Genomic DNA, 57671 nt, shown 5'->3' with positions numbered 1-57671 from the left:
TATGCCATTGAGTATGATTCAATTGTCCCTACACAATTATGGCCGACACTAGAAACGAAAAACGTGAAAAACCTGTATACGGCAGGTCAAATTAATGGAACATCTGGCTATGAAGAAGCAGCCGGTCAAGGGCTAATGGCAGGAATTAATGCCGGACGCCGGGCATTAGAACGAGAAGAAGTCATTTTAAGCCGCTCGGATGCCTATATTGGTGTTTTAATTGATGACCTAGTTACAAAAGGAACGAACGAGCCCTATCGGTTATTAACGTCACGTGCGGAATATCGCCTGCTGCTTCGCCATGATAATGCGGATTTACGCTTAACAGATATTGGTCACAAGCTAGGATTAATTTCAGAAGAACGCTATGAGAATTTTATTGAAAAAAGAGAAGCAATTGAAGCTGAAAAGCAACGATTGGCTTCAATTATCATTAAACCGAAAAAAGAAGTTCAAGAGCTTATTCAAAGCGTTGGTGGTACAGAGCTTAAGGATGGAATACGTGCTTCTGATTTACTGAAGCGTCCTGAAATGACATATGCCCATGTTGAACAATTAGCTCCTCGTGAAACGCCACTAGATGGGGAGATCACAGAGCAAGTAGAAATTCAAACCAAGTATGAAGGCTATATTGAAAAATCGCTTCAACAAGTAGATCGTTTGAAGAAGATGGAAAACAAGAAAATTCCAGAAAACATAGACTACAATGCGATTTCAGGGCTTGCTTCAGAAGCGAGACAGAAATTGAAGGAAGTTAGACCATTGTCGATCGCACAAGCTTCGCGTATCTCGGGGGTTAATCCTGCCGATATCTCTATTCTGCTTGTATATATCGAGCAAGGTAAAATTGCCCGTGTATCCAATGACTAGAAAGGATTGACCAATGAATACAGAACAATTTACGAAGATGTTAGCGGAGAAGGGGATTTCCCTTTCTCCTGAACAATTAGACCAATACGAGCTTTATTTTCAAACACTCGTTGAGTGGAATGAAAAAATGAATTTAACAGCGATTACAGATCGGGAAGGCGTTTATTTAAAGCACTTTTACGATTCAATTTCAGCTGCTTTTTACTATGATTTTTCAAAGCCATATCGTATTTGTGATGTGGGAGCTGGTGCAGGCTTTCCAAGTATACCGCTAAAAATTGCCTTTCCTAATCTACATATCACTATTGTGGATTCACTTAATAAACGAATTCATTTCTTAGAGCATTTAGCAAAAGAACTGAAGCTTGATCATGTAAGGTTTATCCATGATCGAGCAGAAACCTTTGGTCAAAATAAGGATCATCGTGAAGCATATGAAGTGGTTATGGCTCGAGCGGTTGCGAGACTATCTGTATTAAGCGAGCTTTGCCTTCCGTTAGTAGAGGTAGGAGGTACCTTTATTGCAATGAAGGGAGCAAGTGCCAATGACGAGCTAGAAGCTGGAAAGAAGGCTGTATCAGTTCTAGGTGGTAAAGTAGAGCAGTCTCATTCCTTCTTACTTCCTTTTGAAGAAAGTGAAAGAAATCTATTAATTATTAAAAAAGAAAAGAATACGCCGAAAAAGTACCCACGGAAACCAGGAACACCTAATAAGACACCAATAGAATAAGGTTACTATATCCCCAAAAATCGAGTATAATGGATGATAAGTGTTAGCTTTCGGCAGGACATGTCATTTTTATAGAGAATATGTAATAGGGAGTTTCGTAAAGGTGGTGTAGGGTGATGAAGCAGTCTTTCTCACGCTTTTTTGGCCTAGGCGAAAAGGGAGAACCTGTTGAAGTAGTTGAGTCTACTGAAGAAGAAATCGTAGTAGAGAATGAAGAAATAAGAAAAATTCCAATCGAGCAAATCGTACCTAACCGTTTTCAGCCAAGAACGGTATTTGATGATGAGAAAATTGAGGAGCTTTCTCGCACCATTCACACACATGGCATCATTCAACCAATAGTTGTCAGAGAATTTGGGAATGGACAATTTGAAATCATTGCTGGTGAACGCAGATGGCGAGCAATGAAGAAGCTAAATTGGACAGAGGCTCCTGCGATTGTGAAAAATCTAAGCGATACGGAAACGGCATCTGTTGCGTTAATTGAAAATCTTCAAAGGGAAGAGTTAACGCCGATTGAAGAGGCATTAGCATATGGGAAGCTTCTAGAGCTCCATAATTTAACTCAAGAGGCATTAGCACAAAGGCTCGGAAAGGGACAATCAACGGTTGCAAATAAATTACGTCTGTTGAAGCTTCCAGAAGAGGTACAGGAAGCATTGCTGAATAAAGCAATTACCGAACGGCATGCACGTGCACTCATTCCATTAAAGCTACCTGAAAAGCAAGTGGCATTACTACAGGAAATTATCGAACGTAATTTAAATGTCAAGCAAACAGAAGAACGTGTTGTGAAACTGCTTGATACAACCGAAAAGAAACCGAAGCCCAAGCGAAAAGCATTTAGTAAGGATATGAGGATTGCTGTTAACACAATTCGCCAATCCTTATCGATGGTATCGAATAGTGGAATCAACCTCGATGCAGAGGAAGAAGAGCACGAGGAATACTATCAATTTACAATTAAAATTCCAAAGAAGAAATAAAAACCCCAATGGAGAAATTAAACAGCTACTGTTTGATTTCTCTTTTTTTCTGCGAAAACTGCTCTTTTTTAAGACATAGTTAAACAGAAGTCTAAGTTAAACACCTTTTTTACAAATGGAGAATTTTTAGAAAAAAACTATGATAAGATTTGATTCATGATAAAATAGATTACATGATTGCTAGTTTAACCCAAATGAGTAGAGTAGAAAATTAAAGAGTCATATAGAAGAGTTTATAGGGAATGAAGGTAGGTGACATCGTGGGCAAAATTATTGCAATTGCGAATCAAAAAGGTGGCGTTGGCAAGACAACGACCTCTGTTAATCTAGGCGCCTGCTTAGCATATATAGGGAAAAAAGTGTTATTAGTTGATATCGATCCTCAGGGAAATGCGACAAGTGGGATTGGGATTGAAAAAGCAGATGTTGATCAATGTATATATGATGTGTTAGTAGATGATGTAGAGGCAGTGGCAGTCATTAAACCAACATCTGTGGAAAACTTATTTGCCATTCCGGCGACTATCCAGCTTGCTGGAGCGGAAATTGAGCTTGTCCCTACGATTTCAAGAGAGGTTCGATTGAAACGAGCGCTAGAAGAAGTAAAGAAAAACTACGATTATATTATCATTGACTGTCCGCCGTCACTTGGTCTATTAACGATTAATGCATTAACGGCTTCAGACGCAGTGTTGATCCCTGTTCAATGTGAATACTATGCGCTAGAAGGACTAAGTCAGCTGCTGAATACGGTTCGTCTTGTACAAAAACACTTAAACCACGACTTAACAATTGAAGGCGTTTTGTTAACGATGCTAGATGCAAGAACAAATCTAGGGTTGCAAGTAATTGAAGAAGTAAAGAAGTATTTTCAAGACAAAGTATACCAAACGGTTATCCCTCGAAATATACGTCTAAGTGAGGCGCCGAGCCATGGACAGCCTATCATTATTTACGATCCGAAATCTAGAGGAGCTGAAGTTTATTTAGATTTAGCAAAGGAAGTGGTTGTGAATGGCTAAAGGCTTAGGAAAAGGTTTAGATGCTTTCTTCTCGAACATAGAAGTGAATGAAAGAGAAGAAACAGTACAGCAAATTAAGATTAATGAGCTCAGACCTAACCCTTATCAACCTCGTAAAATATTCGATGAACATGCGATTGATGAACTTAAGCAATCCATTGAAGAGCATGGAATCCTACAGCCATTAATCGTTCGTAAGAGCATCAAGGGCTATGAAATTGTAGTCGGTGAAAGACGTTTTCGTGCTGCGAAGGCGGCGAACCTAAAGCAGATTCCGGTTGTCGTTAGAGAACTCAATGAACAGCAAATGATGGAGCTAGCCGTTTTGGAAAACCTTCAGCGGGAAGATCTCTCTCCAATTGAGGAGGGGGCAGCCTACCAGCTCTTAATGGATAAATTAAAGATTACTCAAGAAGTGCTAGCCAAGCGTTTAGGAAAAAGTAGACCACATATTGCTAATCATATCCGCTTACTTTCCTTGCCTGCTAAAGTACAAGAACTCATTACGGACGGGACAATTTCAATGGGTCACGGACGTGCATTACTTGGATTAAAGAATAAGGATCGAATCCCTGCGGTGGTCGAAAAAGTACGAAAGGAAAACCTGAACGTTCGTCAACTAGAGCAGCTAGTTCAACACCTAAACGAGTTTGTTTCACGTGAAACAAAGAAACCGAAGGAAAAGAAGGATGTCTTTATACAGGAGCAAGAGTCTGTTCTTCGGGAACGTTTTGGAACAACAGTTCATATCAAACAGTCAAAAAATAAAGGGAAGATTGAGATTGAATTTTTCTCAAAAGAAGATCTCAATCGTATTCTTGAGATATTAGAATCTGAGAGACAACAACAATAAGAGACTGAGACATAAGTATTTCAGTCAATGATTTATCCGAACTTTCAGGAGTTATCTCCTTTAACTAGTTCGGGTATTTTTTTGTTCGGAAAACAAATTTTTTTAAAATAGTGGAATGGAGCAGAAGACACTTGACTACTAAGGGAATTAGAGGAAAGGCTGTGACACCAAAGCGTAGCGAGAAGGCTCAGCTTCCTCCCCGCGGAAAGCGAGTGTCTGCAGCGCAGGTGGAACGAACTTGTTTTTACAACCAACTATTTGAATCAAGTCATTGTTCGTCTTTGAGAAAGAGTCATTTAGTTATGTCCCATCCTCTGTTTTTTGAAGAAAAAAGAAAAAGCTGTCAAAAATTATTAGCACATGATAGTATAATGACTAAAAATTTGGTTTGACGAAAGAGATATAAGGAGAAAATTATGTTTTTACTTGGGACCATTGTAAATGGATTGTTAATAATCATTGGAACTTTATTAGGTAAGCTCCTTCACCGTATTCCAGAGAATATGAAGGGAACCGTTATGCACGCAATTGGCTTAGCGGTCATGGTTTTAGGGCTACAAATGGGATTTAAAAGCGAAAATTATCTAATCGTCATATTGAGTCTTGTATTTGGTGCCATACTTGGTGAAATGGTCGACTTAGAAGGAAAGTTAAATGCACTTGGCAATTGGATTGAAAGAAAAATAGGAGCATCTAGCGGAACAGGGAGTATTTCTCAAGGATTTGTTACCGCTACTCTGATTTTCGTAATTGGAGCAATGGCTGTGATAGGCGCACTGGATAGTGGCATACGAGGAGATCACGATGTTCTGTATACAAAGGCCATTATAGATGGGTTTACTTCTCTTATTCTTACGACAACTCTTGGAATAGGTGTCATTTTTTCAGCTATCCCTGTTATGTTATATGAAGGATCAATCGCTTTATTTGCTACGCAAATTAATCAGTTTGTGCCCCAAGAACTTATGGATAGCTTTATAAAGGAAATGACTGCAACCGGAGGAATTATGATTTTTGCTATCGGCTTAAACCTTCTAGGAGTCATTCAAATTCGTGTTGCTAACCTATTACCTGGCATCCTTGTAACGGGTGCTATTGTCACTGGGATTCACTACTTTACCTAATTATAGAAAAAACGGTCCAATAAAGAAGAGCCGAAACTCAACTGGCTCTTCTTTCCGTTTATCCACCTTTATACAGGTCACTTCGACTATCTAGGTAGTTTGTTCTTGGTCATAATCCCATCGTAAATCTGTCCAAGTATGTTTGGGTTGTGTTGATAAGCTTGCTTGGTGGATACTGTTTGCAATTGTTTTGGCCATTTTCAATACTAAATTAAGTCGTGTATTTTGTAATACGAAGTATTCCATGAACCCGCTGACATTGACAATTCCTGTAATATGCATATCTCCGACTTCAGGAAGTTCTTTATTGACTCCCGCACCTGGTTTAACTGGCCCTTGGCCGACTTGAATAGCGCCTACACTTTTTAGCCGTCCTAGGCAGGCATCTATTCCAATAATAAATGGGCGAAAGTGCTTTTCTTTGATTTCAGCTAACTTTTCTTCTAAATTAACTGCATGAATGGGATCCTCTAACGTTCCATATACATAGAAGGGGGCAACCGATTTTTCTTGAAGCAGCGTTCCGACTAGTGGACCCAACGAATCACCAGTTGAACGATCCGTTCCGATACAAACAAAAACAATAGGTCGTTTTTTTACGCTTGAAGGGATTGAGGAGAATAGCTCATGTGCTATCTTATGAACGGCCGTCTGGTCATCATAGGCAATTCGCAACCCACCGTCCTTCTTTTCAAATAAATGGTTAAACTTCATGGGTTCCACTCCTTCGCAATAGTATTAACAGTATACGGAAAAACATAGAGATGTATACGTCAAAGACCTACTAAATACATAATTAATGTGAGAATAATAATATTAGCCAGTCCAAAGAACGATGAAGCTTGGAGGATTTTTGTATTCTCCATCTTTATAACTTCAAAGAAACAAAAAAACTTGTTAAAATAGATTTGCTTTTAATAGCCGTTAAAAGAAGGAAGCAGGTGGCAAATGAATCAAATACAAAAGCTCTTAGAGGAATTGATAAATAAAATTATCGATGAAGATATTTGGATGGATATAGGGGAAGGAACCTTGAAGATTATTGCGATCTTGTTCGTAGCAGGGATTCTAATACGCATTGGCAAGATCGCTATTCAGAATATTTTTAAGGTACGAACCAAATCTCCGCTTAGAATTTCGGAGAGACGAGAAACGACCCTTATGAAGCTCTTAGAAAATGTTCTTTCATATGTAGTCTATTTTATTGCGTTAATGATGGTTCTCTCCGTGCTAACGATTGATGTAAAAGCATTGTTAGCTGGAGCGGGAATTGTCGGACTTGCTGTTGGCTTTGGAGCCCAGAACCTTGTGCGCGATATTATCACTGGATTTTTTATTATTTTCGAGGATCAGTTCTCTGTCGGTGATTATATCCGTATTGGCCAATTTGAAGGAAATGTAGAAGAGATTGGCTTAAGAACTACGAAGATTAAGAGTTGGACTGGCGAGCTACATATTCTTCCCAATGGAAGCATCAATGAGGTCACCAATTTTTCCATTCATAATAGCATCGCCGTCATCGATGTCAGCATCTCTTATGAAGGGGATATTACGAAAGCTGAAAAGGTGATACATGAGTTTTTACAAACCCTTCCGGAGAAATATCCTGAGCTGGTTAAAACACCTGAGCTATTAGGGGTTCAGAATTTAGCTGCTTCAGATGTGGTACTGCGAATTATTGCGGAAACAGTTCCTATGCGTCATTGGTTTATGGCTCGTATCCTAAGGAAAGAACTAAAATTATGTCTAGATCAAAATGGCATTGAAATTCCGTTTCCTCGATTGGTTATGTATTCAAGGCAGGAAGAAGATCAGGAGAAGGAATTGGGAACTGAATAGGAGGGAAATCGATTGGAAGAAAAAGAATTTGGTCTAAACGATATAGTGGAAATGAAGAAGCAGCACCCATGCGGGACAAACCGCTGGAAGATCATTCGCCTTGGAATGGATATACGTATTAAGTGTGAAGGCTGTTCGCATAGTGTAATGATTCCACGAAAGGAATTTTCACGAAAATTAAAGAAGATCCTAGTGAAGCATGAAGGGTAAAACTTTCTGCTTCTTTTTTTTATCATCCTATATTATTCTTATAGATATTGTTTTTTTATAGGGGAGTTGAGGGGGAATTGGCAACTGTACATCATTCTGCTTGTCCTTTGAATTGTTGGGATAGCTGCGGGTTTAAAGTGACGATTGAGGACGGAAAAGTGACCAAAGTGGATGGTGATGAGAATCATCCGATTACACAGGGGAAAATATGTGGTCGTGGCCGAATGTTAGAAACAAGAACAAACGCACCGAATCGGCTCTTAACTCCATTAAAGAAAGTAAATGGGGAATTTATCTCCATCACATGGGAGCAAGCGTTAAGTGAAATCGCTAACAAATTATCAGAAATAAAAGAAAAATATAACACAACCGCTGTTCTTCACAGTCATGATTATGCGAACGGTGGCTTATTAAAAAATCTAGATCAGCGCTTTTTTAACCTCTATGGAGGAGTGACCGAGTTAACAGGCTCTATATGCTGGGGAGCTGGTATTGAGGCACAGTCTTGGGACTTCGGTGATGCATACAGCCACGCTCCTGGAGATGTAGCAAATAGCAAGAATATTATTATTTGGGGAAGAAATGTAGCGCGGACGAACATGCACTTCTTTCAAGCTTTACAGGATGCAAAGCGACAAGGAAGCCGAATCTATGTAATAGATCCTATTTACAATGCCACCGCTAAAATGGCCCACCAATACGTTAGTGTAAAGCCGGGAATGGATGGGTTATTAGCAGCAGGTATTATGAAGGAACTGCTTCGTTTGGAATTGCACGATCATTCGTTTATTGATCAGTATACGATTGGATTTCAAGATGTATGGGAGCTATTACAGTCCATATCACTTGAAGAAATTAGTGAAATGACTGAGGTTCCAGTAGATATCATGACAGAGCTAGCTAGAGTCTATGCAGACAAGCCTACCTCCACCTATTTGGGGCTAGGGATGCAGCGATATGAAAATGGTGGGAATACCATTCGGCTCATTGATGCACTAGTGGCAGCAAGTGGAAATATTGGGATTGCAGGGGGCGGAGCAAATTATGCAAATCGACAGGTGGGTCAAAGCTTTCATTACGATGCCTTAACCCTCCCCCACAAGAAGAATTCTTCTAGGCAGTTTACGATGATGAGGCAAGCAGAAGAGATTCTAAAGGCAAACGAACCACCTGTGAAAATGATTATAGTCACTTGTGGGAATCCACTTACACAGGTTCCTGATACGAAAAAAGTAGAAGAAGCTTTTTCTTCTGTGGACACATTAGTGGTAATTGATCAATTTATGACAGACACTGCGAAATTAGCAGACTATGTCTTACCAACGACGACTGTTTTTGAGGAAGAGGATATCTACTTTTCTTCAATGTACCATCATTATGTCAATTACGGTCCTAAGCTGGTTGATCCTCCAGGTGAAGCCAAGTCAGACCTTTGGATCTGGAGTGAGCTTGCGGCGAAGCTAGGCTTTGGAGATAAATTCCATTACTCCATTGATCAATGGCTTGAAATGGGGATGAGCACCCTTCAAGAGCATGGAATCACATGGGAGAAACTCAAGAAATCAAACCATTTGGAGCTACCAGTTGATCCAATCCCGTGGAAAGACTTCCAATTTCAAACGGAAAGCGGAAAATATGAATTCACTTCTACTGCTGCGATGAAGAAAGGCTTTGAAGGAAAGCTTACACTGGCCTTACCAAAGGAGTCAAAATGGTCTAATCCTGCATTGGCAAAGCAATATCCATATACGCTGTTAACGATTCATCCTTTACGGTCAAATCATTCTCAGCATGTTCATCTATTGCCAAATCAAAAGGTTAAGGTTGAAGTAGCAAAGAACATTGCCGAGCAATTAGGTCTTGAAAATAATGACCTTGTCCGTGTATGGAATGACCGAGGAGAAATAAGTGGAGCCGTCCAAATCTTAAAGCAAGCTCATCCAAACACGGTTAACATTGACGAAGGAATCTGGGGCGAGTTTGGTGGACCGGTAAACCTACTCACCTCCAGCAGAGAATCTGATAATGGATTAGGAAGCACTTTATACGATTGCTTAGTAAACTTGGAAAAAATCGGTTAGTCCTTGAACGTTATCTAGAAGTCCACAGGCTATAAGAAAGCTCATATCATTTTGAGTTTGCTTATAGCCTATATTAATTATATTAGACGTGGGAATTAGAATGGGGACGGAAACTACCCATCCTTCAAATAAACGAATACAGCCTTTAATAAAGACTCACATGAGGGACTACTTGTCTTTTTACAAGCAAATCTCTATAATTGTGAGAGGCTTATAATTATGACGAAATAATAAGATTCATAATAGATAATTGAAATAGAGGAGTGACAGTGGATGGCCTTAACAGCTGGTATTGTAGGTTTACCGAACGTCGGAAAATCTACTCTTTTTAACGCAATTACGCAAGCGGGAGCAGAATCTGCCAACTATCCGTTCTGTACAATCGATCCGAACGTGGGAATCGTAGAAGTTCCAGATGAGCGCCTAAACAAGCTAACAGAGCTTGTTCAACCGAAGAAAACAGTCCCAACTACATTTGAATTCACCGATATTGCAGGGATCGTAAAAGGGGCAAGCAAAGGGGAAGGACTAGGAAACAAGTTCTTATCTCATATTCGTGAAGTAGACGCGATTTGCCAAGTGGTACGTTGCTTTGCTGACGATAATATTACTCATGTATCTGGAAAGGTAGATCCAATTTCAGATATCGAGACAATCAACCTTGAATTAATCTTAGCTGACTTAGAATCTGTCGAAAAGCGCATCGCGCGTGTAGGCAAGCTTGCTAAGCAGAAGGATAAAGAAGCAGTATTTGAACTCGAAATCCTTGAAATGGTTAAGGACGCCCTTGAATCAGATAAGCCGGCTCGTACGGTAGAGTTTACAGATGAGCAAATGAAGCTTGTTAAAGGAATGCACCTATTAACGATTAAGCCCGTACTATATGTAGCAAATGTTGGAGAAGACGATGTAGCAGATCCATCAACAAACGAGTATGTTCAGCAGGTAAGAGAATTTGCTGCAAAGGATAATGCAGAAGTTATTGTCATTTGTGCGAAAATCGAATCAGAGATCTCTGAGCTTGAAGGGGAAGAAAAGGAAATGTTCCTACAAGAGCTAGGAATTGCTGAATCTGGATTAGATCAATTGATTCGTGCAGCATACAGCCTTCTTGGACTGGCTACTTATTTCACAGCTGGTGTGCAAGAAGTTCGTGCATGGACTTTCCGTAAAGGCATGAAAGCTCCTCAATGCGCGGGTGTCATTCACTCTGACTTTGAAAAAGGATTTATCCGTGCAGAAACGGTTGCTTACGAAGACCTTTTAACAGCTGGCACAATGGTAGCTGCTAAAGAAGCAGGGAAAGTCCGATTAGAAGGAAAAGAATATGAAGTGAAAGACGGAGATGTTATGCACTTCCGTTTTAACGTATAATCTCTATTTTTGACAGGCTCTACAGATCATTCTGTAGGGCTTTTTTATTTGTTTCAAGATATTGTCAAAAATTAATAATTCTTTTACATCTAATTAAACCTGTCATCATCTTTCCTTTTTACAATAAAAGAAATGGAGCTTCTTTAGAAAGGGGTGCGCAGCTTGGAAAGAGCCAAAACTTGGATTATCAAGCAAGATGAATCTTGGTTTTACCTATGCAATCAATGGCCAGCACTAATAGTTGTTTTTTTCAAAAACATGACACATCTAGGTGGTGCCCGCTTTACGATCGGGCTTCAACTGTTGTTGTATTTATTTGGACCAGCTGAAATGAAGCCATTTGTCATTCTTGCGAGTCTTTCTTTAGTTGTGAGTCATATCATTGTAATGTGTATTAAAAAAATCGTGAAACGAATTCGACCGTACATGGCACTTCCACAGGCGAAGGTACATGGCTATTTATTTAACGATCATTCTTTTCCGTCCGGACATTCTACTGCTATCTTTTCTATTATGATTCCTTATTCCATGTACGATCCTTATGTAGCATCCATCTTGCTCCCTGTGGCATGCTTAGTTGCATTTTCTAGAGTGGTGCTTGGAGTTCATTATCCTACTGATATTCTTGTAGGCTCCTTAATTGGCTCACTTACTGCGGTTGTCTTTTCCTTTTGGTTATAAACACAAAACTTTTTTCATGTAAACCATTTATTCTCCAATTCATTTTACTATAATAGGAGGTTTCATAATGAGAGTTGCCTTATTTACTGACACCTTTTATCCCCAGGTAAACGGTGTGGCCCGCACGTTAAAAAGGCTGACAGACCACATGCAAAAAAGAGACATCGATTGTGAAATATTTGTACCTGAAATGGAAGATGGTCCGTCCTATCCGAATGTAAACCAATTTTCAAGCTTACCTTTCATCTTTTATCCAGAATGCAGAGCAGCCATTGCTAACCCCAGTAAAATCACGGACAGATTACGAACTTTTTCTCCAGACTTAGTGCACGTAACAACCCCATTAACGATGGGGCTTTACGGAGCTCATGCAGCAAAAAAACTAAACATTCCTTTAGTTGCCTCCTATCACACTCATTTTGACCAATATTTAGACTACTACAAGCTGACATGGTTAAACCCTCTTCTTTGGCGGTATATGAAGTGGTTTCACCAGCCATGCGAACGGATATTTGTTCCTTCTGAGGAAACGAAATCTCACCTAGAAGCTCAAGGCTTTCACTCCTTAGCAGTATGGGCCAGAGGAGTGGATTGTGATCTGTATACTCCAAAGAAAAAGACCACTTGGCTAAGAGAGCAGTATCAAATAAAAGAAAAATATATATTCCTTTATGTGGGCCGATTAGCACCTGAAAAAGACTTAAAAACATTAACGGCCATAATGGAAAACATATCTCCAGAATTACAAAAGCAGGTACACTGGGTGATTGTAGGAAACGGTCCAAGTTATTCTGACTTACTACAGCATACCGCTGAACGAGATAATATAACCTTAACAGGGTACCTAAAAGGGGAAAAGCTGGCGATGACCTACGCTGAAGCGGACTTATTTATTTTTCCTTCTCCAACAGAAACCTTTGGGAATGTGGTATTAGAGGCACTAGCCTCTGGAACACCGGGAATTGTAGCGAATGAAGGTGGGGTAAAAGAGATTATAGAGCATGATCAGACAGGATATATTTGCCAAGCTAGAGATGCGGATTCATTTATCCAGTCGATTGAAGATATCATGCTTCAATCGACTAAGCGCGTCATCATGAGTCAAAATGCCAGAAAGTATGCACTAGCACAATCATGGGATCAAATTTTAGACGACCTTTTATCAGAGTATGAAGAAGTGATTCAATTCAAAAAGAATCCAATGGCGAAGCTTGCTTAATAATTTGAGTTCTTCCAAAACAATAGGGGGAATGTTTTCACCCTGTGTTTGAGGGAGAACTCTTTGTGTTATTGCAATTCTTATGACAATATGATATACTTTCAACTTGTGAGTAATGAATAATTGCTCCTTGCCCACTCGGGCCGTTTAGACCAAAAGGAGGTGAAAGTGATGAAAAAGTACGAAGTTATGTACATCATCCGTCCAAATATTGAAGATGAGGCTAAAAAGGCTCTAATTGAGCGTTTTAATGGCGTCTTAACTGATAATGGTGCGGAGATCGTAGAAGCAAAGGATTGGGGTAAGCGTCGTTTAGCTTACGAAATCAATGACTTCCGTGACGGTTACTACCAAATCATGAACATTAACGCTGGTTCTCCAGCAGTTGACGAGTTCAACCGTCTTGCTAAAATCAGCGAAGACATTATCCGTTATATCGTAGTTAAAAACGAAAAGTAATGATTGATAGATATAACTTCACCTATTGAATTGTTTCATGTGAAACATGGGGAGAAGAAAGGGGTTGATTCTGATGATGAATCGCGTAGTTCTAGTTGGCCGTTTAACCAAAGATCCTGAATTGAGATATACACCAAGTGGAGTTGCTGTTGCAACGTTTACATTGGCTGTAAACCGTACATTTACGAATCAACAGGGAGAACGTGAAGCGGACTTTATCAACTGTGTGGTATGGAGAAAACCAGCTGAAAATGTGGCAAACTTTTTGAAAAAAGGAAGCCTTGCTGGTGTCGATGGACGCATTCAAACGCGCAGTTTTGAAGGACAAGACGGTAAAAGAGTGTATGTGACAGAAGTTGTTGCTGAAAGTGTACAATTTCTTGAGCCGAGAAATGCTTCAGGTGGAAACAACAGCTACAGCGGTGGTTCAAGAGAACAAGATTTCCCGTTTGGTGGAAGCAACAATCAGAATCAACGTCAACAACCAAACAACAACAACAACGGTTTTACATCAATAGATAAAGATCCATTTGCAAATGACGGTCAAATCGACATTTCAGATGATGATCTACCATTCTAATGTCACGTAATGAACGCAGAATATATAAAACTTAAGTAAGAGGAGGGAAAATACAATGGCAGGTGGACGCAGAGGCGGACGTGCAAAACGTCGTAAGGTTTGCTACTTCACAGCAAACGGAATCACTCATATCGATTACAAAGAAGTAGATCTTCTTAAAAAATTCATCTCTGAGCGTGGTAAAATTTTACCTCGTCGTGTAACAGGTACAAGCGCGAAATACCAACGTAAATTAACAGTTGCTATCAAACGTGCTCGTCAAATGGCTCTTTTACCATACGTTTCTGGTGAATAATAGCTACTGAAAGACACCCTAATTTTAGGGTGTCTTTTTTTATGACATATAGAAAGTACAGATCCTACCTAGTTAATATTTAGTAAAGAGTCAGGCTTCTTTTACACAATGGACCGGAAACTCCTTTGTAAAGGTTGCGTAGTAAGAAAAAAGAAATGTATATGCTTGATTGGATGGAAAAACATCAAAAACTAAGCCTATATTAGAAGAACGGGGGCAGAGATGAAAAGCTATGTATACGGAATGATAGGACTCTTAATTGCTTTTGGAGGGATCTATACGAATGAAACTGGTCAGCCGAAACCGGTAACAGTGGTCACTTACTTACTAGCTGCAACACTTTTTATCATTCAAGCATTTGTCTTGATAAATCGGCAGCGAAATAAAGGAATAGAAATATGAAATACGGATAAATTGATAAAAGTTACAGAAATCTTGCTATTTTTTACAAATTCACCGAGTAAAGCTACTGATATAGTGAATGATTGAAACAGGTCACGGATCTAATCTGAAATGTAGCAGGTAATCGATGAATAAACCTCAAACTCCATCCCTTATTTAGAATTTTTTAAAAAATTATAATTTGTAAAATTTGTGTTACAATTTTTACAACTTCTTAACGATAGGGGAATTTGGTATGGTGAATTCAGTTAAAAAGAAACTAATTATCTTATTTATCTCCTTATTAGTCGTGACATTATCTGTCGTGGGCTTATTAATTAATTATCAAATGAAGAAGCAAATAGAGAAGGATGTTGTTGCCCAATCAAAGGTCATTGTCGGAGAAATGACGCTTAGTTTAGAGCTCTTCTTAGAGCAATACTCAAACAGCATTCATCAAATTGCTTTATCAGATAGCGCTGCTCAGTATGTTCTCCGAGCGGTCGAGGATCCTGAATATGCAAACAATTACGTATGGGCTCGATTGAAGAGTGATTTCGAGAGTTATTCAGAGCTATATAATGAAATTAGCTCTATCTATGTAGCTGCTCCGAATAAAGAACTACAAATCTATCCAAAAGCAGACCTTCCAGACGGCTTTGATCCTACTTCAAGGGGTTGGTACAAGGGCGCTGAGGAAAATCCAGATAAGGTAGTTTGGAGTGAACCTTATATGGATCAGGCATCAGAAGAGTTAATTCTGACAGCTTCTCGCGCTATTACTGCTGGTTCTAAAGTAATTGGTGTGGTCGGAATTGATATCAAGCTAACAGATTTTGCGACGATGCTCAGCAAAATGGAGCTAGGATATCAGGGAAAGCCAATCGTCATCTCGAAGGATGGAACAGCAATCGTTCATCCGACAAAACAAAATAAGAAGATTGCAGATTTAGATTATGTAAAGAGTATGGCGAAACAAACTAAGGGGATTGAGAACTACAGAGAAGGCTCAGCTGATAAGCTCCTAATCTATCAGACGTTACCTGGTGCAGAGTGGAAGGTGGGGGCTACCTATTCCGATAAACACTTAATGGCTAGCGCGCAAAAAATAAAGCTAGCTCTTCTTCTTATATCTGTTGTAGCCCTTATAGTGGCTAGTGGGATTACTTATTACGTTTCCGTAAGAATTACGAAACCAATAGCTGATTTAAAGAAAGCTGTAAACCAAGTCGCTGAAGGCGATTTACAAGTCAATATTACAGCAAGATCAAAGGATGAAATCGGTGAACTGGCCAATCATTTCAACCATATGGTCCAAAATATTCGATCATTGCTCCAAGTGGTTAATCAGTCCGTTGCAAATGTAAAGGAATCAGCTGAGAGCCTAAGTGCTGTTTCAGAAGAAACCAATGCAGCTAGTGAGGAAATGGCAAGCGCTATCAATGAAATTGCTCTTGGAGCAGCACAATCAGCATCAGAAGCAGAAACAGCTCACCATCAGTCTAATCAATTAAGTGACAATATCAATATAGTCAGCAAGCAAACGGAAAAAATGACTACTTTAGCTGACCAAGCGGATGAAGTGAATCAGCTTGGACTATCAAATATCACAGAATTATTGGGCTCATTTGGTCAGTCCAAGCAGTATCTTTCTTCAATGGAAGCAGTCATTGTTGATCTAGAAGAAAAAATTAAGCAGATTGAGCATGTTATGACAACGATTACGGAAATCTCGTCACAAACCAACTTACTAGCACTAAATGCAAGTATTGAAGCTGCAAGAGCAGGGGAGCATGGAAAGGGCTTTGCAGTAGTAGCGGAAGAAGTTCGTAAACTGGCTGAGCAATCTGTCCGCGCAACCGATGAAGTGAAGTCAACGATTACAGTGATTCAAGGTGGAGCAGCAAAGGCTGTTGAATCGATGAATCATACAAAGAAGAACTTTGATGAGCAATCAGGTGTTGTTAAGGGCACTGAAGAAAGCTTCCAAACCATATCGCATGTAGTTGAAAGTATGAAGCAGTCCATTCTGGATATCCATCAAGAAATGGCTTCCATATCAATCCAAAAGGACGATGTGGTAACTGGAGTTCAAAGTATTGCAGCAATGGCCGAGCAGGCAGCTGCTTCTTGTGAAGAAGTAAGTGCATCTACAGATGAGCAAATGAAAGCATTTGAATCGGTTGCGCTCGCATCAGAAAGACTAGCAGAGCTAAGCTATGAGCTAGAAGCTGTCGTGAATAAATTTAAGATTTGATTGTAAGAAAAAAGGAGTTTCCCATGGTAGGGATAACTCCTTTTTTCTTGCTTGATAGAGAAGAAAACTTATCCATTTTTAATAAGCGTTTTGACATCCTAGCCCAATGTAGAATGGAAGGCATATAACGCGTTCTATTCTATACCGTCTCATGCTTACCCTAGCCTAACGAAGGGCCCATGCGCATTTGTTCCGTGTTCCAAAGATTTTCATTTGACGTCCATAAGGGCTACTAGAGCTTACCATCGTTTTTCTGGCTTACAAATCGATGCAAGCTGGTGCTGGACAGTTGCTTCAATCCTTTTTGCCGGCATTTGACCTGGTTGCAGGATCCCATGAAGTGCAAGCCCATCTATTAGTGCATAGAGTACATCAATTTCTTTTTCACGATCGAGGTTCTCTTTTGCATAACCTAAATGGATAAACGTATCAATAATATGGGTTATCCCCATTTTGAGCTCAGCATATACTCTTGCACTATGGGAAAGTAAAGCGGGATCAGAAAGTGCTTTCGTATTAAATTTGAGCCAAACCTCCATTTCTGCACGCTTTTCTTCATCCAAAGGAAGCAATTCAAACAATATGAGCTGGGCATCTTTGAATGGTTGTCCCGTAAATGTAATTTGATGGATTCTCTTTGAAATCCGCTCTGAAACAAGGCTCATTGAATAGGAGAATAGTTCTGATTGACTAGAGAAGTAATGGCGCATAGATCCCACGGATAACCCTGCCTCATCTGCTATTTTCCTTACTGTTGCTCCTTCCATTCCATACATCCGAATGGCTCTCCAAGCGGCCTCGGCAACTTTTTCTTTTTGTTTTTCATGATCAACTATTTTTGGCATGCTTATATTATACCAAATATTGTCTTTTTAATACAGTTGTGTTATATTGTTTTTAATACAATTGTATTAAATAAGGGGGTATGAGTATGGGCTGGCTTATTATTGCCTGTGAAATTGGTTTTTGGATATTTGTGATAGCGGGATTATTCACTCGTTATGTGTTAAAAAGAAAAAAAGCTGGTGCAATTCTTCTGTTGTGTACCCCGATTATTGATTTGATCTTAATTATTGCAACTGTTTATGATTTGAAAAGTGGCCAATCAGCTACCTTTATACATGGCTTAGCTGCCTATTATATTGGAATGACTATTGCATTTGGCCAGCAGATGGTACAGTGGGCAGATGTACGATTTGCATACTTCTTTTCAAACGGTCCAAAGCCGCAGAAAAAAGCTAAATTTGGAAGAGAACACGCTCGCTTAGAACGAAGAGGTTGGTATCAGCATCTACTCGGCTGGGTTGTCGGTAATCTGCTTTTATTTTCCATGATGCTTTTCGTTGGTGACCCAGAGCGTACTGAAGAGCTTTTTAAAGTATTCACTATTTGGGGTCTAGTACTAGCTGTTGATTTCGTAATCAGTTTCAGCTACACGATTTTTCCTCGTAAAAGAACATCCATAACAAATGAATGGTAATGCTTAAAGCTAGTGAAACTTCGCTAGTTTTTTTATTGTTTATAAAATTTATCGATGGTGGATAAGCGCTCTGGCATCCAGTTCCAGTGCTTAATGCGCCTTTCGCTTTTGTTCTGAAGTTCAACAAAAAATCCATTAGGTTGAATGAACGGGTATAACTAGCTAAAATAGAAAGCGTAAATATGTAAATGGCGAAGGAGTGTACGAGTGAAGAATGTACATCGGTTAACTGAGGGCGCGGTTTTTTTAGCGATTTTTTCAGTAATATTATTAATGTCAATCTATATCCCTATATTAGGAGTAGTCTCAAGTTTATTTTTATCTATTCCATTTATCTTATATTCTGTAAAAAATGATCGGAAAAGTTCGATTGTCTTTTTAGTTGCCTCTCTTTTCATTACGTTCATAGTTGGGACGGTTCTATCCTTACCTCTCACATTATTGTTTGGAATGATTGGGATTGTAATGGGTGACCAACTTCGAATGAAACAGAGCCGCACAAGGGTGTATATAGCAGCCTCAATTACTTTTCTAATTAATTTTGTATTCATATATATCGTTTCCGTAGTTTTGTTCAAAGTTAATTTTGTGGAAGAGATGTTTGAAATTCTTAGAGAATCCCAGGAAGCTGCAATTCAAATGTTAACCACTTTTGGACAAGTACCTTCAGCAAAGGATATCGAGAAGTACGAAACAGGCTTAATAATGGCCGAGAGCTTAACACCAACTCTATTTGTGATGGCTTCCTTTACTACGGTTCTAATCATTCAATCGGTGTCCTTCCCTATAATTAGGAGGCTTAAGGTCGAAGTTGAAAAATGGTCTGGCTTTAAGGATCTTGTCTTTCCAAGAAGCCTCTTATGGTATTATTTATTCGTGACGATCGCCTCCCTATTTTTAGATCTTCCAATCGGAAGCTACTGGTATTTGGCATTCGTAAATTTAGCTTTTATTCTCCAGCTATTATTAGTAATCCAAGGGTTATCATTTACTTATTTCTATAGTTCCGTTAAAGGATTTCCTAGAGTGATTCCCATAATCGCAACAATTTTACTTTTCATTCATCCGTTAGCCCTTCATATTATGAGGATATTAGGTATAATTGACTTAGGGTTTGAATTTAGAGGACGATTAAAGAACGATACTAGGTAATACACTACTGTTTAGGAGCTGAAATCATGCCTTATTTGCAAAAGCGGTCTATTCGCTCACCACTCTATGGGCTAATAGGCATAACAGTGGTGCTTCTCGGTGCTTTAGCGTATTATAACTGGATATTAAGTCTAGGAGGTTTTCTCCTCTCAGGGGCCTTATTCTATCTCATCATTAAATTCGATCAGGAGCAAAAGAAGGAATATGAAGAATATATTTCAACTTTATCCTATCGAGTGAAAAAAGTAGGAGAAGAAGCTTTACTGGAGATGCCAATTGGAATCATGCTCATCAATGATGACTATTATATTGAATGGACGAATCCATTTCTAGCTTCTTGTTTCGATGAAGATACGCTTGTGGGAAGATCGCTTTATGATGTTGCAGATTCATTAATTCCACTGATTAAACAGGAAGTGGAATCAGAAATTATTACGCTTCATGAAAGAAAATTTCGTGTCATTCACCGTTTAGAAGAACGGCTCATTTATTTCTTTGATGTTACCGAGCAGTCTGAGATTGAAAAAATGTATGAAGAAGAACGAACGGTTATCTCAATTATCTTCCTAGACAACTATGATGAGCTTACGCAAGGGATGGATGATCAAACTAGAAGTAGCTTAAATAGCCTGGTCACCTCTATCTTAAATAAGTGGGCGAAAGATAATGGAGTGTTCCTAAAGCGAATCTCTTCTGAACGGTTTATTGCGGTATTTAACGAGCATATTCTGCAAATGTTAGAAAAAGGGAAATTTTCGATTTTGGATGAAGTTCGGGAAATCTCATCCAAACAAAATGTTCCTCTTACCTTAAGTATTGGTGTTGGAACGGGCGTTTCCTCTTTGCCTGAGCTAGGCACGCTAGCTCAATCTAGCTTAGATCTTGCCCTTGGAAGAGGAGGAGATCAAGCAGCAATTAAACAAACGAATGGGAAAGTTAAATTCTATGGCGGGAAAACGAACCCAGTAGAAAAACGCACAAGAGTAAGAGCCCGCGTCATATCTCATGCACTGAAAGAGCTTGTGGTTGCAAGTGATAAAGTGATTGTCATGGGACATAAGAATCCGGACATGGATGCAATCGGTGCATCGATTGGGATTTTAAAGGTTGCGCAAATGAACCAGCAGGAAGGCTACATAGTTCTTAATTTTAACGAGATTGATAACGGAGTTAGAAGGCTTCTCGAAGAAATTCGAAAAAATGATAGCTTGTTTTCAAGGTTTATTACGCCAGAGCAAGCTCTCGATATTGCTACAGACGACACATTGCTTGTAGTAGTGGATACGCATAAGCCTTCGCTTGTAATCGAAGAGAAGCTTGTTAACCGAATTGATAATGTTGTCGTTATTGATCATCATCGACGAGGAGAAGAGTTTGTAAAAAATCCTGTTCTTGTCTATATGGAGCCTTATGCATCCTCCACTGCGGAACTAGTAACTGAATTGCTAGAATATCAGCCAAAACGTGATAAAATTGATATGTTAGAGGCGACAGCTCTGTTAGCAGGTATTATTGTAGATACGAAAAGCTTTACGCTAAGAACGGGTGCGAGAACGTTTGATGCGGCCTCTTATTTACGCGGACAGGGTGCTGACACTGTCATGGTACAGAAATTCTTAAAAGAAGATGTAGATACGTATATCAAACGAGCAAAGCTAATTGAATCCGTCGTCTTTCATCATGACGGGGTTGCGATTGCCAAGGCAAAAGATGATCAAGTCCTAGACCAGGTCATAATTGCACAAGCCGCTGATACTTTATTGACGATGGATGGTGTCATTGCTTCATTTGTTTTATCAAATCGAGAAGATGATGTCATTGGAATTAGTGCTCGTTCTTTAGGTGACATCAATGTACAAGTCATTATGGAAAGCTTAGGTGGCGGCGGACATCTAACAAATGCTGCTACCCAAATTACGGATAGTACATTAGATGAAGCAGAAAGTCGATTAAAAGCGGCTATAGATGAATATGTAGGAAGGGGAAATAAAGAATGAAGGTTATTTTTCTAAAGGATGTTAAAGGTAAAGGGAAAAAAGGAGAAATGAAAAACGTGGCTGATGGCTATGCTCAAAATTTCCTAATTAAGCAAGGTCTTGCTGTTGAGGCAAACCAAGGAAACATGAGTGCCCTAAACGCACAGAAGAAAAAAGAAGAAAAAGTAGCGGCGGAAGAGCTAGAAGAAGCAAAGCAGTTAAAAGAAACAATTGAAAAAATCACTATCGAGCTTGAAGCAAAAGCAGGCGAGGGTGGCCGCTTATTCGGTTCGATTACAAGCAAACAAATCGCTGAGGAACTGAAAAAGAAGCATGGTATTAAGTTAGATAAGCGAAAAATTGAACTAGCAGATGCGATTCGTTCCCTCGGATATACAAAGGTTCCAGTCAAGCTTCATACAGAAGTAATGGCTACGTTAAATGTACACGTAAAAGAAGTAAACTAATATTGGAAGTTCCATTCTAAACGAAACATGTTAAAATAGAGAAGTTGATAGAAATGTGATCGGTGAAAGCTGGTCACATTTTTTAATCCGCCATGACTAATCAGAAGAGCAGTGCCAAGCTTCCCTGCTACAGTTGAAGCTGAGCAGGTGCATGTGCTTTCATTAAAAGTTCCTCTTAAAGAAATGGGAGGTTTTGTATAGATGAGTGATTTATTTGCAGATCGACTGCCTCCACAAAATATTGAGGCAGAGCAAGCCGTACTTGGGGCTATCTTTTTAGAGCCTTCATCGTTAACACTTGCTTCTGAGACGCTTATCCCTGAGGATTTCTACCGAGCAGCCCATCAAAAAATATTCAATGTGATGCTCAAGCTCAATGATTCAGGAAAAGCGGTTGACTTAATTACCGTTACAGAAGAACTAGCCGCCGCCAAACTATTAGAGGATGTTGGCGGGGTTAGCTATTTAAGTGAACTTGCCAGCTCTGTTCCCACAGCAGCTAATATAGAATATTATGCAAGAATAGTAGAAGAGAAAGCATTACTACGCAGGTTAATTCGAACAGCAACAGGAATCGCTCAGGATGGATATTCCCGCGAGGATGAGGTTGAAATCCTTCTAGGAGAAGCGGAGAAGAATATCCTTGAGGTTGCCCAGCGGAAAAATGCCGGAGCCTTCCATGATATTAAAGATGTACTCGTACGCACATATGACAATATAGAAGAAATGCATAATCGTAAAGGCGATATCACCGGGATTGCGACAGGCTTCGCGGAGCTCGATAAAATGACAGCCGGATTCCAGCGAAACGATTTGATTATCGTAGGTGCTCGTCCATCAGTAGGGAAAACCGCTTTTGCCTTAAATATTGCCCAAAATGTGGCTACTAAGACAGGAGAGAATGTTGCCATCTTCAGTCTTGAGATGGGGGCAGAGCAGCTAGTCATGCGTATGCTCTGTGCAGAGGGGAATATTGATGCACAAAGGCTTCGTACAGGTTCATTAAATGATGAGGATTGGGGAAAGCTTACAATGGCGATGGGAAGCTTGTCCAATGCAGGAATATTCATCGATGACACGCCTGGGGTACGTATTACCGATATTCGTTCTAAATGCCGTCGACTGAAGCAAGAGCATGGCTTAGGGATGATATTAATTGATTACCTTCAGCTTATTCTAGGTAGTGGTCGCTCTGGCGAAAATCGTCAGCAAGAGGTTTCGGAAATTTCCCGTTCCTTAAAGGCATTAGCACGTGAATTGAAAATTCCAGTAATTGCCCTTTCACAGCTTTCCCGTGGAGTAGAGCAACGTCAAGATAAGCGTCCAATGATGTCGGATATTCGTGAATCAGGAAGTATTGAGCAGGATGCTGATATCGTAGCCTTCCTCTATCGTGATGATTACTATGATAAGGAATCTGAGGATAAAAATATAATTGAAATCATTATTGCCAAGCAGCGTAATGGTCCAGTAGGTACGGTTAAGCTTGCCTTTGTCAAAGAGTATAATAAATTCGTAAACTTAGAGAATCGCTATGATGAATCATCCGTTCCACCAGGAGCGTAAAAAGGGTCAGCCCCTCTAAAGGAAGAGGGAGCTGGCCCTTTTTTGCATTTGGATATTTTTTGAAAGCTTGTTGCTTTATACTAGGTAAGCTTCCCTTCTTTATCCGAAGCCCAGCAGGTTGGAGCGGAAGGATGCGAGACACCTGCGGGAGCAGTGAGGGCAGGTGGAGACTTTACAGTCGAAGCCGAGGAGACTCACCGCTCGCCTAGTGAAAGCGGCGGATATCTACCCATGTTTCTAAAGCAACAAGGGATACGAAGACAGCCTTGTATTTAAACGCGCTTTCATATATTCGAGGGAATAGGCACACTAATTAGCAATATAAGGAGATTATTCATACGTTAACATTACGATAACGAACGAAAAATAAAAGATTTCTTAAAATGTTCGTGTTTCATTGACTTTTATACATCACAATTGATAAACTTAGAAAGGTTAATGGAGATCAAATTTGATTGGAACCTTTGGAGGTGCTTTTATGTCATCAGTAGTAGTGGTAGGAACACAATGGGGAGACGAAGGAAAAGGGAAAATTACCGACTTCTTATCCGAAAATGCAGAGGTTATTGCTCGCTATCAAGGTGGAAATAATGCGGGACACACAATAAAATTTAATGGTGAAACATATAAATTACATCTAATTCCCTCAGGGATTTTTTATAAAGATAAAATTTGTGTTATTGGGAACGGAATGGTTGTTGATCCAAAAGCGCTAATTAAAGAGCTTGCATACTTACATGAAAAAGGGGTTACAACTGATAACCTTCGCATTAGCAATCGTGCTCACGTTATTCTTCCATATCATTTAAAGCTAGATGCGGTTGAAGAAGAGAGCAAAGGTGCGAACAAAATTGGAACCACGAAAAAGGGAATCGGACCAGCTTACATGGATAAAGCAGCACGTGTAGGGATCCGTATTGCAGACCTACTAGACCGTGAAGTATTCGAGGAAAAATTAGCACGCAACCTAGAAGAGAAAAACCGTATCTTAGAACGTATTTATGAAACTGACGGGTTTACAATCGAAGAAATCTTAGATGAATACTTCGAGTACGGCCAACAAATTAAACATTATGTATGCGACACATCTGTTGTGCTGAATGATGCACTAGATGATAGCCGTCGTGTTCTATTTGAAGGCGCACAAGGGGTTATGCTAGACATCGATCAAGGAACATATCCATTTGTTACTTCTTCGAATCCAGTTGCAGGTGGAGTAACCATTGGTTCTGGAGTAGGACCGACGAAAATTAAGCATGTAGTAGGTGTATCAAAAGCTTATACAACTCGTGTAGGTGACGGTCCCTTCCCAACAGAGCTTGATAATGAAATTGGACATAACATTCGTGAAGTAGGCCGTGAGTACGGTACAACAACAGGCAGACCTCGCCGCGTTGGTTGGTTCGACAGTGTGGTTGTTCGCCATGCAAGACGTGTGAGCGGGATTACCGATCTATCGCTAAATTCAATTGACGTGTTAACAGGAATTGAAACACTAAAGATCTGTGTAGCGTATCGTTACAATGGGAAAGTTATTGAAGAATTCCCAGCTAGCTTAAAGGTTCTAGCAGAATGTGAGCCTGTGTATGAAGAGCTTCCAGGCTGGACAGAGGATATTACGAACTGCAAGTCACTCGCAGAACTTCCAGCGAATGCTCGTCATTATTTAGAGCGCGTGTCTCAGCTAACAGGAATTCCTTTATCAATCTTCTCTGTTGGACCAGATCGCTCACAAACAAATGTAGTATTGAGCCCTTGGAGATAATAATTGATAGCTCTCATGGCTGAATGTAAAGCCATGAGAGCTATTTTAAATATTTTTGTAAAAAAGCATTGCCAGACTAATGAAGAATATGCTAATATAAAAAGCGTCGCCAATGAAGCGGTTGGAGACAAGCTTCTTATAAAGAGCCATTAGCTCAGTCGGTAGAGCATCTGACTTTTAATCAGAGGGTCGAAGGTTCGAGTCCTTCATGGCTCACCATCTTTATAAAATTGGCCCGTTGGTCAAGCGGTTAAGACACCGCCCTTTCACGGCGGTAACACGGGTTCGAATCCCGTACGGGTCATTGGCAAAATGAGTGGTCAGTAAGCAAGTGGCAAGGACGGTTGCTTACTGACTATTCATCTATTTATCTCAAATTTCATAATGGTCCGGTAGTTCAGTTGGTTAGAATGCCTGCCTGTCACGCAGGAGGTCGCGGGTTCGAGTCCCGTCCGGACCGCCATTTATATGGCTCAGTAGCTCAGTCGGTAGAGCAAAGGACTGAAAATCCTTGTGTCGGCGGTTCGATTCCGTCCTGAGCCATCGAAAAAAGGAGAATGCATTTCGCATTCTCCTTTTTCTTATAGGAAATGAGGCGGTTACCCTTTGGAGAGGGCGGGAAGTTGCCCATGCCCAACTTGTGAGCGAACGCTCCTTTTTTGAGCGTTCGCTCGCCCCAAGCCGGAAATCGCTCACTTTTTCGGAATTTCGCTCATGTTCGATAAGAAATCGCTCGCATTCGACCCATTTTCGCTCGGCAAGTGATAGATTTCGCTCAAAATGGTGTTGAATGCCGTACGAATGAATTACAGTAGTTACGCTTTTTCGGAAAAACCCATCCTTTTTTAAGGAAGTGTGAGTTTTTTGAGAGATTGTGGCTTTTTATAGCAGGTGTATCTTTTTCAATATGATCGGGAAAATGTTGTCCATGCCCAACTTGTGAGCGACCGCTTCATTTTTGAGCGTTCGCTCGCCTCAAGCCGGAAATCGCTCACTTTTTCGGAATTTCGCTCATGTTCGATAAGAAATCGCTCGCATTCGACCCATTTTCGCTCAGCAAGAGATAGATTTCGCTCAAAATGGTGATGAATGCCGTACAAATGAATTACAGTAGTTACGCTTTTTCGGAAAAACCCATCCTTTTTTAAGGAAGTGTAAGTTTTTTGAGAGATTGTGGCTTTTTATAGCAGGTGTATCTTTTTCAATATGATCGGGAAAATGTTGCCCATGCCCAACTTGTGAGCGAACGCTCCTTTTTTGAGCGTTCGCTCGCCCCAAGCCGGAAATCGCTCACTTTTTCGGAATTTCGCTCATGTTCGATAAGAAATCGCTCGCATTCGACCCATTTTCGCTCGGCAAGAGATAGATTTCGCTCAAAATGGTGTTGAATGCCGTACGAATGAATAACAGTAGTTACGCTTTTTCGGAAAAACCCGTCCTTTTTTAAGGAAGTGTAGGTTTTTTGAGAGAGTGTGGCTTTTTATAGTAGGTGTATCTTTTCCAATATGATCGGGAAAATGTTGCCTATGCCCAACTTGTGAGCGACCGCTCCTTTTTTGAGCGTTCGCTCGCCCCAAGCCGGAAATCGCTCACTTAAGTCTGAAATTTCTCTCGCTGTAAACAAGAAATATAGGTTAAAACCGCCACCATCAGATTGAAAAGCATAAAAAAAATCTTCATGAGCTTCATAAAGACCAAATCCTCGGCTATACACACCGCTTCTTAGAGGAACATTTCATGCGTCAGTCTAGACAATGTAACAATCCACCCAAATCTTGTCGAAATCGCCAATTATACGTAATGCCTCATCAAACGCGAAAAAAACCTACAGGATCAACCCTCATCACCTATTAGGTAATATATACCTACCATTAACATTCCATATTATTACCATAAAACGTAATAAAATGTCATTTATTATACAATTATGTTACATTATAAAGACTATTAATCTATTACCAATAAAATATGTTAAATTATAATAGTGCAAAAATGACCTATAGTTACATAGCACTAGTAGAAGTGTTTTTGTTTCGGTAGTCTAGGAGGATATACGATGAAACGTTTTCGAAGTAACCTGTCCAAGCTAACGGGCAAGACATCATATAGAATAAAGCCAATTGTCAAAAAGGCTTTCATCACGGCATTTGCCTTTTCAGCTATTGCCCTCGGCGGTGGAGCAGCTGCTCAAGCAGCAAAAGAGGATAGCTTAACGACTGTTTATTACGTTTATTTAAATGATGAATTTATCGGAACAGTCTCTGATAAAGATGTTATCGAAGAAATGATCACAACTAAAGTAAGCAAAGCAAAAGAAGAATATACAGACTATGATTTGACACTTGGCTCTCAATTAACATTCGTGCCGGAGCACGTGTTTCAATCATCAGCTACTACATATAATGAGCAAGTGGTAGAAAAGCTACAAGAGCAGCTAAAGGTTCAAGCGGAGGCAACAGCAATTGTTATTGATGGGCAGCCAGTAGCTTATTTAGAAAATCCTGAGCAGGCTGAAGAAGTAATCAAAACATTGAAGCTTCAATATGTAACGGCCGAGCAATTGCAGGAGCTAGAAGAAAGAAAAACCGCTCCTAATGCTTCTTTACCCCCATTAAAAGAAAATGAAACTCGTCTATTAGACGTTCGACTATCTAAAGAAGTTTCACTTTCTGAGAAAAAAGTTTTACCAAAGGACGTATTATCTGTCGAGCAGGCAGTTCAGTTATTGAAAAAAGGAACGCTTGAAGAAAAGAAGTACAAGGTAAAAGAAGGGGACGTATTAGGCTCAATTGCAAATGATAATGATCTCACATTAAAGGAAATCCTGACACTTAATCCAGAACTAACAGAAGATACCGTATTAAAAATCGATCAGGAAGTCAATATTACATTCCTTAAACCATATGTAGAAGTTATTATTGATAAGGAAGTCTTCAAGAAAGAAACAGTAGCCTATGAAAAAGAAGTGAAGGAAGACACTTCTATGTACAAAGGTGACACGAAGGTTCAGCAGGAAGGGAAAGATGGACTTCGTGAAGTAACATACCGTCTATCCGAACAAAATGGACAAACGGTGAAAAAAGAAACGGTTAGTGAAAAAATCATTCAAGAGCCTGTTAAATATATCGTCTTAAAGGGAACGAAAGTAATTCCTTCTCGTGGAGACGGCTCGTTCGTATGGCCAACGGTAGGAGGATACGTTTCCTCGCAAATGGGCTATCGTTGGGGCAAGATGCATAAAGGAATTGATATTGCTCGTCCGAGTAATCGTACCATTATGACAATTGACAATGGAGTGGTCGTTTCAGCTGGCTGGGATGGCGGTGGTTACGGCAATAAAGTCATTATTGATCATGGCAATGGATACCGTTCAGTATATGCTCACCTGGATTCGATTACTGTAAGCAATGGCCAAACGGTTCCTAAAGGGACTCAAATTGGTGTAATGGGGAATACTGGAGATTCGACGGGAGTCCATTTACACTTAGAGTTGTATAAAAATGGAAGCCTAGTGAATCCACTAACATATATTCGATAATCAACATGTGAAAAGTCTCTAGTTCAGCTACTAGAGGCTTTTCCTTTTACTTAACATATTTGGAAAACAAGGGAGCAATCATCCTTCAGCAAAAAGGTGAATTCCAAAGAATAACATGGTAAAGTAAATGAAAGATACCTATTTAACAAGATGCTGAAATGATCTCATTCTTTTTAAAGGAGAAGAGTTATGGATAAGAAAATACTAGTTGTTGATGATGAAAAACCAATTGCAGATATTCTACAATTTAACTTAAAAAAAGAAGGGTACGAGGTTCACTGTGCTTACGATGGCAATGAAGCACTTGAAAAAGTAGAAGAGGTAAAACCGGATCTCGTCCTATTAGATATTATGCTGCCGCAAAGGGACGGCATGGAAGTTTGCCGAGAAATCCGTAAAAAATATGAAATGCCGATTATTATGCTAACTGCGAAGGATTCAGAAATCGATAAAGTTCTAGGGCTTGAATTAGGTGCAGATGATTATGTAACGAAGCCATTTAGCACAAGAGAGCTTATTGCCCGTGTTAAAGCGAACTTAAGAAGACACCAACAAATTCCAAAATCGGCAGATGATGAAGAGACGAATGAAATTGGTGTAGGTTCACTTGTGATACATCCAGATGCCTACATTGTATCGAAGCGAGGAGAAACGATTGAACTAACTCACCGTGAGTTTGAATTGCTTCACTATCTAGCAAAACACATCGGACAAGTTATGACGCGAGAGCATCTTCTGCAAACAGTTTGGGGCTATGATTATTACGGAGATGTGCGAACAGTCGATGTGACAGTGAGACGCCTCCGGGAAAAAATCGAGGACAATCCAAGCCACCCAATCTGGATCGTAACCAGAAGAGGAGTGGGCTATTACTTAAGAAATCCAGAACAGGAGTAAGCGATGAAAAAGGTTGGTTTTTTTCGCTCGATTCACCTGAAATTTGTGTTAGTCTATGTGCTGCTCATCTTAATTGCGATGCAAATTATTGGCGTGTATTTTGTGAGGCAGCTCGAGGAAACCCTACTCCGTAATTTCAAGACCTCTCTCCAAGAGCGAGTGAACCTTTTAGAGTATAACCTAGAGGAGGAAATGCTTAATAAGGAGGAACGGACGAAGGAAGAGCCATCTTTAGATGATGCCGTTCGGAAAATTTTACGAGACTTTGTAGCGCCCGATATTTCAGAGGTTCGCGTCATTGAAAATGGAAGCTTACGGATTATTGGAACATCTGACTCAGAAAATCAGGGGATTGTTGGATTAAAAACGACAGAGCTCTTGGTGCGCCGTACGTTTGTACGAGGAAGCGAATCAAGCGATATCCTCGTCAACCAGCAAACGGGAGAGCGTTTCTGGGTGCTAGCAACCCCAATTAAAGCAGATGGTGAAGTGTTAGGAGCCATCTATGTCGTTTCGAAAATTGAGACGGTGTACAGTCAGATGAAAATGATCAACAATATCCTGGCATCGGGTACTGCGATGGCCATGATCATAACAGCCATTCTAGGAATTCTCCTTGCTCAAACGATTACGAGGCCAATCTCCGATATGAGGAAGCAGGCTCTGGCTATGACGAAGGGGAATTTTTCACGGAAGGTTAAAGTATATGGCTATGATGAAATCGGTCAGCTAGCTATTACGTTTAATAATTTAACGAAAAAGCTACAGGAAGCTCAAGCTACGACAGAAGGGGAGCGGCGGAAGCTATCCTCGGTGCTTTCTTATATGACAGATGGGGTTATTGCAACCGATCGAAAAGGCCGTGTCATCTTAATTAATGAACCTGCAGCTAAAATGCTTGATGTTTCACGTGAAACAGTGTTGTCCAATTCAATAGTTTCGCTGTTAGGTTTAGATGAAGAGTATACGTTCGAGGACTTGTTGGAAGAAAGAGATTCGGTAATTTTGGATTATAGCACGCAAAAAAGGCCGTATATTTTACGTGCGAATTTTTCGGTTATCCAAAAGGAAACGGGTTTTGTGAATGGTCTGATTACCGTTCTGCATGATATTACAGAGCAAGAAAAAATAGATATGGAACGCCGAGAGTTTGTAGCGAACGTTTCACATGAACTACGAACCCCACTTACGACGATGCGCAGCTACCTAGAGGCGTTAGCCGAAGGGGCATGGAAGGATGAAGACATTGCACCGAACTTCCTAGAGGTGACGCAGAATGAAACGGAACGGATGATTCGCCTGGTAAATGACCTTCTTCAGCTTTCAAAAATGGACAGTAAGGATTATCGATTAACGAAAGAATGGATCAACTTTATCGAGTTCTATCATCGAATCATTGACAGGTTTGAGTTCACAAAACAACAAAGCGTTGTATTTGAACGAAGTCTCCCTGACGAAACGATTTTTGTAGAGATGGATGAAGATAAATTAACGCAAGTACTTGATAACATTATTTCCAATGCGCTTAAATACTCCCCTGAAGGAGGAAAAATTAAGTTTCTTGTTGATATTCAGGAGCAGCAAATTGTCGTGAGTGTATCGGACCAAGGAGTCGGAATTCCGAAGGACAACTTGGATAAAATTTTCGATCGCTTCTATCGCGTGGATAAAGCAAGAACCCGTAAGCTTGGTGGGACAGGTCTTGGCTTAGCGATTGCGAAGGAGATGGTGGAGGCTCACGGAGGAGAAATTTGGGCGAAGAGTAAAGAAGGGAAAGGAACACAAGTGTTCTTTAGTCTGCCTTATGTTCAAGCTGAAGAGGATGATTGGTCATGAACTTAGAAAATATAAAGTCTATCATCTTAACAATCCTAGTAATTACTAGTGTTTTTTTTACTTGGAGCCTTTGGACGTACCAACCGAACTATAGTAAAATGGACCCTTCAAAAACAGTCGAGGAAATTGCAGTTGGAGATAAGAAGGATCTCAAAAAAATCGTAAAGCCAGACCGCCTGCTCTATCATCAAAAAGGGAGCCATTTTGGCACATCCGATGCGGTTGAAATTGATAAAGTAATTAAGGAATTAAGCAAATGGAGTATTTATGAGCTAAAATATGTTTCCTTGGAAATAAATGAGTTCACTTCTTTTATTCATAAGGAAGGGAATGCGGAAATTATCTTTCCAGATTCGATTCCAATCGAGCTCTATAAGAATGTTCTTGAAATTAAAGATAACGAGAATATCAATTTTAACTTTGACCGAATTGTTATTCAAACGGAGGGGCAGCTGAAAGAGGATGGAGTGCTGTATTTTGTTTCCTATGAAGATCAACGAATCTTAAAGGGACGTGTCACCTCTTCATTTGTGATCAATTTCAAAGAGAAATACTTTAGAATGGCGTCATTACTTCCTAATTTTCAGCCGTTATTTTCGTTTCAGGTAACCGATCAGCGGACGTTGTTTTTACCAGAAGGAGCAACTTCACTTTACCGGTATGAATACATTTTAGACTCACTCCCACTTGAAAAGTTTAAAAATGCCTTATTTCGAAATCCGTCACTTGTCCAGAAGAACTTCTCGGTAACAGGGGAGGAATATACCGATAGCTCGAATTTAATGAGTGTGGACTTTGAAAATCGGACGATCTCCTTTGTAAACCCTGCGGAGAAAAATGAGTATACGATTAGTTCGAATAATCTACTGCAGAAAAGCATTGAATTTGTGAATCAGCATGGGGGCTGGACAGATAACTATCGCTATGTGGGCATAAACGAATTGAACCAGCAGGTTGCCTTTCGAATCTATGATCCAGTAGGGTATCCTGTCTTTAGTAGAGAAGGAATTTCAGATATTGTTCTTACATGGGGAGAAACCGAGATCAATAAGTATTTGCGGAATAACTTTTCCCTTGATCTTCAAACAGAGAAAACAGATGTAGCGCTTTGGTCCGGTCATAAAGTGCTGGACTATTTGCTGAAGCAGGAGGATTTCAATAAAGATTATCTTCAGGATATTGTGCTAGGCTATACGATGATCAAGGATTCACAGGATCCACTCATCTATCTTGAGCCTACTTGGTACTACCAATACAACAATCATTGGTGGCCGATTGTGCAGGATGATCGGGAGGGGATGAATTATGGATTGGAGTAAGATTAAGACGATCTTTATCATCAGCTTTCTCGTCCTCAATATTTATTTAATGTACGAATTCTTAAAGATTCTAAATGAAAGCCAGCATGATTTTATGACAGAGGCTTCTTTAGAGGAAAAATTAAAAACGGCTGAGATCGATTATAATCAGCTTCCTGAGGGGCCTAAAAAGGATGTATTCTTAAGTGCAAAGCCTCTTCAATTTACTGCCGATGTCATTGAAAATCTGGTAGGGGTGCAAAGCTTCTCAATTGGTGGAGAAGGAACGGTGCTTCAAGCGGCATTAGCCGAGCCAATCAAGCTACCAGAAAAGTTCGATCCTGCACTTCTCTCGAATTATGTGAAGGCAAAAATCTATGAAGGAACGAAATATCGCTTTTGGGAACTGAACGAAGAAGATCACACGATCACGTTTTACCAGCAATACCAGGATAAGACGTTTTATAAAAATTTAAATGGGGAGCTAACGTTCTTTATTAATGAAGAGCGGGAAGTCGTGTCTTATTCACAAACCCTTTTAAAGGATATAAAAGTACTGTCTGATAAAGAAGAAATTTTGTCCCCAATGATGGCAATAGAAACGCTCTATGAAAAAGGGGATTTGCGGCCGAAAAGTACCATCACCAAGGTGGAACTGGGCTACTATACACTCGTTCATCTTACCTCGCAAATTGTATTAACCCCTGCATGGCGGTTCGAGGTAAATGGCGAAGATAATTTATTCGTCAATGCATTTGAAGGACAAATTATCCAACTGAACAATGAAGACAAAAAAATAGTGGAGTGAGAAATATGTCTTTGCATTTTAGTGTGCTCGCTAGTGGGAGTACGGGAAATGCGGTTTATGTGGAGTCGGAGGAGCATTCCTTCCTCGTGGATGCTGGCTTAAGCGGAAAGCAAATGGAGAGCTTATTTCAGCAAATCGACCGGGATATGGGAAAGCTATCAGGTATCCTAGTAACGCATGAACACAGTGACCACATTAAAGGCGTGGGAATTATCGCCCGTAAATACCGTTTACCCATCTTTGCAAACGAAAAAACATGGCAAGCGATGGACGGGTTAATTGGCACCATACCAGTTGAACAAAAATTCACCTTTGATATGGAAACGGTGAAGAGCTTCGGTTCTTTAAGTATCGAATCATTTGGCGTCTCTCACGACGCTGCTGAGCCGATGTTTTACACCTTTCATCATGGGGATAAAAAGCTCGTCCTGATTACAGACACCGGCTATGTCAGTGATCGAATGAAAGGGATTATCTCAAATGCAGATATGTATGTGTTTGAAAGCAATCATGATGTACAAATGCTTCGTATGGGACGCTATCCTTGGAACATCAAACGACGAATATTAAGCGATGTAGGCCACGTCTCTAATGAAGACGCGGCAATCGCGATGAGCGAAGTGGCGGGCGATCGAACAAAGCGCATCTACCTTGCCCATTTAAGCCTCGACAATAACATGAAGGACCTAGCACGAATGTCCGTTAGTCAAACACTAGAAGGCAAGGGAATTCAAGTAGGAGAACAATTCTCCCTATTTGACACGGATCCTAAAATTCCTACGCCACTCACGGCTGTCTAACGTTTAAACCTATCTAAGTTAGGTAAAAAAAGAATGTAGACTCTTTTTCAGGAGAATACGTTCTTTTTTTTGTTATTAGAAGTATGACTTAGCTACATAAAACACGAAAAATAGAAGAGTTTGTTGGTATTTTAACAAGCTTAGACGAAAGTATGAACAAACTCGTAAGATTGCCTTCTACCGCATCATTTCCTTAGATTTTTTCAAATCCGTGAGTATAATTAGGGTTAGAAGGAAAAATAACTCGTAGCAATCATTTTTTAGACAAAGCAAAGCAACCGCCTTAACTGGGTGCTTGTATACTTTTTCTTAAAGAGAAGAAAGGGTTGGTGTAAATGGGATACTATGATCAAGATTATGAACAACAACGGAATAAAAAACAGAAGGGAAATCGAGGCGGCTATTTTCTCGCAAGTCTTGTCGGTGCTGTGTTAGGTGCTATGCTCGTGATTGTAGCCGTACCGAAACTTGCGGACTTCAATGTGCTTCCATATTCAGTTGAGCCTGACAACAAGCTGGAGGAAGCAGATAACGAAGCTCGTGAAAATCTAGGCCAGGTGGAGAAAATTTCTGTAGATGTGACGACAGATGTAACAAAGGCTGTTGATAAAGCAGGTGATGCAGTAGTCGGAATCACCAATATCCAATCGGCAAGCTTCTGGGATGATGGTGGACAGCCTGCTGCTACGGGCTCTGGTGTTATTTACAAAAAAGAAGGTGGCAAGGCCTTTATTGTGACGAATCACCATGTAGTTGATGGTGCATCCGATCTTGAAGTAACACTTGCCGATGGGACGAAGCTACCTGCTACCTTAAGAGGAAGCGATATTTGGACGGACTTAGCGGTAATTGAAGTTGAGGCAAAGGAAATTAAAAAGATAGCGGAATTTGGTAATTCAGATGCGTTAAAAACAGGGGAGCCTGTCATTGCTATTGGTACGCCGCTAGGACTTACCTTCTCAGGATCTGTCACACAAGGAATTATTTCAGGCTTAGAGCGTGCGATTCCTGTTGACATTAACCAAGATGGAATTGTCGACTGGCAGGCAGAGGTGTTGCAAACAGATGCTGCGATTAACCCTGGGAACAGCGGTGGAGCACTAATCAATATCAGCGGCCAGCTGATCGGAATCAATTCAATGAAAATTGCTCAAAGTGCGGTAGAAGGAATTGGTCTTGCGATTCCAATCAACTATGCAGCACCGATCATCGATGACCTTGAGCAATTTGGTGAAGTGAGAAGACCATATATGGGTGTTGAATTACAGTCTGTTAATGAAATTCCAAGCTACTATCAGCAGGAAGCGTTAAAGCTGCCGAAGGATATAACCTATGGAGTGGCGATTAAGCAAGTTTCGCCAAATTCACCGGCATCACAAGCAGGCTTACAGGAGCTAGATGTAATTGTTGAAATGGATGGAGAACAAATCACGGATGTGATTGATCTCCGCAAACATCTGTATAATAAGAAAAAAATCGGAGATCAAATGCAAATCAAATTCTACCGAGATGGCAAGCTAACGGAAACAACGTTAAAATTAAGCGGGCAAACATTCTAAGTAAATCAATAATTGACGATAGATTGTGGATAAACTAAAAGCAGGGAGGCGATTAACGCTTTCCTGCTTTTTCTTTGAGTGTTATGATGGTTTGTGGATAAAATGAAATAATGCTTATACACAAGTGGAAGAAAGAATATTAAAACAATATTAAAAGGGGTGAGATCCATGGTTTATTGCTGCGAAGAACACGTAGAAGTCGCATTAGATACGATTGTAGATGAGTATGAAACCTTCCCACAATTAGCGAAAATTGAAGAGGAGGAAAAGTTATCAACAACCTGTGAATATTGTCGAAATCCCGCAACATATGTTGTATCGAACGTATGATTCCATACAACATGTGGATATAAAATGTGGACATGTGGATAACTATTGTGGATATCTTGTTTGTAAAGAGAGGATTACCTGTGAATATCTCCATTGTAACGGTAGGAAAACTAAAAGAAAAATACTTAAAGCAAGGAATTGATGAATATTTAAAGCGTCTTTCCAGCTACGCCAAAGTCGAAGTCATCGAGGTCCCAGACGAAAAAGCGCCTGAAGAACTAAGCGAAACCGAAATGCTCCAGGTCAAACAAAAAGAAGGCGAACGCATCCTCGCCAAGATTCACCCAGATACATACATCATCGCCCTCGCCATCGACGGCAAACTCAAATCATCGGAAGAACTGGCTGACAACCTAGACAAACTCGCCACCTACGGAAGAAGCAAAATCGCCTTCATCATCGGCGGCTCCCTAGGACTAAGCGACGAAATCCTTAAAAAGGCAGATGACAAACTCTCCTTCTCCAAAATGACTTTCCCCCACCAGCTCATGAGACTAATCCTAGTCGAGCAAGTGTACCGGGCATTTCGGATTAATCGGGGGGAACCGTATCATAAATAACGGTAAACTTTAACCCTATTAATAACAAGAGAATAAAATAGGAAAATAATTAAAATAGGAAAAAACTTATAAAAGTTTTTTCCTATTTTAATTTGTGGTGGATTTATTTAATAAGAGTTAATTATTACATAAGTTATGAACTAGTATATTTATTCCATTTATTTTAGGTATAAGAAATTTTATATTTTGACAATTTTCTACAAAATTTTACCTTTTTCTTTGAGAGAATATAAGTAAAAATTATGAGGTGTTTATACTGTGAGACTAAGCAAACTTAAATTTAAAAATTTTAAATGTTTCGGTTTAGAAGAAGAAGAAATAGAATTTGATAATTTGACAACCATTATTGGTGCTAATAGTGCGGGTAAAACAGCAATAATGCATGCAATACTTAAATTATTTGGTGATACAGGAACAGAAAAAGAGATAACACGTGCTGACTTTCATATTCCTGTAGATAAATCTCCAGATGAAATCTTAAAGAACCATTTAAGTATCGAAGCAGTATTTGAGTTTCCTGAACTACAGTTAAAAAATGGGGAGGAAAGTTATGTGGTACCTATTTATTACGAAAACTTTGTAGTCTCTTCCCCAGGAAGTCCTCCATTTATGAGGGTGTTATTAGAAGCCACATGGCAACAAAGTAGTAGTCCTGAAGGTATTATTGAAAATAAGTATTTTTTTGTAACAGCTAAAGAAGACGAAGAGGTTACTGAAATTAACAAAAAGCCAATGTCAAAACATGATAGGTCACACATTAAAGTAATATATGTACCTGCTGTTAGGGAACCTTCTTCACAGTTGAAAAATGCTTCAGGCACATTATTATGGAGAACACTAAAAGGAATAAATTGGTCAGATGCTGATAAACAGGGCGTTCAACAGCAAATTAGTCTAGTTGATCAAAAATTTGGAGAACAACCAGGAGTATCTTTAATACAAAAAACAATAGAGGACCAATGGAAGAATTACCATAATGAAGACCGTTACAAGAATGCATCATTAAAATTTAATAGTACGGACTTAGAGAATATATTGAAAAAAGTAGAAGTAGAATTTACTCCTACAGAAATTGAAAGAGCATACAAAATTGATTCGCTAGGTGACGGATTAAGATCGTTATTTTATCTCTCTCTTGTAGACTCCCTTCTAGAAATAGAAAATCAAGCCATTAAAGAATTATTAGATAAACAAAAAAAGACTGATGAAAGGATTTTTAATATTGAGCCTCCTGCATTAACTCTAATTGCTATTGAGGAACCCGAAAACCATATTGGTCCACAGTTATTAGGTAGGGTAATAAATAATCTGGAAAGAATAGCTGGAAGAGAAAATTCTCAAACAATATTAACCTCACATAATCCGTCCATTGTTAAAAGGATAGACCCTAGGAATATACGTCATGTTAGGTTATGTAGGAAAACATCCAAAACACTTATAAATAAAATAGCTTTGCCTTCAGACAAGACAGCCGAGTTTAAGTATGTGAAAGAAGCAGTTCGAGCATATCCTGAGTTATACTTCGCTTCCTTAGTAATTCTAGGTGAAGGTGATAGTGAAGAGATAATACTGCCTAAAGTTATGGAACTATCAGGAGATAATGTAGATTCAAGTGGAATTTCGGTTGTTCCATTGGGCGGCAGGCACGTTAACCACTTTTGGAGATTATTGAGTCAATTGGATATTCCCTACATTACACTTTTGGATCTTGATAGAGAAAGACATGGTGGCGGATGGGGAAGAATACAATATGTTTTAAATCAATTGATAGAAATAGGGCTTGAAAAAGAAAAGTTACTTTTATTAAAAGATGGAAGTATTCTTTCAGATGAAAAATTAAAAAGCATGCACGAATCAAGTTTAAACCAAGAAGGAGTATTGTTACTAAATTCTTGGGTAAATTATTTAGAAACTTACAATGTATTCTTCTCTAACCCATTAGATATAGACTTTTTAATGTTAGAAACATTTAAGAACTATTACATGGAGACAATAAGCGGACAAGAGGGACCATTTATAAAGGATTTAGGTAAAATTAAAGATCTAACGGAAAAACAAAAAAGTGACTCGAGGTATAAGGGTAGAGTAAATGAAGATATTAGAAAGACTCTTAAGCCAGAAGGCGGGGATGGAAGCACCTATTCAGATAACCAAAAAGAATTAATGATTTGGTATAACTACTTTTTCTTAAGCAGAGGTAAACCAAGCACCCATATCTTGGCTACTTCGAATATTAAACCTGAAATATTCTCAGATAAACTACCAGAAGTATTTAAGAAGATACTTAAAACTTCTAAGAATATATTAGGTCAAATTGATGATGAAGTTGGAGTAGAAGTTAATGAATTATCATAACCCGAGAGAATGGAAACCATCTGGTGATATTATATTAGAGGAAAATGCATTAATTTCGGTAAAAAGTAACAAAAATTTATTAGTTATTGCTGGTCCAGGTGCAGGAAAAACAGAGCTATTAGCACAAAAAGCAAGTTATTTACTGGAAACGAATACCTGCCAAAATCCAAAAAAAATACTTGCAATCAGCTTTAAAAGGGATGCTGCTGAAAACTTAGCAGAACGTGTAGAAAAAAGGTGCGGAACAGAGTTATCTAAGAGGTTTGTTTCCAAAACATATGATTCATTTGCAAAAAATCTACTCGACAATTTTATCCATGGACTCCCAGAAGAATATAAACCTATGGCTCATTATATGATAGCTATTCAAAACAGGAAACAAAATGATATTCGTAAAGCATTTGATGTAGCTGGGGCTCTACCGATAAGTGGATTATCCAATAGGGATTATAACGATTTATTAAATAATAGGTTAATAGAACAGCGTTTACCAATAGAGAAAGAAAATCAAAATGGAAAAATAGTCAAAAAAGCATGGGATATCCTACTTAAGGGGGAGGTAAATGAGCTTCCACCTACACTGAGTTTCCAAATGATCTCTAGACTTGCAGAATATTTACTTAGGTTGAATCCATTAATAAAAATGGCTCTAGGGCAAACCTATAGTCATGTTTTTCTTGATGAATTTCAGGATACGACAGATATTCAGTACGATTTATTAAAGGGATGTTTTTATAAATCTTCTTCTACCATTACTGCTGTAGGAGATAATAAACAGAGAATTATGTTATGGGCTAGGGCAAAAAAAGATGTATTTGAGGCATTTAAAAAAGATTTTTCAGCAGGTGAACAACGATTATTAATGAACCATAGGTCTGCTCCAAGGTTAGTTGAAATACAAAAATTAGTTTATGGTTACTTAAATGATATTAAACAGGATGTTAAGACTAGTGAAAAGTGGTCAGAGACTGATGGTATATCAGAAATATGGACATTTAATAATGCGAAAAGAGAAGCTGAGGTCGTTGCTGAGAATATAAAGGAATTTATTAGGGATGAAAAAATAAACCCAAGAGATGTTTGTATATTAGTTAAACAATTGCCCGACATATACGGAGAAATGATTATTAGCTCTTTAAAGGAATATGAAATTATTGCAAGAAATGAAGTAGTTTATCAGGATTTTTTAAAAGAAGATATTGTAAAAATACTTCTCAATGCATTAATTAGTGCTTTAGAAAAAGAAGATACTGAATCATGGATTAGTGTTCTTAGTTTCTCAAAATTAATACGTGGTTTTGATAGTAATACAGATTTTGAAAAGTTAAATTCTTTAATAAGGGAAATAAAAGATTTTCTTAATAAAATTGATAACCAACTAAAAGGATTAAAATCGGAAAAAGATTTAGAACAAGTCATCTGGGGAATAATAAATTATTACGATATAAACTCAATAAAGGGACTATACCCAAAGTATAAACAAGGAACTTTTCTAGATGAACTTATTATTGATTTGATAGGATTCCTGTGGAGAGAGTATGTTTTAACCAATGATTGGCTTACTTCAATAGAAAATGTAAGGGGTGCAAACTCAATACCTATTATGACGATTCATAAAAGTAAGGGTTTGGAATATGATACTGTAATTTTTATTGGATTAGAAGATAGTGCATTTTGGAATTATCTAAAGCAAAAAGAGGAAGATACATGTGCATTTTTCGTTGCTTTATCAAGGGCAAAAAGAAGAATAATATTTACTTTTTCTAGTGATAGAGAGGTGACATCTCCATATTATACAAGGCAAAAAAGAGATAAAATTAAACCATTCTATGAAATCCTAAAAAAATCTCAGGTTGTAGAAGAGATTAATTATTGAAAAAAGTATATAAGGAAGAAAAAGGAATTTACTTTTGAAAGAGAGACTATGGTAATGTGAACCATGGTCTCTTTTATATATCTTTAAAAATAAGGATTTATTATGCTTAAGACAATTAGAAGTTTTCATTTAGAACATATTCAACTGCTTGATTTAAACTTTCTATATTATCGTTTCCAGCAAGAAGTGCAGTTCTTAATAGAGTTGTGACTGCTAGAATAAAGTATACAGTTTTTGCTTGATTAGAAGTTACACTTATTTACCCAAATATACCAGCTAAAATATATACTCCTTCACTTTAAAATGATTTAGTAAATAAATATAAAGTGGAGGACAGTAAAGGTGGATAAGTGGGAAATGTATATGGAAATTCAGCAATTATTAAAACAAGGGTTCAGTAAGTCAAAGGTGGCAGAAAAACTTGGAATTTCAAGAATAACAGTCTATAGACATATAGAGAAATCACCTTCGGAGATGGCGGAGTGGGTTGAATCACTCCAGTATAAAAAGAAAAAGTTAGACCCTCATAAAGAACTAATTCTTTCATGGTTAAGAATGCACCCTGACATGTCAGCTGCACAAGTATACGATTGGCTTCAAGAAAAGTATGAAGGAATTACTATTGGGGAAAGTACAGTCAGGTCTTATGTTAGATCTCTTCGTGAAGAGTATAAGATAAAGAAGGAATCTTCCCCTAGAGTGTATGAAGCTATCCAGGACCCTCCAATGGGCGAGCAAATTCAGGTAGACTTCGGTCATACCAAACAACGAACGCCTGAAAATAAGGAAGTAAAACTCAACTTTATAGCACTTGTTTTATCTAATTCTAGGTATAAGTACAAAGAATGGCTGGATCGCCCTTTCACAACACAGGATGTAATCCGAGCACACGAAAATGCATTTAGATGGTTTGGCGGGATATCTAATGAAGTGGTATATGATCAAGATAGTTTGATAGTTGTTAGTGAAAATAGTGGAGATTTGATATTAACCAAGGAGTTTCAACAATATAGAGAATCTAGAGGAATAAACATGAGGGTTTGCCGTAAAGCTGTTTATGGCAATCTAAATATGTAGGGTATGGCAATTAATTTGTGCAGTGCCCGGAGGGCACTGCACAAATTAAAAAAACCACTTGTCAACATTCCAAAATACACATACACTTCCTGTTGGGACAAACAAGCGCAGGAGGTATTAAGGAGATGTTGGCAGTGGCCGAGATTAATTATATCAGACATGAATCAAACGTAAAAGGCACTAACTATTCTCAAATTGCAAAAAGCATGGGTATAGATCGGAGAACAGTAAAGAAGTACGCAGAACAGGAGGACTTCAGTCCTGAGGGTAAGATAAAACAAGAAAGGCGTTCTCCTGTAATGGATCCAGTGAAGGATATTGTAGATGGATGGATTATGGAGGACTTTAAGCAAAAAAGAAAGTTTCGTAGAACAGCTAAAAGAATATGGGAACAACTTAAGGAAGACTTTGATTTCAAAGGTTCAGATCGCACAGTTCGAAACTATGTATCTAATCGAAAGAAGGAGCTAGTAAATGAGTCTACTCAAGCTGCTTTACCGCTAGAATCAAAACCTGGTTGTGCACAAGTAGACTTTGGGGAAGCACCATTTAAATATCAGGGAGAGGAAATAATCTTACCTTTTCTAGTTTTATCTTTTCCTTTTAGTAATGCATTTTATTTTCAAGTCTTTCCTTCTCAAAACCGTGAATGTTTTCTAGAGGGGTTAAAATGTTTTTTCCATCATATCGGTGGAGTCCCAAAAACGATAAGGTTCGATAATCTTTCGCCTGCCGTTAAGAAGGTATTGCCAAACGGGGAACGGCAATTAACGGAAGAGTTCCAGAACTTCGTCCTTCACTACGGATTTGAGTGTGAATTTTGCAACCCTAATAGTGGCAATGAAAAAGGTCATGTAGGTGCGACTTGAAGTCGTTGTGTAAATTGTCATTAGATGACTGCCCCTTCCGTTTGGGGTATTCCTACTGTCACATGCGATTGGAGTAATCCTTTGGTGTGAAGCTGACAGGACAATGTGAGAACTAGATAAACCATATATCTATATATTGCTAGGAAAAGCTTTTCTATGGTTAACAAATGTGAACTGATGTAAGAGTCGTTACCTTTGCTGAGCGAAATATGGTTGACACGCTCTACCCAAAATGGGGCAGAATTAGGCATTGATCACTCGACGTGGGTTAATGAAAACGGACAAACAATTCTCGGCTTATAGTCAGAACCTAAGGGAAAGCAAATTATTTGCACATCGGAACAAGGTAAGCCCTATGAACTCTCAAAGGAGTAGGTCAACCGTAAGGAAGATACAAATGTTCAGAGGGTAAAGGAAATTGGAGAAAGCGAATGATTATCTGTAATTGATAATATAAGGGTCAAACTTTGCCCTATACTGAAAGGTAGCTGACTTCCAATAGGTGTTCAATCGTAAGAATGAAAGGAATAACTATGAATGTAAATGCGTCAATTACATGTGGATTTCCACGTGAGAACATTACAAACAGAATGCTTGAATTTCAATGGAAAACCATAGATTGGGAACAAGCTGAAAGAGCTGTTAATAGAATTCAAATCAGGATTACGAAGGCAGTTCGAGATGGGAAACAAAATCTTGTGAAACGACTTCAATATTTATTGGTTAACTCATTCTTTGCCAAAGCTCTCTCCGTAAAAAGAGTAACAACCAACAAAGGAAAGAACACCGCAGGTGTTGATGGAATCAAATGGAACGAACCTCAAGAGAAGATGAAGGCTGTTCTAAACCTTAATAATAGGAACTACAAATGTAAACCATTAAAAAGAGTCTACATAGAAAAGTTTGGAAAAGAGGAAAAACGTCCACTTAGTATACCTACACTCCATGACAGAGCCATGCAAGCATTATATCTCCTATCACTTGAACCTATATCAGAGATAACTGCAGATAAGACTTCCTTTGGTTTTAGGAAATATCGTAGTACGCATGACGCAATGTCCAATATCTTCAATCTCCTCTCTTATAAAAGAGCAGGTACCTGGATATTAGAGGGAGATATCAAAGGCTGCTTTGATAACATTCAACATAACTGGTTATTGGATAATATACCTATGGACAAAAAAATTCTCAACAAGTTTCTAAAAGCAGGCTTTATCTTCGATAAAAAGTTATTTCCTACTGATTCTGGAACCCCACAAGGTGGTATTATCTCCCCTACTCTAGCTAATATGACATTAGATGGTATAGAAATGGCAATTGCAGAGAAATATTGGATGAATAGTAAAGGGAAAATCGATAAAAAACACAAGAATCACAAGAAAATTAATATCATACGTTATGCAGACGACTTTATTATCAGTGCAATTGATAAAGAAACTCTTATCGAAATCCAGAGCATTATAGAATCTTTTCTAATTCAAAGAGGGCTTACCCTTTCTAAAGAAAAAACACTTATTACACACATTTCCGAAGGCTTTGACTTTTTAGGATGGAACTTCAGGAAAAGAAAGACCAAATTGATTATTAGCCCTTCTCAAAAATCATTCAAGAAAATAACTCGAGATATAAGTAATATCATTAAATCGAATAAAGCAATTGAACAAGAGGAACTAATCAAGAAACTAAACCGTAGTATCATGGGATGGTGCAATTATCATCAATCCGTATGTTCAAAGCAGACATTTAAAAATCTTAATCACTTAATATGGAACATGTTGTGGAAATGGTGTAAAAGAAGACACCCTAACAAAGGGAAAAGGTGGATTATCCAAAAATACTGGAAAAATATCGGTTCACGACAATGGGTATTTATGATCGGTAATGAAAGACTGTACAACGCAGGAGACACTCCTATTGTAAGACACATTGCCCTAAAACTTGATATGAACCCGTATTTAGATAGGGATTACTTTATCAACAGAAGAGAAATGCAACGCAAAAAGAAATCTATAGCGTATCTCAAAACAACTGCTGCCCACTTATTTAATGGGTAATTGAATGCTTGAGCGGTATGACATCGAAAGAGTCACGTACCGTTCTTAGGCGAGGGAGGGATAGTGATATTCCTTCCTTAGCCGACAAGCCATGGTGAAATACGTGAGAAACAATTATCTACTTCCCGGACTTCATGTGTTTGATTTAGATCAACTTAACAAGGAGTTATGGACCAAAGCTGAGAAAGACCGTGCTCGAAAACACTACGAGAAAGAGATTCTAATCTCCCAATTGTTTGAAGAGGATCGAAAGGATTGTTTAGTTTTACCCGGCAAGGAATACCATTGTATAAGATATGAAACAGTTAAAGCTGATAAGTATGGTTACATAAAGGTGGAGAAAAATCTGTATTCTACTTCTCCTAGGTACGCGCTAAGTAAGGTTCTTGTAAGAATCTCATACAAAACTGTTGATATACTCACAGATGACAATCAACTAGTAGTGAGCCATTCAAGACTGTATGGTCAGTATAGAAGGTCTATGAAATGGCAACCATATTTGAACTTAATGGCCAAACGTCCTTTGGCACTCAAGTATACAAGTTTCTATGAGCAGCTTCCGACTGAATGGCAAACTTATTTTAATTCTTGTACAGCTTCAGAAAAGCCTGAAGCACTAAGGCTATTAGCAACCTTTTTGAAAGAACACGATTTTACTAAAGTAACGGAGGCACTAACTATAGCTTCCGAGCATGGTCACCCGTCGGTTGAGTCTATTAAACAGGTATTCTACCAGCTTATTAATGGCCGTGGGATTCGCACTGAAATAATACCGAAGATGTCATTGCCCAATATGCCTGAGGCGACAAGAGGTCTTGACCATTATGATCAGCTTCTGAAAGGAGCTGACTTGAATTGAATGGACATATTCAGGAATTTGCCAAACGACTGAAGCTAAGCTGGATAAGAGAACATTATCATGAGATAGAAGCAACAACGAATGAAGATTACTTACTAAGGCTGTTTGAAAAGGAGATTGAGCAACGAGAAGAACGTAAAACGAACCTTTTACTTACCCAAGCCACATTGCCAAAAGTAAAGGGTACCCCATTTGACTGGAAAGATATAATTCTAACTCAGGGGTTAAGTAAAGAAGATTTATTGAATGGGACGTTTATGGAACAGCAGGAAAATTTAATTTTCTATGGAGGAGTGGGAACAGGTAAGACGTATTTAGCTTCGCTAATTGGATTAAATGCCATACAGAAGTTTGGCAAATCTATTAAATTCTATACAGCGGCATCACTGGTCAACCGATTACTAGACGCAAATGAAAAAGGAACGCTTAATAAGCTGTTTAAGCAAATCGAAAAGCTTGATTTACTTATCCTTGACGAATTAGGTTATATACCTCTACATAAACAAGGGGCTGAGCTATTATTTCAGGTTATTTCAATGTGTTATGAGACCAAGAGTATTATCATTACGACGAATCTACAATTCGGTCAATGGAATCATGTTTTTGGAGATCCAATCCTTACTGAGGCAGTCATTGACCGACTGATTCACCATTCTCATTTAATTGTATTTAATGGAGATAGTCATCGCTATAAAGAGTCGATAATAAAGAACTAAAAGTAAAGTTGGCAAGTGGGTACATTTTTAATTGCCGTTTTATACATTTTTTACTTGCCAAATACACCGTAAAGCCGATCCAGAGAGCAAAGGTAAAATTGAGAATGTAGTAGGTTTTGTTAAACACAATTTTGCCAAGCATCGAGTCTTCCATAACATCGATTCTTGGAATGAACAAGGATGGGAATGGTTAAATAGAACGGGGAATTACAAGATTCATAATACAACAAAAAAGAGACCGGTTGAAGTGTTCCTCCTCGAAAAGCAACACTTAAGACCAATCTCCAAAGAAATAGGTATTTCAAATAACTATGAAAATAGTATAGCAAGAAGTGTCCATAAGGACAACACCATTCGTTACCAGTCTAATCGCTACTCCCTCCCTCTCGGGACATTCAACAAATATGAAAAGGTCTGTATCAAAGAAACAGAGAGTAAAGAATTAATTATATATATTGCCGATACAGGAGAAATCATGGCGAAGCACCTCATTCCCGAGGGAAAAGGAATTTTAGTGAAAGATAGAAAACATAGTAGGGATCGAACAAAAGGAATTGATGCATTTATTGATACAGTCGCGCAAAAATTTGAAGAGCGAGAAATGGCATATCAATACTTAGATAAGGTAAAAGAGAAATATCCTAGATACATCAAAGATCAGCTACACATTATCTTGCGTGAAACAAAAGCAAATACGAGTGAAATCCTAACTGCAGCTTTAAAGGAATGTGTTAAAAGGAAATTATTTAGTGCAACAGACTTTAGCGATATCGTTGCCTATATCAAACGCCAGCGCCGAGTACCTGATACAGATATAACCAATGAGGAGATCAAACCACTAAACTCACTCTCAGGGTGGGTACTAGAAACAGAGACACACAAGAGAAACATAGACTCCTATACAGTGATATTGGAGGGTGAATCATCATGAAACAAATTCAGCAGTTACAGGAAATGATGAAAGCCTTACGGTTCGTTGAAACAGCAAAGCACCTCCCAGAGATTATAAGAGAGGCTGAACAAAACGATCTATCCTACACACAATTTTTATTAGATGTAACAACCTATGAGCAATGTCGAAGAGAGGAAAAACAGATTAACAACCGATTGAAATGGGCTACCTTTCCGTTCAACAAGACATTGGAAGAATTCAACTTAAAGGAACAAAGATCACTAAGTAGCAAACAGTTAAATAGTCTAAAAGATTTAACTTGGGTCGAACAACTCTATAATTTAATTTTACTAGGACGGCCAGGTGCCGGTAAAACGCACCTGGCCGTTGGCCTAGGTATGGAAGCCATCAATCAGGGATATAAAGTGATTTTTACTACGATGGGTGACCTTATTCATAATCTAAGAACAGAAGATATTACACGGAAATCTAAGGCGAGGATGAAGAGAATTAAAGAGGCCGACTTAGTGATCATTGATGATTTAATGTTTATGGCTATGGACCAACAAGAAGCCAATTTGTTCTTCCATCTAATCAATGACTTATATAATCAATCATCAATTATTCTAACTTCAAATAAGGCTCCGAAAGAATGGGGAGAATTGTTAGGTGATCAAGCCATTACAACAGCCATTCTAGATAGAATCCTACATCGTGTAGAGATTATTCACTTAGATGAAGATAGCTACCGAATGAAACATAGAACTACCATATTTGGGCAACAAAGTGTATCAAAATAATGAGCAATAATTGTAACAATCTACTTGACGGTCACACTCCTCTAACTTTTTTAAAAATAAGTTCTCTGCACGCAACCGTTCATTTTCTCTTTCTAACTTCTTCATGTGAAGGCTGATTTTCTCTACTGGAGTCAAACTAGCGTCTTCTTTCTTTTTCCCACGTTTATCTTTTAACGCTTCATCTCCACCATCTTCAAATTTCTTAACCCACTGATAGACCTGTTGATAAGAAACTTGATAAGTGTCAGCTGCTTTTTGATAATCTTTTCCGTTCCCCAAGCAATCCATCACAATGTGTACTCGTTCTTCCCAAGTCGTTTTTCTTCCCTTAGTCATAGAGCTCGTCCTTCCTTGTGCCGTATCCTTTATATCTCTATGACTATTATACTTCTTTATCCAACGCCTGAGGACAGAAGTACTCGATATTTCATACAACTCCACAATCTCACGTATCGAATACTTCCCAGACAGATAATCTCTAATGGCAGCCAATTTCAATTCCTTTGAATACTTTTTCCAAGTAGAAGACTCTTTGAGACCTTCGAATCCATACTTATCAAACTTGTGTTTCCAGTCTAGGATCGTTGAACGATGAACATTATATTTAGACTCAAGTTCACCTGGTGAATATTGCTTATCTAATGCGGTTAATATTTCGTATTTCTCTTCTACAGAATAAGCTCTTTTGGACATAAAAAATACTCCCCCACAAGCAGTCAGATTTTTATTTTTTAATCTGTCAACCTATAGGGGAGCATATCAATTATGGAGGTGGGCCATTTTTTATTTTTATGGAAAAATGGGAAAATTAGTTCCTAATTGCTCCTCACTATAAATCAAGATTAATAGATTAGTATTATTTTAGATTCTTGTAATAGTACAACTTGTTCATTGAATACCCATTAATAAAAATGGAATGGGTGGTTCAACATGAACAAGCAGCCAAAGAAGATTAAACTTTCCCAAATAAGGTTAGAAACAAGTTATCGGAATAGGGAAAAGGACTTGAGTTTAGAATTGAGTATTAGAAGAGGTGGTTTGAAAGTACCGTTAATTGTTGAGGAAGAAAGTGAAAACCAATATGTGTTAGTGGATGGTTACCGACGTTTTTATGCCCTTGAGTTTTTAGAAATAGAAGATGCTGAATGTATCGTTGAAGTGGTATCTTCGGAAGAGGAACGAATTGTTAAAAGGTTAGGAATAGAATTACACACAAAGAAGAGGACTTCATACCAGTTGGAAAGAATGGTTAACCGATTATTAGAAAATGAAAAGAACGATGCCAAATTGATTGCAAGCCTTTGTAACGTTACAGAAGGGACCATCACCAAATATATTAAAGGTTCTGATGTTAATCCGGATTGGCTAAGGAGAGGCGAACAAACTGGTGCAGGTAGACACGCATTCACTGATATTCATAAATTAAAAATAAATGAAGAAACGAAAAACTATGTAGCTGATCAATATATCGATAGGAAGATCAATAAATCTACTGTTGATGTCATAAAAAAAGCAACGAGTGAAAAAGCATTTAAGGATGTACCTGAAGAAAATCTAAAAGAATGTATTGACCAAATTATTGAACAACATACCAAAAGGTACGAAACTGTAAAAGAAGTTGTCAGTGAAAGTAGTTTACGAGCTGGGTACACTAAAAGTAGTCATACATTCATGCATAATATAACTTTAAATTTGTTAGCAAGGATTGAGAAGATCTTTAATAATGGTTATTATGTAAATTATTTATCCACTAAGCAAAAAGATAAATTGACTAATTCACTTCACAATTTACTTCAAACTATAAATCCACCAATAAAATGGTCCGACTTTCCAAAAGATGAACAGTTTAATGAAAGTAAAGAAGACGAGGGCGGTGAGAGCTTAGAGCATTAATTAAATTTCAAAACTGCATATGTTGAAAATATAGCTTTATATCATATAATATATTCGTCTGAATTTGTCCACCAAACTCAAAGAGGTGGGCTTTTTTTGTTTTACAGGGGAGTTATTTAAATAAGAGGAGATTGAGCTATAAAGATAGGAAAGGCATAAGAATAACTGGTCTCTATATAGTAGAAACTCGGATTTTCCTAAACTATATTTTTGCGTATTTTTATCTATCCAGCCTCACGGCGTCCTTACCACATCTACGAGTAGCTTTGGATCAAAACCATGTTTGACCTCTAAAGCTACATGACCAACATGTACTACTATTTTAGATTGAGAGTCTTCCATTGTGTCATCCATTTCTAAGGCAACCCATTGTGAAGAGTTGTTAGGCGTGGCTTCGGTTGTTTGAATCTTTTTCTTCTAGTACCAAAATTAATGAATACTTACTTCGTTGGCGGCACACCATTTTGAAGCGCTTATTCCGCTGGCTGTAAAGCTAGCAATTCGTTGTTCCCATTCAATTCTAAGATCAGATCTCTTCATAGCAAAACCTCCATCATATTTGATCTCTAGGAGATTATCACATATAAAAAGGCGTCGAACCATGTGGGCATAGTTTTACGCTTACTAATTAAGTACAATCCTTGGCTTATATGAAACTTGATTGTTTTCACTATATTCCTTGACATCGTTCTTAAAATATACAAAAAGCACCCCAACATTTGGTATAGTGTAATTGTCGAGAAAACACTAACAAATAGAAGAGGTGCCTCCTATATGATAGAGATAATAACCAAAACAATCAACTACCAAATGAATTGAAATTTGTATTTCATGAATTAGAGATATTCAAACATCTGCGTCAAGCTGGGATTAAGAAGCGATTAGGTTTTACCGCTTCATATTTGTTCCAACTCGTATTTTGTCTTATTTTTCATCACAATAGTTGGTTTACTCTCCTAAAATCAAAGAAAGGAGAGTGTTATCCAGCTAAAGACGCTGTTTATCGGTTTATGAATCATTCCAAGTTTGCTTGGGGTCGATTCTTAACCTTATTTAGCGCGAGTACCATTCAAAAGGTAACCAAGCTAACAGATTCCAAACGTCCAAAAGTGTTGATTAGTGATGATTCCATGTTTGACCGAAACCGTAGTAAGAAAGTAGAGCTTTTAGCACGTTGTATGGATCATTCTTCATTGAATAAACGCTTTTATAAAGGCTTTCGAATGCTTACTTTGGGTTGGTCAGACGGCTTTACGTTTATGCCTCTAGACTTCACATTGTTAAGTTCTAAGAAGGCGCAAATCAATGGGATTTCAGAGAATATAGATAAACGCAGCTCTGGCTATAAACGTCGGATAGAAGCGTTAGAAACAGCTCCATCCATCATTCCTATTATGATAGAGCGAGCACTAGATGCAGATGTTCCAGCTGATTATGTGTTAATGGATACATGGTTTACACAACAACCCCTAATCAAATACATTGTAGAAACAGGCCTGGATGTAATCGGGATGGTTAAAGCTACGAATCAGCGTTATATAGTAAACAATCAAAGGCTATCTCTAAAAGAGCTCTATTTTATGGCGAAACCTATTCAAAACAAGAAAGGCATTTTACGATCTATCCATACCAAGATGGCAAACGGGATTGAAGTTAAAGTGGTATTTGTTCAAAACCGTAATAAGAAAAGTGAATGGCTGGCGATTCTCAGCACCGATTGTACGCTTTCTGAACAAGAAATCGTACGTGTTTACGGCATGCGTTGGGATATTGAGGTTTTCTTTAAGACGACTAAATCCCTGTTACGCCTTCAAAAAGAATTCCAAGGAATGTCATATGATCTACTAATCAGCCACACAACTATTGTGTTTTCTAGATATATCGTCTTGTCTTGGCAGAATCGTTGTAACATCGATCAACGTACTCTAGGTGGGATCTTCTATGAGCTTTGTGATGAAGTAAATGAACTTGATTGGGCTGTAGCTTTACAGCAGTTAATCGAGCTTCTTGAAGATACCCTAAAACAAACCAATAAAAAATTCAAGAGTTAATCAAAAGTCAACTTCAACAGTGGATTGACGGCCTTCCTAATTACATCAAGGCTTATTTGTCGATTTCAGTCTGCGAAGTTTGAGTTATTAAAATAAAAAGTAATTTTTGTTTTGATTTTCAACTACTTTTCATTTACTTCTCCTTTTATTTGGGACTCAAATCGACTAATAAACATCCCAATAGGATTAGGATTGGTTGGCGAAATATAATAAACCAAAGGGTATTCAATCCTTACTACGGTTCTTTTATGTACTTTCTGTTTATCTAAACCTAAGTGATACGTATTCCCTACTTCTGCTTTAATATGACTCATATTCTCACTCTTTCTAATCATTTTTATTTGATTTAACATCCCCGTTTAGTTAAAAACATTACCTAACCCAATTCGCAATATGACTACCAAAGTATCTACCGATTTTCTCAACTTCAGTCATTATGCGGCTAATACCAACTTCAGATAAAAACCAATTTTCCTTGGTTATTCCATATCTGTCGACAACTGGAGAAACAAAGAACTCAGTTTCTTTTGGAAATTCTGCTTGGTAACATAATAATGCTCGACGAGAATGTCCAGCTTTACAGACAATTATAACTTTTTTAGGGGATATGCCTTTTTTATATAGAACTTCCAACGACAAACGTGCATTTTCTAAGGTATGTTGTGCTCTATCTTCCCTTAAAATTGCTTCATCAGGCACCCCATTTGCAATGCCAATATTTCTTAAATACTCCCATTCAGTTGTTCCAACATGTGGTTTATATCCCCCAGATGGTAGTATGTATGGTGCTAATCCCTGTTTATATAAGGAAGCAGCTTTATCCATTAGTTGAGGGTGATTCGCACCTGGAACTAAAATTACATCTGCTGGTACAATTTCGGTTTCAACAAAAATAAAGTTGGTAATGCAATCGAATGGATAAGTCATTGTGTATACCTCCTTTATACAGGTATTACTAGGTTGAATTTGTGTGAAAGAGGACTCTGATTCCTTATTGAAGAAAAATTTAGTTAAGACTTATTAATAACCCTTTCTCTGAGTAAATATGGTACTGAAGATATACTATTTATCAATCCTTTTGTATCGTTTGTTATATGTATGTAATCTTCCGCTTTTTGAGCATCCATCCAAATGATTTCTTCAATTTCTTCTGGCATTGAAATGTTAATTTCTCCACCAATTATTTTTCCTCTAAAAGTAAAGAAAATAGCGTGATGCCCTCTATCTTCAAAAAATGCTTCACCTATAGAAAAAATACCTTCTACCTCTATATCAAAACCCGTTTCCTCTTTTACTTCACGAATTGCAGCTTCTTCAAGCGTTTCTCCTTGTTCAACAGCTCCACCAGGAAGCGTGTAGTATGAAGTTTTTTCTCCCATATTTTTAACCATCAATACATTCTCACCCTGTTCATCAAAGAGAAGTACATATGCTACATCTACCCTTTTCATAACTTGGAATTCCCCCTATTAGATATGACTCAATCTATATTTATAAAATGAAAATCTAAATTAAATAGACCGATAATACATTAATTAAGCTATCCAATTAGTCCAAAATCTCTTGCACATTAATTTTTAGATAATCTCTTAAAATTAACAATTCATTTTTATCAAAATCATAGTTTTGTTTCTCGTATAAATATCTATTTACTACTTTTTGAATGGTTAATTTAAATTCATTTGGAAGAGTGGTTAACCCCCAGTTTCCAGCTTCTTGTTTAGAGGAAATAATACCTCCTCTTAGATACCAAAACACTCTAATTAAATTTAATACACAATAAATTGGGTCCCTTTCAATATTTTCTAAACAATCTTGATAATCGCCTATAATAGATGATATATAATGTGAACGAGGAACTGAGGGAAAAACTACTTTTTAGGGGGTCCTTCTAGACAAATTCCCTTTTGAGTTATGATGGTAATATGTGCAGCTAAATCAACATCTTTCATCTGCTCATCATTTATATATTGATTTTTCCCTTGGAACAAATCACTTACATACCGCTCTCTCCAAAACTCACTATAATGAAAATCAAATGGACACGGATGCTCCCAATTTTTTAATTGTTCTTTATTCAAAAAACTAATCTCCACAGGAAAGGGTTCACTTGAATGTGTTAAAAGAAACTTTGCTAACATTCTCTTAGTTTCAATTCTTAATGGATTTTTTGTAACAACCAAAACATCAATATCACTACAATTCGGATTAAATCCCCCCATTGCTAACGAACCATGAATATAGAAACCCACAAAGTTTATTTCTACTATTTCTTTAATTCCTTCCAATAAATATAGAACAAAATTTTGAGTATTACATGAACATGTCTCCCAACTATAAACCATGACTAAATCCTCCAGCTTATTTTGTATTACAATCCAAAATACCTTACTTAAGCTCATTCTAGTTAGGAAAGCACTATAATAGTTTAATGACCTTGCTTATCCAATCTCCTTTTTCATCAGCAAGCAACGTGTTCCACCCAAGGTATTGAGCCTCTTTAAGATTCTTCTCTTGGTCATCAACAAATAAACCCCTTGTCTTATCATTTATGTTAGATTGAACCGTTAAATATATATCGGCTTGTGGCTTGCAACATCCCGCTTCTGCAGATATCGTAATACTATTTATAAAACCTTTTACAGGAGCTAATATATGTTGAACCCATTCAATTCGGTGATTACTTAATAAATGAATGTCCGCATATGTACTCCAGAAAGGAATCTTCCAAATGGCAGGTAAAGGTTTTATTAATGTTAATAAATTTGACTTTGCAAACTGGATTTCAATCATTGGAAATTCTTCTTTTACCTTACACCAAAACGCACTTTCACTAATATTTCCAATCCATAATTCTTCACGAATTTCCCTTTTGAAATGAATAAGTTCATCATAAGAAATATCATACCTTTCGGATAAGTCTATCCAAAATCTTGGTGAAAAGTTAGTACCAAGTACCCCTGCTATATCCAATACTATACTCGGTTCTGTCTTCATTTATTTGTTGTACCCCCAAGAGATATATATAATGGTAATTTGGTGCTAGTATGGATGTATGGACATAAGTTAGTTAAGTCTCTATCCTAAGAATAGAGAAGACGTGTCCGGAATGAAACAAAAACGGTATAACCAAGAATTTAAACAAACCATTGTAGAACTCTACAGATCAGGCACATCTGTGAGTAACCTCAATCGCGAATATGGTGTATCTGAAGTAACGATTTATAATTGGGTCAAAGCACTTTCACCTATTGAAAACAGTGGTGGTTTAACACCAGTTGAAGTTGCAGAAATTCAAAAGGAAAATCTACGCCTTCAACAGGAGGTAGAAATACAAAAAAGGCTATGACCATATTCGCGAGAAAGTAACTGACCAAGATATCATTGACCACATCGAACAGGAGAAAGAAAACTTCCCTATTCAACTCATGTGCGAAGTGCTTAAAGTGCCAAGAAGTACGTATTACCAGTCATTCCATAAAGTGAAATCTTCGTATGCTATTGAAAACGAAGCAATTTTAGCACGCTTAAAAATCATCCATGCGGAAAGTAAAGGTCGCTAAGGACGTTGTATTAAAAATCGCTGAATACGCAAATACTAAGCTTAAATCTTACGGTGCAACTACTGCAATGAGCCGTACAGGAGATAACGCACTACATTCTGATAAAACAACAGACTTAAATCTTCATGTATCACGTTCTAATGACTTTAAAGCTAACATTTTTGTTAGTATTCACAATAACGCTGCTGCTGACACTACAGTTAACGGCATTGAAACATTAGTTCACCCTGATTCTAGCCCATTTGTTAAAACTTTAGCTAGTCAAGTAAACTCTTTAGTTGCATCGAGAACAGGTATGAATCAACGTAAATATCCAGTTGTTAACCGTTCTGATGTCCGTGTTATTAAATTAGATAACAAAGCTTGGTCTATCCTAGTTGAAGTTGGTTTCCTAAGTAACACTTCAGATGCTAGTAAACTAGGAACTTCTGCTACTCAACAAGCTGCTGGTAACGCTATCGCTGAAGCTATTAAAAACTTTATGAATAGTTTACCTCCTATGTAATACGAAAAACACCGAATATCAAATCGATATCCGGTGTTTTTTTTATGCTTCACCTAAATAGATATGTTTAAATTCTTTCTCTTTACCAAAAACAAAAACAATAGAGTATTTTCGTTCAGCATCATATAAAAAATAACCAACTTCTGATTGCTCAGCCTGCGGATTATAATACCCAAAATACATTGGTAAATGACTTAACTCAACTGAAACAGGGGAGTCCTCAAATCCTTTGAACAGCACTTTATTATCCTCTACATCAAATTCAACACTGAATTCGCTTTTTAATTCACCAAACTTTTTTTGGCTAATCAATTTTATGATTTTTCTCGATTTATGATCTAACCGTTGTAAATTAGCACTGTAGTCTACCAATTGTGATTTCAAAAATTCATTCTCTTTCTTGAGAGATTCTAATTCACTTTCCATTCGCTTCATCTCTTCTTGATTAGTTGTTATAGATTTATCATCGTTAGTAGCAACATTCTGTTCGTTACTACAACCAGAAATGAGTAACAAAGATATAAATAACAATCCCACTTTTTTCAACTACGTTCCTCCTACCTAATGATAAATCCCTTCCTATATTATCATTTTTTACCATTTTTAGAATAGAACTTTTTCACTATTAATTCTAAACTTATGAAAACTAAATACCTATTTCGAAGGATAAAAACCTTTACAAATAAAAAGGCTGGGACATAAGTGTTTCAGCTAGAGAAAAAACCGAACTTTCATACGAAATTCTAATTTAGATTTTCGTAATAGTTCGGTTTCTTTATAATTTGTACCCAAAATTAAAGGAGGAATAACAAATGGTTTTAGAAGTAAGAAATCATGACATGCAAATCAACGGAGTAACAGATTACAAACAGTATTCAACACCTTGGAATACTTCCAAAACTTCATGTGGAGGAACTATGCAGCAAGAAGGGTGTGTAATCACCGCTTTCACTAACATCCTTAACTACAAAGGTAAAGCCTTAAAACCAGATTCTGTTTTAGGAACGTTAAAACCAAAAGGTCAAGATTGTCCGTTTGCTTGGGCCAGCGCAGATGCTACTTATGGAATTTCATCAGTTCGAAAGGATGGAGTCTTTAATACAATAAGACAAGACCTATTTAACGCAGTCGTAAAACAAAGAAAAGCGGTTTTAGTTCACACACAGCC

General features: G+C 38.2%; 55 protein-coding genes, 4 tRNA genes and 2 pseudogenes (2 of these 61 cut by a window edge). 50 read left to right on the top strand and 11 right to left on the bottom strand.

Annotation, left to right across the window (positions count from 1 at the left end; genetic code table 11):
- From mnmG to LS684_RS20460, 6 genes are all read left to right on the top strand, one after another.
- Positions 1 to 870: the 3' end of a tRNA uridine-5-carboxymethylaminomethyl(34) synthesis enzyme MnmG gene (gene mnmG, locus LS684_RS20485; protein ID WP_233808906.1), read on the top strand. Its footprint begins 1020 nt before the window's first position; the window shows 870 of its 1890 coding nt (coding positions 1021-1890); its start codon lies off the left edge, out of view; it ends in the stop codon at positions 868 to 870.
- A 13-nt stretch (positions 871 to 883) separates the two neighbouring features.
- Positions 884 to 1600 (top strand): 16S rRNA (guanine(527)-N(7))-methyltransferase RsmG, encoded by a 717-nt coding sequence (gene rsmG, locus LS684_RS20480; protein ID WP_233808905.1) that lies wholly within the window; start codon positions 884 to 886, stop codon positions 1598 to 1600.
- A gap of 116 nt (positions 1601 to 1716) precedes the next feature.
- Complete coding sequence (gene noc, locus LS684_RS20475; RefSeq protein WP_233808904.1) at positions 1717 to 2586, top strand: nucleoid occlusion protein; 870 nt, start codon at positions 1717 to 1719, stop codon at positions 2584 to 2586.
- 260 nt (positions 2587 to 2846) lie between these two features.
- Positions 2847 to 3608, top strand: coding sequence for a ParA family protein (locus LS684_RS20470; protein WP_233811723.1), 762 nt, complete (start codon positions 2847 to 2849; stop codon positions 3606 to 3608).
- Complete coding sequence (locus tag LS684_RS20465; protein ID WP_233808903.1) at positions 3601 to 4461, top strand: ParB/RepB/Spo0J family partition protein; 861 nt, start codon at positions 3601 to 3603, stop codon at positions 4459 to 4461. The genes LS684_RS20470 and LS684_RS20465 overlap by 8 nt, the downstream gene beginning before the upstream one ends.
- A 416-nt stretch (positions 4462 to 4877) precedes the next feature.
- On the top strand, positions 4878 to 5585 hold the full coding sequence (locus LS684_RS20460; protein WP_233808902.1) for a DUF554 domain-containing protein: 708 nt from the start codon (positions 4878 to 4880) through the stop codon (positions 5583 to 5585).
- A 90-nt stretch (positions 5586 to 5675) separates the two neighbouring features.
- Here LS684_RS20460 and yyaC read toward each other — a convergent pair whose 3' ends face one another.
- The gene (gene yyaC / locus LS684_RS20455) at positions 5676 to 6299 is read right to left on the bottom strand and encodes a spore protease YyaC (protein WP_233808900.1); all 624 of its coding nucleotides are present in this window, start codon (positions 6297 to 6299) and stop codon (positions 5676 to 5678) included.
- A gap of 234 nt (positions 6300 to 6533) precedes the next feature.
- Here yyaC and LS684_RS20450 point away from each other — a divergent pair, with 234 nt between their 5' ends.
- The 11 genes from LS684_RS20450 to LS684_RS20400 all read left to right on the top strand — a co-directional run bounded on the left by LS684_RS20450 (position 6534) and on the right by LS684_RS20400 (position 16961).
- Positions 6534 to 7424 carry a mechanosensitive ion channel family protein gene (locus LS684_RS20450; protein ID WP_233808898.1) on the top strand — a complete coding sequence of 297 codons (891 nt, stop codon included), beginning with the start codon at positions 6534 to 6536 and terminating at the stop codon, positions 7422 to 7424.
- 12 nt (positions 7425 to 7436) lie between these two features.
- Positions 7437 to 7634, top strand: coding sequence for a DUF951 domain-containing protein (locus LS684_RS20445; protein WP_233808896.1), 198 nt, complete (start codon positions 7437 to 7439; stop codon positions 7632 to 7634).
- Positions 7635 to 7711: 77 nt separating this feature from the next.
- Positions 7712 to 9715 (top strand): molybdopterin-dependent oxidoreductase, encoded by a 2004-nt coding sequence (locus tag LS684_RS20440; protein ID WP_233808894.1) that lies wholly within the window; start codon positions 7712 to 7714, stop codon positions 9713 to 9715.
- A 273-nt stretch (positions 9716 to 9988) separates the two neighbouring features.
- Complete coding sequence (gene ychF, locus LS684_RS20435; RefSeq protein WP_233808892.1) at positions 9989 to 11089, top strand: redox-regulated ATPase YchF; 1101 nt, start codon at positions 9989 to 9991, stop codon at positions 11087 to 11089.
- 153 nt (positions 11090 to 11242) lie between these two features.
- Positions 11243 to 11770: a phosphatase PAP2 family protein gene (locus LS684_RS20430; RefSeq protein WP_432418787.1), complete on the top strand. Its 528-nt coding sequence runs from the start codon at positions 11243 to 11245 to the stop codon at positions 11768 to 11770.
- 67 nt (positions 11771 to 11837) lie between these two features.
- On the top strand, positions 11838 to 12989 hold the full coding sequence (locus LS684_RS20425; protein WP_233808888.1) for a glycosyltransferase family 4 protein: 1152 nt from the start codon (positions 11838 to 11840) through the stop codon (positions 12987 to 12989).
- Between the two features lie 171 nt (positions 12990 to 13160).
- A complete protein-coding gene (gene rpsF / locus LS684_RS20420) occupies positions 13161 to 13448 on the top strand; it encodes a 30S ribosomal protein S6 (RefSeq protein WP_233808886.1) in 288 nt (95 codons plus the stop codon).
- Positions 13449 to 13521: 73 nt separating this feature from the next.
- Positions 13522 to 14028 (top strand): single-stranded DNA-binding protein, encoded by a 507-nt coding sequence (gene ssb / locus LS684_RS20415; RefSeq protein WP_233808884.1) that lies wholly within the window; start codon positions 13522 to 13524, stop codon positions 14026 to 14028.
- A gap of 55 nt (positions 14029 to 14083) precedes the next feature.
- Positions 14084 to 14323: a 30S ribosomal protein S18 gene (rpsR, locus tag LS684_RS20410; protein ID WP_233808882.1), complete on the top strand. Its 240-nt coding sequence runs from the start codon at positions 14084 to 14086 to the stop codon at positions 14321 to 14323.
- Positions 14324 to 14545: 222 nt separating this feature from the next.
- On the top strand, positions 14546 to 14725 hold the full coding sequence (locus LS684_RS20405) for a hypothetical protein (protein WP_233808880.1): 180 nt from the start codon (positions 14546 to 14548) through the stop codon (positions 14723 to 14725).
- 235 nt (positions 14726 to 14960) lie between these two features.
- Entirely contained in the window at positions 14961 to 16961 is a 2001-nt protein-coding gene (locus LS684_RS20400) for a methyl-accepting chemotaxis protein (protein ID WP_233808878.1), read from the top strand.
- Positions 16962 to 17200: 239 nt separating this feature from the next.
- Here the strand turns inward: LS684_RS20400 and LS684_RS20395 are convergent, their stop codons facing one another.
- A complete protein-coding gene (locus LS684_RS20395) occupies positions 17201 to 17806 on the bottom strand; it encodes a TetR/AcrR family transcriptional regulator (protein ID WP_233808876.1) in 606 nt (201 codons plus the stop codon).
- A gap of 86 nt (positions 17807 to 17892) precedes the next feature.
- On the opposite strand from LS684_RS20395, the gene LS684_RS20390 reads away from it, so the two are divergent.
- The 28 genes and pseudogenes from LS684_RS20390 to istB (LS684_RS20255) all read left to right on the top strand — a co-directional run bounded on the left by LS684_RS20390 (position 17893) and on the right by istB (LS684_RS20255) (position 48491).
- Positions 17893 to 18441, top strand: coding sequence for a 2TM domain-containing protein (locus LS684_RS20390; protein ID WP_233808874.1), 549 nt, complete (start codon positions 17893 to 17895; stop codon positions 18439 to 18441).
- 207 nt (positions 18442 to 18648) lie between these two features.
- The gene (locus LS684_RS20385) at positions 18649 to 19593 is read left to right on the top strand and encodes a YybS family protein (RefSeq protein WP_233808872.1); all 945 of its coding nucleotides are present in this window, start codon (positions 18649 to 18651) and stop codon (positions 19591 to 19593) included.
- A 26-nt stretch (positions 19594 to 19619) separates the two neighbouring features.
- Complete coding sequence (locus LS684_RS20380; protein WP_233808870.1) at positions 19620 to 21590, top strand: DHH family phosphoesterase; 1971 nt, start codon at positions 19620 to 19622, stop codon at positions 21588 to 21590.
- On the top strand, positions 21587 to 22036 hold the full coding sequence (gene rplI, locus LS684_RS20375; protein ID WP_233808868.1) for a 50S ribosomal protein L9: 450 nt from the start codon (positions 21587 to 21589) through the stop codon (positions 22034 to 22036). The genes LS684_RS20380 and rplI overlap by 4 nt, the downstream gene beginning before the upstream one ends.
- A gap of 201 nt (positions 22037 to 22237) precedes the next feature.
- On the top strand, positions 22238 to 23602 hold the full coding sequence (dnaB, locus tag LS684_RS20370; RefSeq protein ID WP_233808866.1) for a replicative DNA helicase: 1365 nt from the start codon (positions 22238 to 22240) through the stop codon (positions 23600 to 23602).
- A gap of 478 nt (positions 23603 to 24080) precedes the next feature.
- The gene (locus LS684_RS20365; RefSeq protein WP_233808864.1) at positions 24081 to 25367 is read left to right on the top strand and encodes an adenylosuccinate synthase; all 1287 of its coding nucleotides are present in this window, start codon (positions 24081 to 24083) and stop codon (positions 25365 to 25367) included.
- Between the two features lie 143 nt (positions 25368 to 25510).
- Positions 25511 to 25586, top strand: a tRNA-Lys gene (locus LS684_RS20360).
- A gap of 13 nt (positions 25587 to 25599) precedes the next feature.
- A tRNA-Glu gene (locus LS684_RS20355) sits at positions 25600 to 25671 on the top strand.
- Positions 25672 to 25753: 82 nt separating this feature from the next.
- Positions 25754 to 25830, top strand: a tRNA-Asp gene (locus LS684_RS20350).
- A gap of 7 nt (positions 25831 to 25837) precedes the next feature.
- Positions 25838 to 25910, top strand: a tRNA-Phe gene (locus LS684_RS20345).
- 1513 nt (positions 25911 to 27423) lie between these two features.
- A complete protein-coding gene (locus LS684_RS20340; RefSeq protein ID WP_233808862.1) occupies positions 27424 to 28905 on the top strand; it encodes a M23 family metallopeptidase in 1482 nt (493 codons plus the stop codon).
- Between the two features lie 189 nt (positions 28906 to 29094).
- Positions 29095 to 29802 (top strand): response regulator YycF, encoded by a 708-nt coding sequence (gene yycF, locus LS684_RS20335; RefSeq protein WP_233808860.1) that lies wholly within the window; start codon positions 29095 to 29097, stop codon positions 29800 to 29802.
- A gap of 3 nt (positions 29803 to 29805) precedes the next feature.
- A complete protein-coding gene (gene walK, locus LS684_RS20330; RefSeq protein ID WP_233808859.1) occupies positions 29806 to 31638 on the top strand; it encodes a cell wall metabolism sensor histidine kinase WalK in 1833 nt (610 codons plus the stop codon).
- A complete protein-coding gene (locus LS684_RS20325; RefSeq protein ID WP_233808858.1) occupies positions 31635 to 32957 on the top strand; it encodes a YycH family regulatory protein in 1323 nt (440 codons plus the stop codon). Before walK ends, LS684_RS20325 begins: the two co-directional genes overlap by 4 nt.
- Positions 32944 to 33744 carry a two-component system regulatory protein YycI gene (locus LS684_RS20320; RefSeq protein WP_233808857.1) on the top strand — a complete coding sequence of 267 codons (801 nt, stop codon included), beginning with the start codon at positions 32944 to 32946 and terminating at the stop codon, positions 33742 to 33744. The genes LS684_RS20325 and LS684_RS20320 overlap by 14 nt, the downstream gene beginning before the upstream one ends.
- A 5-nt stretch (positions 33745 to 33749) precedes the next feature.
- On the top strand, positions 33750 to 34544 hold the full coding sequence (locus LS684_RS20315) for an MBL fold metallo-hydrolase (RefSeq protein ID WP_233808856.1): 795 nt from the start codon (positions 33750 to 33752) through the stop codon (positions 34542 to 34544).
- A 335-nt stretch (positions 34545 to 34879) separates the two neighbouring features.
- Entirely contained in the window at positions 34880 to 36103 is a 1224-nt protein-coding gene (locus LS684_RS20310) for a S1C family serine protease (RefSeq protein WP_233808855.1), read from the top strand.
- 168 nt (positions 36104 to 36271) lie between these two features.
- Entirely contained in the window at positions 36272 to 36433 is a 162-nt protein-coding gene (locus LS684_RS20305) for a CxxH/CxxC protein (protein ID WP_233808854.1), read from the top strand.
- Between the two features lie 80 nt (positions 36434 to 36513).
- Entirely contained in the window at positions 36514 to 36993 is a 480-nt protein-coding gene (gene rlmH / locus LS684_RS20300; RefSeq protein WP_233808852.1) for a 23S rRNA (pseudouridine(1915)-N(3))-methyltransferase RlmH, read from the top strand.
- A 258-nt stretch (positions 36994 to 37251) separates the two neighbouring features.
- Entirely contained in the window at positions 37252 to 39348 is a 2097-nt protein-coding gene (locus tag LS684_RS20295; RefSeq protein WP_233808850.1) for an ATP-dependent nuclease, read from the top strand.
- On the top strand, positions 39335 to 41224 hold the full coding sequence (locus LS684_RS20290) for a UvrD-helicase domain-containing protein (protein WP_233808848.1): 1890 nt from the start codon (positions 39335 to 39337) through the stop codon (positions 41222 to 41224). Before LS684_RS20295 ends, LS684_RS20290 begins: the two co-directional genes overlap by 14 nt.
- A gap of 342 nt (positions 41225 to 41566) precedes the next feature.
- Positions 41567 to 42301, top strand: coding sequence for a helix-turn-helix domain-containing protein (locus LS684_RS20285; protein ID WP_233808847.1), 735 nt, complete (start codon positions 41567 to 41569; stop codon positions 42299 to 42301).
- Positions 42302 to 42426: 125 nt separating this feature from the next.
- Positions 42427 to 43164: pseudogene (gene istA / locus LS684_RS20280) on the top strand (IS21 family transposase); the annotation flags it as partial.
- A 596-nt stretch (positions 43165 to 43760) separates the two neighbouring features.
- The gene (ltrA, locus tag LS684_RS20275; protein ID WP_233808846.1) at positions 43761 to 45224 is read left to right on the top strand and encodes a group II intron reverse transcriptase/maturase; all 1464 of its coding nucleotides are present in this window, start codon (positions 43761 to 43763) and stop codon (positions 45222 to 45224) included.
- A 103-nt stretch (positions 45225 to 45327) separates the two neighbouring features.
- Positions 45328 to 46083, top strand: coding sequence for a Mu transposase domain-containing protein (locus LS684_RS20270; protein WP_233808845.1), 756 nt, complete (start codon positions 45328 to 45330; stop codon positions 46081 to 46083).
- Positions 46080 to 46799, top strand: coding sequence for an IS21-like element helper ATPase IstB (gene istB, locus LS684_RS20265; RefSeq protein WP_233808844.1), 720 nt, complete (start codon positions 46080 to 46082; stop codon positions 46797 to 46799). The genes LS684_RS20270 and istB (LS684_RS20265) overlap by 4 nt, the downstream gene beginning before the upstream one ends.
- Positions 46800 to 46830: 31 nt before the next feature.
- Positions 46831 to 47730: a hypothetical protein gene (locus LS684_RS20260; protein ID WP_233808843.1), complete on the top strand. Its 900-nt coding sequence runs from the start codon at positions 46831 to 46833 to the stop codon at positions 47728 to 47730.
- Positions 47727 to 48491, top strand: coding sequence for an IS21-like element helper ATPase IstB (gene istB, locus LS684_RS20255; protein ID WP_284701572.1), 765 nt, complete (start codon positions 47727 to 47729; stop codon positions 48489 to 48491). The genes LS684_RS20260 and istB (LS684_RS20255) overlap by 4 nt, the downstream gene beginning before the upstream one ends.
- Here the strand turns inward: istB (LS684_RS20255) and LS684_RS20250 are convergent.
- Complete coding sequence (locus tag LS684_RS20250) at positions 48483 to 49184, bottom strand: helix-turn-helix domain-containing protein (RefSeq protein WP_233808842.1); 702 nt, start codon at positions 49182 to 49184, stop codon at positions 48483 to 48485. The two genes, istB (LS684_RS20255) and LS684_RS20250, sit on opposite strands and share 9 nt — an antisense overlap.
- Before the next feature lie 237 nt (positions 49185 to 49421).
- On the opposite strand from LS684_RS20250, the gene LS684_RS20245 reads away from it, so the two are divergent.
- Entirely contained in the window at positions 49422 to 50384 is a 963-nt protein-coding gene (locus tag LS684_RS20245) for a ParB/RepB/Spo0J family partition protein (RefSeq protein ID WP_233808841.1), read from the top strand.
- A gap of 429 nt (positions 50385 to 50813) precedes the next feature.
- Here LS684_RS20245 and tnpA read toward each other — a convergent pair whose 3' ends face one another.
- Positions 50814 to 50924: an IS66 family insertion sequence element accessory protein TnpA gene (tnpA, locus tag LS684_RS24335; RefSeq protein WP_432418786.1), complete on the bottom strand. Its 111-nt coding sequence runs from the start codon at positions 50922 to 50924 to the stop codon at positions 50814 to 50816.
- Between the two features lie 275 nt (positions 50925 to 51199).
- Here tnpA and LS684_RS20240 point away from each other — a divergent pair.
- Positions 51200 to 52518 (top strand): annotated as a pseudogene (locus LS684_RS20240) (IS4 family transposase).
- A gap of 39 nt (positions 52519 to 52557) precedes the next feature.
- Here the strand turns inward: LS684_RS20240 and LS684_RS20235 are convergent.
- From LS684_RS20235 to LS684_RS20210, 6 genes are all read right to left on the bottom strand, one after another.
- The gene (locus LS684_RS20235; protein ID WP_233808839.1) at positions 52558 to 52749 is read right to left on the bottom strand and encodes a hypothetical protein; all 192 of its coding nucleotides are present in this window, start codon (positions 52747 to 52749) and stop codon (positions 52558 to 52560) included.
- 58 nt (positions 52750 to 52807) lie between these two features.
- The gene (locus tag LS684_RS20230) at positions 52808 to 53362 is read right to left on the bottom strand and encodes a YdcF family protein (RefSeq protein ID WP_233808837.1); all 555 of its coding nucleotides are present in this window, start codon (positions 53360 to 53362) and stop codon (positions 52808 to 52810) included.
- A gap of 83 nt (positions 53363 to 53445) precedes the next feature.
- Entirely contained in the window at positions 53446 to 53886 is a 441-nt protein-coding gene (locus LS684_RS20225; RefSeq protein ID WP_233808836.1) for an NUDIX hydrolase, read from the bottom strand.
- Positions 53887 to 53983: 97 nt separating this feature from the next.
- The gene (locus LS684_RS20220; protein ID WP_233811721.1) at positions 53984 to 54265 is read right to left on the bottom strand and encodes an aminoglycoside adenylyltransferase domain-containing protein; all 282 of its coding nucleotides are present in this window, start codon (positions 54263 to 54265) and stop codon (positions 53984 to 53986) included.
- 41 nt (positions 54266 to 54306) lie between these two features.
- Complete coding sequence (locus tag LS684_RS20215) at positions 54307 to 54780, bottom strand: nucleotidyltransferase domain-containing protein (protein WP_233808835.1); 474 nt, start codon at positions 54778 to 54780, stop codon at positions 54307 to 54309.
- 73 nt (positions 54781 to 54853) lie between these two features.
- Positions 54854 to 55432 carry an HAD family hydrolase gene (locus LS684_RS20210; RefSeq protein ID WP_233808834.1) on the bottom strand — a complete coding sequence of 193 codons (579 nt, stop codon included), beginning with the start codon at positions 55430 to 55432 and terminating at the stop codon, positions 54854 to 54856.
- Between the two features lie 112 nt (positions 55433 to 55544).
- On the opposite strand from LS684_RS20210, the gene LS684_RS20205 reads away from it, so the two are divergent.
- Together LS684_RS20205 and LS684_RS20200 are read left to right on the top strand one after the other, a co-directional pair.
- On the top strand, positions 55545 to 55784 hold the full coding sequence (locus tag LS684_RS20205; RefSeq protein ID WP_233808833.1) for a transposase: 240 nt from the start codon (positions 55545 to 55547) through the stop codon (positions 55782 to 55784).
- 191 nt (positions 55785 to 55975) lie between these two features.
- Positions 55976 to 56503 carry an N-acetylmuramoyl-L-alanine amidase gene (locus LS684_RS20200; protein WP_233808832.1) on the top strand — a complete coding sequence of 176 codons (528 nt, stop codon included), beginning with the start codon at positions 55976 to 55978 and terminating at the stop codon, positions 56501 to 56503.
- A 42-nt stretch (positions 56504 to 56545) separates the two neighbouring features.
- Here LS684_RS20200 and LS684_RS20195 read toward each other — a convergent pair whose 3' ends face one another.
- Complete coding sequence (locus LS684_RS20195; protein ID WP_233808831.1) at positions 56546 to 57049, bottom strand: SH3 domain-containing protein; 504 nt, start codon at positions 57047 to 57049, stop codon at positions 56546 to 56548.
- A gap of 266 nt (positions 57050 to 57315) precedes the next feature.
- Here LS684_RS20195 and LS684_RS20190 point away from each other — a divergent pair, with 266 nt between their 5' ends.
- Positions 57316 to 57671, top strand: partial view of a hypothetical protein gene (locus LS684_RS20190; protein WP_233808830.1) — the 5' portion only. Its footprint extends 34 nt past the window's final position; the window shows 356 of its 390 coding nt (coding positions 1-356); the start codon lies at positions 57316 to 57318; its stop codon lies beyond the right edge, outside the window.

The sequence above is a fragment of the Cytobacillus spongiae genome (genome assembly GCF_021390075.1).
The sequence above is the reverse complement of the archived record's forward strand: the minus strand, read 5'-3'. Positions and strand labels throughout refer to the sequence as shown.

Coding starts and splice junctions, on each gene's coding strand:
- rsmG (WP_233808905.1), top strand. CDS start 884: ATGAATACAGAACAATTTACGAAGATGTTAGCGGAGAAGGGGATTTCC.
- noc (WP_233808904.1), top strand. CDS start 1,717: ATGAAGCAGTCTTTCTCACGCTTTTTTGGCCTAGGCGAAAAGGGAGAA.
- LS684_RS20465 (WP_233808903.1), top strand. CDS start 3,601: ATGGCTAAAGGCTTAGGAAAAGGTTTAGATGCTTTCTTCTCGAACATA.
- LS684_RS20460 (WP_233808902.1), top strand. CDS start 4,878: ATGTTTTTACTTGGGACCATTGTAAATGGATTGTTAATAATCATTGGA.
- yyaC (WP_233808900.1), bottom strand. CDS start 6,299: ATGAAGTTTAACCATTTATTTGAAAAGAAGGACGGTGGGTTGCGAATT.
- LS684_RS20450 (WP_233808898.1), top strand. CDS start 6,534: ATGAATCAAATACAAAAGCTCTTAGAGGAATTGATAAATAAAATTATC.
- ychF (WP_233808892.1), top strand. CDS start 9,989: ATGGCCTTAACAGCTGGTATTGTAGGTTTACCGAACGTCGGAAAATCT.
- LS684_RS20425 (WP_233808888.1), top strand. CDS start 11,838: ATGAGAGTTGCCTTATTTACTGACACCTTTTATCCCCAGGTAAACGGT.
- rpsF (WP_233808886.1), top strand. CDS start 13,161: ATGAAAAAGTACGAAGTTATGTACATCATCCGTCCAAATATTGAAGAT.
- ssb (WP_233808884.1), top strand. CDS start 13,522: ATGATGAATCGCGTAGTTCTAGTTGGCCGTTTAACCAAAGATCCTGAA.
- rpsR (WP_233808882.1), top strand. CDS start 14,084: ATGGCAGGTGGACGCAGAGGCGGACGTGCAAAACGTCGTAAGGTTTGC.
- LS684_RS20405 (WP_233808880.1), top strand. CDS start 14,546: ATGAAAAGCTATGTATACGGAATGATAGGACTCTTAATTGCTTTTGGA.
- LS684_RS20400 (WP_233808878.1), top strand. CDS start 14,961: ATGGTGAATTCAGTTAAAAAGAAACTAATTATCTTATTTATCTCCTTA.
- LS684_RS20395 (WP_233808876.1), bottom strand. CDS start 17,806: ATGCCAAAAATAGTTGATCATGAAAAACAAAAAGAAAAAGTTGCCGAG.
- LS684_RS20390 (WP_233808874.1), top strand. CDS start 17,893: ATGGGCTGGCTTATTATTGCCTGTGAAATTGGTTTTTGGATATTTGTG.
- LS684_RS20380 (WP_233808870.1), top strand. CDS start 19,620: ATGCCTTATTTGCAAAAGCGGTCTATTCGCTCACCACTCTATGGGCTA.
- rplI (WP_233808868.1), top strand. CDS start 21,587: ATGAAGGTTATTTTTCTAAAGGATGTTAAAGGTAAAGGGAAAAAAGGA.
- dnaB (WP_233808866.1), top strand. CDS start 22,238: ATGAGTGATTTATTTGCAGATCGACTGCCTCCACAAAATATTGAGGCA.
- LS684_RS20365 (WP_233808864.1), top strand. CDS start 24,081: ATGTCATCAGTAGTAGTGGTAGGAACACAATGGGGAGACGAAGGAAAA.
- LS684_RS20340 (WP_233808862.1), top strand. CDS start 27,424: ATGAAACGTTTTCGAAGTAACCTGTCCAAGCTAACGGGCAAGACATCA.
- yycF (WP_233808860.1), top strand. CDS start 29,095: ATGGATAAGAAAATACTAGTTGTTGATGATGAAAAACCAATTGCAGAT.
- walK (WP_233808859.1), top strand. CDS start 29,806: ATGAAAAAGGTTGGTTTTTTTCGCTCGATTCACCTGAAATTTGTGTTA.
- LS684_RS20325 (WP_233808858.1), top strand. CDS start 31,635: ATGAACTTAGAAAATATAAAGTCTATCATCTTAACAATCCTAGTAATT.
- LS684_RS20320 (WP_233808857.1), top strand. CDS start 32,944: ATGGATTGGAGTAAGATTAAGACGATCTTTATCATCAGCTTTCTCGTC.
- LS684_RS20315 (WP_233808856.1), top strand. CDS start 33,750: ATGTCTTTGCATTTTAGTGTGCTCGCTAGTGGGAGTACGGGAAATGCG.
- LS684_RS20310 (WP_233808855.1), top strand. CDS start 34,880: ATGGGATACTATGATCAAGATTATGAACAACAACGGAATAAAAAACAG.
- LS684_RS20305 (WP_233808854.1), top strand. CDS start 36,272: ATGGTTTATTGCTGCGAAGAACACGTAGAAGTCGCATTAGATACGATT.
- LS684_RS20290 (WP_233808848.1), top strand. CDS start 39,335: ATGAATTATCATAACCCGAGAGAATGGAAACCATCTGGTGATATTATA.
- ltrA (WP_233808846.1), top strand. CDS start 43,761: ATGCTTGAATTTCAATGGAAAACCATAGATTGGGAACAAGCTGAAAGA.
- istB (WP_284701572.1), top strand. CDS start 47,727: ATGAAACAAATTCAGCAGTTACAGGAAATGATGAAAGCCTTACGGTTC.
- LS684_RS20250 (WP_233808842.1), bottom strand. CDS start 49,184: ATGTCCAAAAGAGCTTATTCTGTAGAAGAGAAATACGAAATATTAACC.
- LS684_RS20245 (WP_233808841.1), top strand. CDS start 49,422: ATGAACAAGCAGCCAAAGAAGATTAAACTTTCCCAAATAAGGTTAGAA.
- tnpA (WP_432418786.1), bottom strand. CDS start 50,924: ATGAAGAGATCTGATCTTAGAATTGAATGGGAACAACGAATTGCTAGC.
- LS684_RS20235 (WP_233808839.1), bottom strand. CDS start 52,749: ATGAGTCATATTAAAGCAGAAGTAGGGAATACGTATCACTTAGGTTTA.
- LS684_RS20230 (WP_233808837.1), bottom strand. CDS start 53,362: ATGACTTATCCATTCGATTGCATTACCAACTTTATTTTTGTTGAAACC.
- LS684_RS20225 (WP_233808836.1), bottom strand. CDS start 53,886: ATGAAAAGGGTAGATGTAGCATATGTACTTCTCTTTGATGAACAGGGT.
- LS684_RS20215 (WP_233808835.1), bottom strand. CDS start 54,780: ATGGTTTATAGTTGGGAGACATGTTCATGTAATACTCAAAATTTTGTT.
- LS684_RS20210 (WP_233808834.1), bottom strand. CDS start 55,432: ATGAAGACAGAACCGAGTATAGTATTGGATATAGCAGGGGTACTTGGT.
- LS684_RS20205 (WP_233808833.1), top strand. CDS start 55,545: ATGAAACAAAAACGGTATAACCAAGAATTTAAACAAACCATTGTAGAA.
- LS684_RS20200 (WP_233808832.1), top strand. CDS start 55,976: ATGCGGAAAGTAAAGGTCGCTAAGGACGTTGTATTAAAAATCGCTGAA.